Here is a 41,096-nt window from a genome sequence, read left to right as displayed (position 1 = left end):
GGGAGAATCCTGCAACTATCAGGCTGAGCGGGAAACCGCACGGCTCGCTTATGACGCGATAGCGAGCGCAAGCAGCGGGATGGCATCGGCGACCCCAATCCCCCCCGATGGTAAGCGCCGCGCGCTGATCAGGCCGCTTCGGCCGTCTGCCGCATCCCGAACGCCTCGGCGACCAGCTCGTAGGAGCGCCGCCGCTTCACATGGTCCGGCATGATGTTGACAAGCATCATCTCCTGCGCGCCATAGAGCGCGGCAACGCTCTCCAGTTCTGCGCGCACTTCGCGGCCATTTCCCAGCAGCATGCGCCGGTCTCGCCGGGCGGCGCCCACATTGTCCCGTGCCCAGTCCCTGGCCGTCTCGACCGAAGGGACGCGGATCGTCTTGCCGGCGATGAGGTGGGCGAACATCATCGCGAACGGCATCGCCAGTTCCTCCGCTTCCCCGCGGTCGGTAGCTGCGATGGTCCATATGCCGACCATCACATGGGGTTCGCCGCACCAGATCGAGGGCTGGAAGGCGCGCCGGTATATCTCCGCGAGCGGCACCGCTTGCGGATTGATGAAGTCGGCGATGCAATAGGGCAGACCCATTTCCCCGGCCCATCTGGCGCTGTCGGGCGAGGAACCGAGCATCCATGGCGCGGGCGATCCGTCGGTGCCGTCCGGCAGCGTCTGGGCCAGGGTCGCGAAAGGATGATCGGCAGGCAGGCTGTCCGACAGATAGGCGAGCAGTTCGGCGACATGATTGGGGAAATCATCCGACGGGATGCGACGCGAACGATCCCGCTGCAGCGCATAGGCGGCGCGCTGGTCCGATCCGGGCGCGCGGCCGAGGCCAAGATCGACGCGACCGGGCGCTATCGCCCCGAGCAGCCGAAACGTCTCGGCGATCTTGAAGGGAGAGAAGTGGGGCAGCATGATCCCGCCCGATCCCACCCTGATCCGCTTTGTGGCCAGTGCCACGGGACCGATCAGCGCTTCCGGAGCAACGCCGACGATGCTCTTCGAGGCATGATGCTCGGCAAGCCAGTAGCGATCATAGCCCAGTGCATCGCAGCTTCGCGCCAGATCGAGGGTGTTGCGCACCGCCTCGGCGGCGCTCGATCCCTCCTCGACGGGAGACTGGTCGAGCACGGACAGACGGAAGGAGGCGGGGTTGGTCATGCGCCCGATGTAGGAAGTTCGCGCGAGTTGTCCAAGCGCATGGGCATGCGCCGCCGCCGAAGTTAATGCGCGGCCTTCCAGGCCTTCACCGCATCCATGGTGCCGGTGACATGTCCGGCCGGGCTCATCGCGGTGTAGGCGAAGATCACCTTGCCGTCGGGGGCGATCACATAGGAGGTGCGATTGGTACGGCCGGGCACCAGCGCCAGCGCGACATCATAGCCCTTGATCATCGCCGGCGTCGCGACGCCGACCGCGAATTTGTTGCGGCATTCCTGGACCGAGAATTTGTTGAGCTTCTCGATCGGGTCCGCCGCCATGCCGATTACCGTGGCGCCCATCTTGTTGAAATCCTCGGTCGCTTCCGCAAACTGATGGGCCTCGACGGTGCAACCCGAGGTGAAGGCGGCGGGGAAGAAATACAGCACCACCGGACCCTTCTTCAGCGCCTTGGCCAGCGAAAAGCCGAAATCCTTGCCGGCCAGCGACGCCTGGGTCTCGAACGCCGGAGCCTTCGTGCCGATGGCGATGGCGGCTTGCGCCGCGCCGAAGGGCAGAGCGAGGATGGCGAACAGGCTTATGGCTTTCGGCAGGGCGCGCATGGCAGTCTCCAATCACAGGCGCACCAGTCTAGCGACGATATGCGGGGCGTCCAGCGGAAGGATCAACCGCGCTTCGGCGGCAGGTTCTCGGCCATGCGCGGCATCGGCGCCGTCAGCGCATCCCCGTTCAGCAGGAAGCGGACGTTGCGATTGGCGAAATCGATCGAGACGCGGTCGAAAGCATGCAATGCGTCCATGCCCAGCAGGAGCGCCGGCTTGGAGTCCAGGCCCAGCCGGTGAAAGATCTGCACGTCCGCAAAGGCGATCGGCATGTCGTTGATGCTCACGCCGCCGATCCGCACATGCCGGATATAGCTATAGTCCGCCATCGTCTGGCCACCGGTGACGCTGGTGATGGTGATCGGCACGAAAGGTCCGAGACGGTGGCGCTTCGCCAGTTTCGCCCGCAACAGCGGGTTGCCGATCGACACGGCCGAGCCGGTGTCGATGATGACGCTGATCTTCTGTCCGTCGGCGTCCGCATCGACCAGGATGAGCTGGCCGAGCCTGCGGCGCGCGGTCACGACGATCTCATCGCTCGCCACGGGCATCGCGCGGGACGCGTCGCTGATCGACATGCGCATCTTGCGGAAATCCATGATCACCCGCTTGGTCTGCAGGCTGTCGATGCCGAGCATGCCGACGGCGCCGAGATGATCTTGCGACAATATCGGCGCTTCGAGATCGGACAAATGGCTGCGGCTCGAGGTCAGGCGGAGTTCCGCGACCAGCGCCGTCTGAACCTCGTCCATGCCTGCGATGCTGAGCAGCGTGACGGGCTTTGCCGGTGCCAGTGTCAACCGGTCGGCCAGTTCGCGTGAGATGACCGTGCGTTCGGCGCCGGTGTCGACCACGAAATGATAAGGGCCGCCGCCGTTGATGGTCACGGGCACGGTCAGTCGCGCACTAAGGTCGCGACCGCCCTGGACCTGCTCGCTGTCGGCGACGTCGGGCGTCGCAGCCGGGAGCGCGCAGGCGAGCAGGGCAAGCGCGGCGAAGCCCGCAACGTCGCGGCAGATCGGCGGGATCCTCATCGTCGGCTCCTCTCCAGCTGTTGCGGCAGAATACGCCTTTGCGGGCACGGCCACAATCGGGCGTGCCGATTCGGATACGGAACCGGAGCAGCGACCGCCGGTTTAGCGACGATGCAGTAGTATGCGGAGAGTGAGATCATGAAAAAACTGCTTTATATCGCCCTCGCGGCGGCGAGCCTCTCGGCGCTCGCCGTGCCCGGCGCGGCCATTGCCGGTGACGAGGATGACGCGCGGGTCGCCATCGCAGCGGCCAAGGCCAAGCTCGACGCGGCCGAGAAGGCCGGTGTCGGCGGCAATGCCGGCGATGTCCTCAATCGCAGCCGCAGCGTCCTCGACGAGGCCAATGCCAGGTTCCGCAAGGACGAGGATCGCCACGCGCTGGTGCTGGCGCAGGAAGCGGACGCACTCGCCGATCTCGCGGCGGCAACCGCCGAGCTGCGCGCGCTGGAAAATGAGCGCTCGAAGATCGCTGCGAACTGATCGGTTGAAGAGGAAGATATAATGAACAAGCTCATGCTCAGCCTCGCGGCCGCCACGGCGCTCGCGGGCGTCGCCGGCCCTGCCTTCGCCGACAAGACCGACAAGCTCGTCACCGACGAATATCGCGAGAAGATCGCCGTCGCGCGCGCCGAACCCGGCGTCGCCGAATATGGCGCGGTCTATCTCGATCGTGCGTCGGACCGGATCGCCAAGCTCGACAAGAAGCTCGACAATGACAAGTCCGGCCAGGCCGAAGCCGTCGCCGGGGAAATCAACGCGCTGATCGAGACGGCGCGGACGCGTGCCCGCATCGCCATGCTCAAAGCGGATGTCGAGCGCGCCAAGGCGCAGGCGGCAGCCCAGACCAATGAGAAGGTCGCCGACGCGCAGGCGACTGCCGCCAGCGCCCAGGCCGATGCCGCTGCGGCGCGCGCCGAGGCCGATCGGCTCAAGGCGAAGATGCGCGACTATCAACTCAAGCAGACCCAGTTCGGCGCAACCCTGGTTCTCCAGGATGTCGTGTTCGAGACCGGCAAGGCCGACCTCAAGGCCGGGTCGGCCCAGCGGCTTCAGCCGCTCGCGCAATATCTCCAGGCCAATCCCGCGGTGAAGGTGCGGATCGACGGCCACACCGATTCACAAGGGGCGGACGCCTATAACCAGCAGCTGTCGCAGGCGCGTGCCGAGGCGGTGCGGACGGCGCTGGCCGGCATGGGCGTTGCGTCCGACCGGATTACGGCGGTCGGGCATGGCGAGACCCAGCCGGTGGCCGACAACAAGATCGCCGCGGGCCGCCAGCAGAACCGCCGCGTCGAAGTGACGCTGGTCGGCCAGCAGGCGGACGCTTTCGCCGCGGCAAACTGACGGCAGGCGACCATCAGCGCGCTATTCGCCCGTCCGCCACCTCGGCGGGCGGGCGTTTTGCCGTTCGCCTTGTTGCGGGCTGGCAACGAAGCGGATTAAGTGCCCCCGTCACGGGATTTCAGCGGTGACATCGCGCGACATGAAAAGGACTCTAGAAGCGTCGGCATGAAGACGGACGATCGCCCTGCCCAAGCCGTGCGCCCCGGCCTTGCGCTGGCAGTGTTGCTGCTGTCCGCGTGCAATGCGGGCCCGGATTATCGGCCGCCCACCGCTTCCGCGCTCAAGATTCCCGATCAGTTCCAGTCATCCTCCACGATCACGCCCGAGCAGGACATGGTCGACCTCGCCCGCTGGTGGGAGAGCTTCGAGGATCCGGTGCTTACCCAACTGGTCGATCGCGCCTTTGCCGGCAATCTCGACGTCGCCGCCGCTGGCGCGAGGCTGCGCCAGGCGCGCGCCAACCTGCGCGGTGCGCGGGGCCAGGCGCTGCCCTCGGTCGACGCCAGCGCCTCGGTTTCTCGGAGCATCGGCAATGACGGTTCGTCGATCATCGATCCTGCGACCGGGCAGACGATAAGCCGCGGCGGTGACAGCACCGTCTATCGCGGCGGCTTCGATGTGGCGTGGGAGGCCGATCTGTTCGGCGGCATCCGCCGCTCGATCGAAGCGGCCAGGGCATCGGCCGAGGTCGGCGAGGCCGACCTGCGCTTCACTCAGGCGAGCATCGCCTCGGAGGTCGGGCTCAACTATGTCGACGCCAGGCTCGCCCAGATCCGGCTGCGCATCGCCCGCGAAAACCTCTCTTCCCAGGACGATACGCTGGAAATCGTCGGCTGGCGTCGTCAGGCCGGGCTGGTCTCGAGCCTGGACTATGAACAAGCGCGGCAGCTCCGCGCCCAGACCGCGGCGTCGATCCCGACGATCGAAAACGACTATAGCACCGCAGTGAATCACATCGCCGTGCTGCTGGGGGAGGCGCCCGGAGCCGTCACGGCGCTGATCGATCCGCCGGCCTCGATACCGCTCGCCCCCGGCGTCGGTGCGCCCATTCCGGCGCAGGTCATCGAGCGTCGGCCCGACGTCGCGAGCGCCGAACGGGCGCTGGCCGCCGAAAGCGCGCGGGTCGGTGTCGAAACCGCGCAGCTCTATCCAGCGCTGCGGCTGTCGGGCACCTTCGCCGGCTCGGCGACGTCCGTGGGAAATCTCGTCGGCAACGGCATCGGCAATCTGATTGCCGGCATCACCGCGCCGATTTTCGAAGGGGGGCAGATCCGCGCTGCGATCCTCGGCCAGCGCGCTGCCGCCGATGCGGCCTATGACGCTTATCGCAAGGCCGTCCTGACCGCGCTCGAGGAGGCGGAGAATGCGCTCAAGGGCCGGGAGGTGGCCGAGCGGCGCGAGGGCGATCTGGTGGTGAGCTACGAAGCTGCGAACAATGCGGCGACCTATGCCCGCCTGCAATATCGCTCCGGCCTGATCGATTTCCAGACGCTGCTCGATGCCCAGCGCAGCCTGTTGTCCACGCAGGATGCGACGGCGACCGCCCGCGCAGCCCGCGCCAGTGCTACCATCCAGCTCTACAAGGCGTTGGGTGGCGGCTGGCAGGCCGCCCCGATCCCGGCGCCTGGCCCGTTCGAAGATCGCGGAAATACGGCCGAGCTACCCATGCAGTCCGAAAAGAGACCTTGATGGACGAGACCGACAAGCAACCTTCACCGCCGCCAGCGTCGTCGCAGCAGGATCTGGACGAATTCCTGGGCATCGAGCCGGCATCGCCGCGCGCGGCGCTGTTCCGGCGGATCGGCATAGGGCTTGCGATCCTCGTCGTGCTGGTGATCCTGTGGCGGCTGATCTTCGGCGGCGACGACAAGGCTGGATATGCGACGCGCCCGGTAGAGCGCGGAGACCTCACCGTCGTCGTTTCCGCGACCGGCAACCTCGCACCGACGAACCAGGTCGAGGTCGGTTCGGAGCAGTCGGGCACAGTGGTCGAGGTCTATGTCGATAACAATGATCGTGTCCGCAAGGGCCAGCTCCTCGCCAAGCTCGATCCGTCGCGGCTCGAGGATTCGGTGAACCAGGCGCAGGCGGGCCTCGCGTCCGCCCAGGCCGGAGTCCAGCAGGCCGAGGCCACCGAGCAGCAGGCGCGTGCGACGTTGCGACGACAGGAGAGCGTCTGGCGATTATCGGGCGGAAAGGTTCCGTCCGCGACCGAACTGGACGTCGCGCGGGCCGATGCCGCCCGCGCGGCGGCCGGCGTTGCGACCGCGCGTGCGGCGGTCGACCAGGCGCGAGCAACACTGTCCTCTGCACAGACGGCGTTGTCGAAAGCCTTCATCAAGTCGCCGGTCAACGGCCAGGTGCTCTCGCGATCGATCGAGCCCGGCCAGACCGTCGCCGCTTCGCTCAATGCTCCGGTGCTCTTCACCATCGCCGAGGACCTCCGCCAGATGCGGCTGGAGGTGAAGGTCGACGAAGCCGATGTCGGGCAGGTTCGCAAGGGCCAGCGCGCGACCTTCACGGTCGATGCCTTTCCCGGCCGGACCTTTCCCGCGACGATCGAACGAGTCGACGTCGGCGCCAACGCCACGACCGGCGGCACGTCGAACACCACCGCGACGAGCAGCGCGGCCACCAGCGGGGTCGTCGCCTATACAGCGCGCCTGACGGTTTCCAATGGCGACGGGCTGCTTCGGCCCGGCATGACCGCGACCGCGGACATCATCACCACCGAAAAGAAGAATGTCCTGCTGGTGCCGACCGCTGCGCTGCGCTTCTCGCCCGATCGCCAGCGCGCCGCGAGCGAGAGCGGCGGGCTCGCCAGCGTGCTCGCCCCCCGGCCGATGCGCCGCAACAGCGGCAGCGCCAAGGAGGCTTCGATCGGGCGCGGCAGCAAGCAGACGGTCTATGTCGTGGCGGAGGGCGGCGACACGCCGCAGCCCGTCCAGATCACCGTCGGCGAGAGCAATGGCAGCCAGGCGCAGGTGACCGGCGGCGATCTGACCGAAGGCACCCAGGTCGTCATCGGCCAGTTTGCGGCCGACGGCCAGGGCGCGGGAAGCGGGCAGCGGCGCAATGGCCAATGACATCGCCATCGGCGAGACGCTGATATCGCTGCGCGGGGTAACCAAGGTCTTCGGCGAGGGGGCGACAGCTTTCGCCGCGCTCAAGGGCGTCGACATCGATGTCGCCCGCGGCGACTTCGTCGCGGTGATGGGGCCGTCGGGGTCCGGCAAGTCGACGACGATGAACATCCTCGGCTGTCTCGACGTGCCGACCGCCGGTATTTTCCTGTTTCGCGGCCATCATGTCGAACGGCTGGAGCGCGATCAGCGGGCACTGCTGCGCCGACGCTATCTGGGCTTCGTCTTCCAGGGCTTCAACCTGCTGGCGCGCACCACCGCGCTCGAGAATGTCGAATTGCCGCTGGTCTATCGCGGCGAGGACAAGATCACCCGCCGCACTATGGCCATGTCGGCGCTCGACAAGGTCGGCCTCGCCGACTGGTGGGACCACACGCCGGCGGAGTTGTCCGGGGGCCAGCAGCAGCGCGTCGCGATCGCCCGGGCGATCGTCACCCATCCCGATGTGCTGCTCGCGGACGAGCCGACCGGCAATCTCGACAGCGAACGCTCGGTCGAGATCATGGAACTGCTGTCCGACCTCAACCGCAACAGCGGCATCACCGTGCTGATGGTGACGCACGAACCGGACATGGCCGCCTATGCCCACACGATCATCCACTTCCGCGACGGCCTGGTCGAGCGGGCCGAGGCGACCAGCGGCCCAGGGGTGAGGGCGTGACCCTCTTGCGTTCCCCACTCGTCGTTCCAGCGAAAGCTGGAATCTCATGCGTCGTTGGCGCGCATTCATCTCCTGGGATTCCAGCTTCCGCTGGAATGACGATTCGTTTCGCCGGATCGTCCTGATGTACGCCACGACCCTCCTCCTCGCGGTGCGCGAGATCCGGCGGCACCTGTTGCGATCCTTCCTGACGATCCTCGGCATCGTCATCGGGGTGTGGGCGGTGGTCACGATGGTCACGCTCGGCAATGGCGCTACCGCCGCGGTGAAACAGCAGATTTCCAGTCTCGGCTCGAACGTGCTCCAGGTCCGTCCCGGCCAGGGCTTCGGGCGCGGCGGCGGCGGGCCGCAGCCGCCCGACTTCAAGATCGAGGACCTCGACGCGATCCGCAGCCAGATCGTCGGGGTGACCGCGGTCGCGCCGCTGGTCCAATCGACCGGCCCTGCGGTCTACAACGCCGCCAACTGGTCGACGACCGTGAACGGCACCAACAGCGAATATTTCGTCGCCCAGCCGTGGAGGTTCAGCAGCGGGCGATCGTTCAGCCCGGCCGAGGAGCAGGGCGGCAAGGCGGTGTGCATCATCGGCAACACCGTCCGCACCCGGCTGTTCCGCGGCACCGACCCGGTCGGCAAGCGCTTCCGGATCAAGAATATCTCCTGTGAGATCATCGGCACGCTCGCCGCCAAGGGGCAGGGCGGCTTCGGCAACGATCAGGATGATGTCGTGCTGATGCCCTACAAGGCGGTGCAGCGGCGGATGACCGGCAATCGCGACGTGCGGACGATCATGGTATCTGTCGACGCCGCCTATGACAGCCAGCAGATCCAGGCGTCGTTGCGCAAATTGCTGCGCGATCGCCGTCACCTGACCGCCGACACCGAGGACGACTTCAACATCTTCGATACCAAGCAGATTTCCGACACGCTGCAGGGCACCACCCAGATCCTTACCTCGCTGCTCGGCGCGGTGGCTGCGGTTAGCCTGCTGGTCGGTGGCATCGGGATCATGAACATCATGCTGGTGTCGGTCACGGAGCGGACCCGCGAGATCGGCATACGCCTCGCCATCGGCGCCGTGGCGCGCGAGGTGTTGCTCCAGTTCCTGGTGGAGGCGGTGACGCTTGCCTGTCTCGGCGGACTGCTCGGGCTGTTCCTCGCGCTGGTTTCGACGATCCTTCTCGCGCCGATGCTGCAGGTGCCTTTCATCTTCGATCCGCAGATCAACCTGCTCGCCTTTTTCTTTTCGGCGCTCATCGGTGTGGTATTCGGCTATTTCCCGGCACGCCGTGCGGCGTCGCTCAACCCGATCGAGGCTTTGCGGCACGAATGAAACGCGCGTTCCTCCTGCTGGCGGCGATGGCAGCGCCTGTCGCTGCACGGCCGGTCGCGCCGGCGGCGGCTTGCTCCGAGCCCGTGAAGCCGCAGCTGTTCATATCGCCGATGGGCGAACCCTTCCGGCCGAACGGGGACAACGACAATCCGGTCAAACGCTGGTTCGACGAGGCCGATCGTGATCATGACGGCAAGCTGACGATCGGCGAGATGATGCTCGACGGCGACCGCTTCTTCGCAACGCTCGACAAGGATCATAGTGGCGAGCTGCTGCCCGACGAGGTCTATGCCTATGAGCAGGATGTCGCCCCTGAGATCCGGCTCTACCAGCGCCGGCCCGAACCCGATCGCATCGCCGGCGGGGAGCGCGGCGAGGAGCGGCCGCGTGCGCAGCGGCGCAGGCCGGGCGGGCTTGGCAGCGACGGTGCGACGGGAGCCGGTCGCTATGGTCTTCTCAATATCCCCAACCCGGTCGCGTCGGCCGACGACGATATCAACCGCGCCGTGTCTGCCAAGGAGTTCCGCGCCGCCGCAGCCGAGCGCTTCCGTGACCTCGATCCCAACCAGAGCAAGGAGCTGAGCCTGGCCCAGTTGCCGAGCACGCCGGCCCAGATCGCCGCCAACGCCGCCTGCATTGCCGGCGTAAGGGACGCGAAGGCGCGGCGATGAGCAGCGCCAATCCCGCGATCCTGGTGGTCGACGATGACGCCGACCTGCGCACGCTGATAACCGATTTCCTGCGCGCCAACGGCCTGCGCGTCGAGAGCGCGGCCGATGGCGCCGAGATGGATGCCCGCATCGCCGCGGAGCGGCCCGACCTGATCGTGCTCGACCTCATGATGCCCGGCGAGGACGGGCTGTCGATCCTGCGGCGGCTCCGCAAGCCGGGCGGACCGGCGGTGATCATGCTGTCGGCGATGGGCGAGGATACCGACCGCATCATCGGGCTGGAGGTCGGCGCCGACGACTATCTCGCCAAGCCGTGCAATCCCCGCGAACTGCTCGCCCGCATCCGGGCGGTGCTGCGCCGTCGCGGCGACGAGGCGGCAGGGGCGACTGGTGGTGCGGTGCGGCGCTTTGGTCCCTGGTCGCTCGACATCGTCCAGCGCGAAGTGCGGCGGCTCGACGCTGCGGCGGCGCCGCTTACCGATGCCGAGTTCCGGGTGCTGGCAGCCTTTCTCGACCGTCCCCAGCGGGTGCTCAGCCGCGATCAGTTGATCGAGGCGGGCAAGGGCATCGACAGCGATGTGTTCGACCGCGCGATCGACGTGACGATCAGCCGGCTGCGCAAGAAGCTGGGGCCCGACGATCCGATCCGGACGATCCGCAACGAAGGCTATATGTTCACGCTGCGGGTCGAGGGCGAGTAGAACAGCGGATGAAGCGCGCGCGCGGCCCCGCCCTGTCGATCTTCTGGCAGACGCTGCTGCTGCTGCTCGCCAGCGTTGCCGCAGTGTTCGTCGTCACCGTAAGCTTGTTCCTGTCGTCGCCGCCGCCGCGTCCCGACTTCAACAGCCTCTCGGATATCGCCGAGGCTTTGTCGGGGCGTCGCGTCGCGCGCAGCCCGTCCTGGCAGGCGATCACCATCCCGCGCGATCGTGACGGCCGGCTGGCGGAGCCGCTGGAGCCCCCCCGTTCCGATTATGAGGAGCGCGAGCGCGAGCGGCGGCTGAGCGCCATCCAGACGATATCGGTGCCGCAGCCCGAGCATGAGATGATCGCCATACCCTATTTCACGGCACGCCTCGCGGCCCAGATCGGCGTGCCCATCGATCGCGTGCGCCTCTATTTCGATCCCGACCAGCGCGGCCATATGCCGTTTCGTGCGAATGGCGACCGTCGGGTGATCATGCGCGGCGGCGAACCGATCTTCTTCGATACGGTGGTGGCCGGCCTGCGGACGGAGGCCGGCTGGCGGGTGGTGCGCACCCCGCCGCGCGCCTGGCTGGCGCCATGGCAGATCCGGGTCCTCGCGCTGTTCGGCCTGAGCATCCTGGCGGTGATTCCCTTCGCCTGGGTCTTCGCCCGCGCGCTCGCCAGGCCGATCCGCCGGATCGCCGAGGCCGCAGACCGCATGGGGGCCAATCCGCAAGCCCCGCTGATCGTCGAGGAGGGGCCTGCCGAACTGCGCGTCACCGCCCATGCCCTCAACCGGATGCAGCAGCGGCTGCTTGCCTATCTCACCGAACGCACCAACATGATCGGCGCGATCGCGCACGACTTGCGTACGCCGCTGGCGCGGATCGCTTTCCGTATCGAAGGCGCGCCCGACCAGATGCGCGAGAAGATCCAGGGCGATATCGAGCAGATGCGGGCGATGATTGCCGCGACGATTTCGTTCGTGCGCGACACGGCGCGGATCAGCATCGTCGAACCGGTGCGGCTCGACGCGCTGCTCGCCGATCTGGCAGCGGGCGAGCGCGAGATCGGGAGGCCTGTCACCTTGGGCGAGGTCGAACCGGCGGCGGTCGCGGGCGATCCGATGGCGCTGAGGCGTCTGTTCCAGAACCTCATCGACAATGGCGTCGCCTATGGTGGCGGGGTCGAGATCGGGCTGGCCTGCGACGATGGAGACGCCCTGGTCCGTATCGCCGACCGCGGACCCGGCGTCCCCGCGAAGAATCTGGAAACGATGTTCCGGCCGTTCGAGCGGGGCGAACCTTCGCGTAATCGCTCGACTGGCGGGATCGGCCTGGGCCTGAGCATCGCACGCGCGATCGCGCAGGAACATGGCGGCGGCCTGACGCTGGCGAATCGCGAGGGCGGGGGGCTACAGGCGATTTGCCGGTTGCCGGCCCTTCCTGCGAAGTGACCGGACAACCTTTTGTTTCGCGACCTTCGCTCCACGTCACAGGAAATTTCCCGGCGCATGCCACGCCCGACAGGATCAGGCGTTCGCTAGCTACAAGCGTCAACGGCTTTGTAATTTTATATCGCGATGTTATTATTTCCTGACTAAGCCGCGCGCTCGCCTGGGCCACGGCGTCGAGAGGATCCTGTCGATGACCGGCCGTAACCTGCCGCCCCTGTCGCTCCACGTACCGGAGCCGCCGTTCCGGCCGGGTGAGCCGGCCGATTACAGTAGCTTCGAAATGCCGGTTGCCGGTGCAGTGGCGCGGCCCGCGATCGATGCCCGGCCCGCCGATATCCGCGACCTGAGCTATACGATGGTACGCGTGCTCGACGGCGAAGGGCGGGCGCAGGGGCCGTGGGATCCGCACCTTAGCCCCGAAACGTTGCTGAAGATGCTTCGTAGCATGGCGCTGACGCGCGCATTCGACGAACGGCTCTACCGCGCCCAGCGGCAGGGCAAGACCAGCTTCTATATGAAATGCACCGGTGAGGAGGCGACGTCGGTCGCGGCGGCGCATGCGCTCGACTATGACGATATGTGCTTTCCCAGCTATCGCCAGCAAGGGTTGCTGATCGCGCGCGACTGGTCGATCGTCGACATGATCAACCAGATCTATTCGAATCGCGCGGATCGACTGAAAGGCCGGCAGCTGCCGATCATGTATTCGGTGCGCGAGGCCAACTTCTTCTCGATCTCCGGCAACCTGACCACCCAATATCCGCAGGCTGTCGGCTGGGCGATGGCCAGCGCGGCCCGCGGCGATACGCGGATCGCTGCGGCCTGGTGCGGCGAAGGTTCGACCGCGGAAGGCGACTTCCACTCGGCGATGACCTTCGCCTCGGTCTATCGCGCGCCGGTCATCCTCAACGTGATCAACAATCAGTGGGCGATTTCATCCTATTCGGGCTTTGCCGGCGCGGAAGCTACCACCTTCGCAGCGCGTGCGATCGGCTATGGCATCGCGGGGCTACGGGTCGACGGCAATGACGCTTTGGCCGTATATGCCGCGACCCAGTGGGCGGCCGATCGTGCGCGCGGCAACCATGGCCCAACCCTGATCGAGCATTTCACCTACCGCGCCGAGGGACATTCGACATCGGACGATCCGAGCAAATACCGCTCGGCCGAGGAGAGCAGCAAATGGCCGCTGGGCGATCCGATCGTGCGGCTCAAGCAGCACGTCATCGCGCTCGGCCTCTGGGACGAGGAACGCCACGCCGCGATGGACCGCGAAGTGGCCGAGCTGGTTCGGACGGCCCAGAAAGAAGCCGAGAAGAACGGCGTCCTGCAGGACGGCCTGAAGCAGTCGTTCGACAGCATGTTCGAGGATGTGTTCGAGGAGATGCCCTGGCATCTCAAGGAGCAGTCGCAGCAGATGCACGACGAACGCAAGGCAGCGGGGATATGAGGGCAGCATCCTCCGTTCTCCCAGCCGTCATTCCAGCGAAAGCTGGAATCTCCCTGTTCTTCATCTCCGAAGGCAAAGAGATCCCAGCCTTCGCTGGGATGACGCGGTCCAGGGATCGGGCAGCATGACCGGCGAGACCCGCACCATGAACATGATCCAGGCGATCAACTCCGCATTGGAGGTCGCCATGGCCCGAGACGACAGGATCGTCGTGCTCGGCGAGGATGTCGGCTATTTCGGCGGCGTCTTCAAGGTGACCGAAGGCCTGCAGAAGAAGTACGGCAAGACCCGCGTGTTCGATACGCCGATCAGCGAGAACGGCATCATCGGCGTCGCGGTCGGCATGGCAACCTATGGGCTGCGGCCGGTGCCGGAGATCCAGTTCGCCGACTATATCTATCCCGGGCTCGACCAGCTCGTCTCGGAGGCGGCGCGGCTGCGCTACCGCTCGGCGGGCGAGTTCACCGCGCCGATTACGCTGCGCACGCCGTTCGGCGGCGGCATCTTCGGCGGCCAGACCCACAGCCAGAGCCCCGAGGGCATCTTCACCCATGTCGCGGGCGTGAAGACGGTGATCCCGTCGAATCCCTATGATGCCAAGGGCCTGCTGATCGCGGCGATCGAGGATAATGATCCCGTCATCTTCTTCGAGCCGAAACGCATCTATAACGGCCCGTTCGACGGCCATTATGACCGGCCGGTTTCACCTTGGGCGAAGTTCGCCGAGAGTGCCGTGCCCGAAGGCCATTATACCGTGCCGCTGGGCAAGGCGAAGATCGTCCGGCCCGGTGAGGACGTCACCATCCTGAGCTACGGCACGATGGTGCATGTCGCGCTCGGCGCGATCATGGAGAGCGGGATCGATGCCGAACTGATCGACCTTCGCACGCTGTTGCCCCTCGATATGGAGACCATCGCCGCCTCGGTGAGGAAGACCGGGCGTTGCGTCGTCGTGCATGAGGCGACCAAGACCAGCGGTTTCGGTGCCGAGCTGTCGGCGCTTGTCCAGGAACATTGCTTCCATTCGCTGGAGGCGCCGATCCAGCGGGTCACCGGCTGGGACACGCCCTATCCCCATAGCCTCGAATGGGCTTATTTCCCCGGCCCGGTGCGGCTGACCGAAGCGCTCAAGCGCGTCATGCAGGATTGATCCGATGGCCATCTATAGCTTCAGGCTCCCCGACATCGGCGAAGGCATTGCGGAGGCGGAGGTCGTCGCATGGCATGTCGCGGTGGGCGACATGGTCGAGGAAGACGCGCCGCTCGCGGATATGATGACCGACAAGGCGACGATCGAGATGACCGCACCGGTGGCGGGCAAGGTCGTCCGGATCGCCGGCGCGATCGGTGACATGGTGGCGACCGGATCGGTTCTCGCCGAGTTTGAGGTCGAGGATGAGGCCGAGGCGACACCGACCATCGAGGTCGCCCCGAACGAGGCGGCGCAGGTGGTGAAGCCGGATCCGATACCTTCTCCCCCCCGCCTCCGGGGAGAGGACGGGGAGGGGAGGAGTGTTGGAGGGTCCGGCGTTGCGCCAGTCTCTGGCTCGGCCCGTCTTCCTGTCCAGCAAGGCAGCTCTTTGGTCCATTCGGGGGATGGACCTGCTGCCTTGCTCCCCAATGGGGAGAAGGAGAAAAAAGTCCTTGCTTCCCCCGCCGTCCGCCAGCGCGCGAAGGATCTTGGCGTCGATCTCGCGCAGGTGAAGACCGCCGAACCCGGCCGCATCCGCCATGCCGACCTCGACGCCTTCCTCAGCTACAATGCCGGCGGCGGTTATCGTCCGGCGGGCGGCGGGCGTGCCGACGAGCAGGTCAAGGTGATCGGCCTGCGCCGGCGCATCGCCGAGAATATGGCCGCGTCGAAGCGCGCGATCCCGCACTTCACTTATGTCGAGGAGATCGACGTCACCAAGCTGGAGGAACTGCGTGCCGATCTCAACGCAACGCGCGGAGAAAAGCCAAGGCTCACCCTGCTGCCGCTGCTGATCAGCGCGATCTGCAAGGCGCTGCCCGATTATCCGATGATCAACGCGCGCTATGACGACGAGGCGGGCATCGTCACGCGCTCGGGCGCGGTTCACCTCGGCATGGCGACGCAGACCGAGGCGGGCCTGATGGTGCCGGTGATCCGCAACGCCGAGAGCCGCAACATATGGCAGCTGGCGGGCGAGATCGTCCGCCTCGCCGAGGCCGCGCGCAGCGGCAAGGCGAGGTCTGAGGAACTGTCGGGCTCGACGCTCACCATCACCTCGCTCGGCCCGCTCGGCGGCATCGCCACCACCCCGGTGATCAACCGCCCCGAAGTGGCGATCATCGGCCCGAACAAGGTGGTCGAGCGTCCGGTTTTCCGCGACGGGCAGGTCGTCGCCGCCAAGCTGATGAACCTGTCGATCAGCTGCGACCACCGCGTCGTCGATGGCTGGGACGCGGCGAGCTTCGTCCAGGCGATCAAGCGGCTGATCGAGACGCCGGCGCTGCTGTTGGTGGACTGACCCATTGTCCCCCGCAATTGGGGAGGGCATGTTTATCGCTACTGCGGGTGCGGCGGACGGTTGTCGACGCCCCTCAGGAAGTCCGATCCCAGCGATGTCCGCGGTGCCGGTGGCGGAGCGACCCGCACTGGCGGTGGTGGAGCGGCTCGCACTGGCGGCGGCGGGGTGACGCGTACCGGCGGTGCCTGCGGCTCGAAACCGTCCTCCGGCTCCGCGGCCGGCTCCGTGCCATCCTGCAGCGGCATCCCGTCGGCATCGACCAGGCCATCGTCGGGTGCGCCCATATAGGTTTCATCGTCCGGCTCGAGCTGGAACTCGGGCAGCGTGATCTCGGTCTCGAACTGTTCGACCGGCCGCCTGGCCACCGCAACCTTCATGAAATCGGCGAAGGCCCGGGCCGGAGCGCGGCCGCCCTGCAGCCCGGCAACGGTGCGGGCATCGTCGCGGCCCATCCACACGCCGGTGGTGATGCCGGAGGAGAAGCCGAGGAACCAGCCATCCTTGTTCGACGAGGTGGTACCGGTCTTGCCCGCCACCGGCCGGCCGATCTGGGCGGCGCGGGCGGTGCCGGTGTTGACGGCAGTCTGCAGCAGGTCGGTCAGCTCGGCGGCGACCCACGGTGCGACCAGCACGCGATTGTCGTCGACCGGGTGCTGGTACAGCAGGTCGCCCTTCGCGGTGGTCACCTTGACGATACCATAGGGCACCACCGCCACGCCCTTGCGGGCGACGGCGGCGAAGGCGCGGGTCATGTCGATCAGGCGGACGTCGGAGGTGCCGAGCACCATTGAAGGATGGGTGTTGAGCTTGCTGCTGATGCCGAAGCGGTGGGCCATGTCGGCGACGGTGTCGAAGCCGACCTGCGAGCCCACCTTCGCGGCGACGGTGTTGATCGAAAAGGCGAAGGCTGTGCGGATGTCGATCGCGCCGGCATATTCGCGGTTGCTGTTGCGCGGGCTCCAGCCTTCGATCTCGACCGGCTCGTCGGTCACCGGCGTATCCGGCTTCATGCCGGATTCCATCGCCGCCAGATAGACGAACAGCTTGAAGGCGGAGCCGGGCTGGCGCTCCGCCTGGGTGGCGCGGTTGTAGATCGACGAGACATAGTCCCGGCCGCCGACCATCGCGCGAACCGCGCCATCGCGGTCGAGCGCCACCAGCGCACCCTGCGTGCCTGGCGGAGCATTGGCGCGGATCGCCGCATCGGCGGCGCGCTGCATCGCCGGATCGATCGTCGTCCAGACGTCGATTGGCTCGACCTGCTCGTCGACCAGCTGATCGAGCTGGGCCAATGCCCAATCGGTGAAATAGCGCACCGCATTCTGGTCGCGTCCGGCGGCGAGGCTGATCTTGGAGAGGTCGACCGCCTCGGCCTCGGACGGAGTGATCACGCCGGCGTCCTGCATCACGTCGAGCACGACCTTGGCGCGGCCGATCGCCGCGTCACGGTCTGCGGTCGGCGAATAATGCGACGGCGCCTTGACCAGGCCGGCGATGATCGCGCTTTCTCCGAGGTTCAGCGTGTTGGCCGAATGATCGAAGAATTTGCGGCTCGCGGCGTCGATGCCATAGGCGCCGCCACCGAAATAGACCCGGTTGAGATACAGCTCGAGGATCTGCTCCTTGGAGAATTTCCGCTCCATCGCCAGCGCCAGGATGACTTCCCTGAATTTGCGGCCGAAACTGTAGGCGTTGGTGAGGAAGATGTTGCGCGCGAGCTGCTGCGTGATCGTCGACGCGCCCTGGAGCCGCCGGCCTTCGCCCTTGCGCTGCCAGGCCAGCCAACCCGCCCGGGCCATGCCGATCGGGTCGATGCCGGGATGCATGTAGAAGCGGCGGTCCTCGACCGCGACCATCGCCTTCTTCATCGTCGAGGGGATGCGGTTCGACGGCAGCCAGTCGCCATAGCTCGGCCCTAGCGAGACGATCACCGAACCGTCGGCGGCGCGCACGCGGACCATCTGGCCGTTCGGGCTCGATTTCAATTCTTCGAAACCGGGCAGCGAGGCCATTGCGATCAGCACTGCGATCACCAGCGCGCCAAGCCCGGCCAGCGTGGCGAACAGCGTGAATTTGAACAGGGTCCTCAGCCAATTCATGCGGCTAGTCCTGTCGCTGGATTTTTGCGGGGGTTTTGGAGCGGTGGGCATCGGCGGTTGCCGACTTATCGCCTATCCCTGTCGCTGCCAAGCGCATCACCCTCATATTCGGCCAATCCGCGGCCGCTATCGATCAACGACCCTTGCCGCTCGCTGAATGGCGGGCCGCCGTACCCGATGGCATGGCCTGTGCTGGACGGCTTGCCTAGAGGGCGCCCCGGGCGCTAGAGAGCGCGCCATTCAACGACAGCTCGGGATAGGGCGGCAATGGCCGGTCATAGCAAATTCAAGAACATCATGCACCGCAAGGGCGCGCAGGATAAGAAGCGCTCGTCGCTCTTTTCCAAGCTCAGCCGCGAGATTACCGTCGCGGCGCGAATGGGCCTGCCCGATCCGGCGATGAACGCCCGGCTGCGCTCGGCGGTCATCACCGCGCGCAAGGAAGGCCTGCCCAAGGACAATATCGAGCGCTCGATCAACAAGGCGTCGGGCGGCGATGCGACCAACTACGAAGAGATCCGCTATGAGGGCTTCGGCCCCGGCGGCGTCTCGCTGATCATCGAGAGCCTGACCGACAACCGCAACCGCACCGCGACCAATGTCCGGACGATCGTGTCGAAGAATGGCGGCAATCTCGGCGCGGGCGGCTCGGTCAGCCACGCGTTCGATCGGCTCGGCCTGATCAGCTACGGCCCGACGGCGGGCGATGCCGAGAAGGTGTTCGAGGCCGCGCTCGAGGCCGGTGCCGAGGATGTCAGCTCGAGCGAGGACGGCCACGAGATCTGGACCGCGATCGAGGCGCTCCACGAAGTCTCCAAGGCGCTCGAGCCTGTGCTCGGCGAGCCCGAAGGCGCGAAGCTCGCCTGGCGGCCGCAGACGATGGTGACGGTGGGCGAAGAGGATGCGGCCAAGCTCCTCAAGCTGATCGACCAGCTCGACGATGACGACGACGTCCAGACCGTGTGGGGCAATTATGACGTGCCCGAGGACGTGATGGAGAAGCTGGGGTAACACTCCGCGAATGACATCATCCAGTCCGTCATGCTGAACTTGTTTCAGCATCCACCAGGCGGCGCGGGTAGACGCATGGTTGGGGCGCACTCGCTTCCGCTAGCATTCCGAGCCTCGCCGTGGATGCTGAAACAAGTTCAGCATGACAGTTGGAAGGGGCGCGCAACTCCTCTCCACCGTTTTTAGCTTCACAAATCTCATCGTCTGCGCAAAAGAGAACATGTGATGAACATGACGTCCGCACGCGCATGATCCTGATCGGCTTCGATCCGGGCCTCGGCACTACCGGCTGGGGGGTCATCGCCGCCGATGGCAACCGGCTGTCGCATGTCGCCAATGGCCAGATAAAGACAGAGCCCTCGATGGAATTAGCGCGTCGACTGTCGCTGCTCTACGGCGCGCTGACCGACGTGATCCATCAGCACCAGCCCGATGGTGCGGCGGTCGAGGAGGTGCTCGGCAATTCGAACGCGCAGTCGACTCTCAAGCTCGGCCAGGCGCGGGGCGTGGTGCTGCTGTCCGCCGCCAATGCCGGGCTCCATGTCGGCGAATATCATCCTTCGGTGCTCAAGAAGGCGGTGGTCGGCACCGGCGGCGCCGAAAAAAGGCAGGTGCAGGCAATGGTGCAGGTGCTTCTTCCGGGCGTGAAGCTCGCGGGGCCCGATGCGGCGGACGCGCTCGCGGTGGCGATTACCCATGCCCACCATCTCGCGACCGCGCGGGCGATGCGACGGGTGGTCGCATGATCGCACGGCTCCGGGGCGTCCTCGCCGAGAGCATGGCGGACCATGCCGTGCTCGATGTCGGCGGGGTTGGCTATCTGGTCTGGTGTTCCGGCCGGACCTTGTCCGCGATCGGCGAGGTCGGCGGCGATGTGCTGCTGTTTACCGAAATGCAGGTCCGCGAGGACGCGATCACCCTCTATGGCTTCGGCTCGGCGGGCGAACGCGACGCCTTTCGACTGCTCACCGGCGTCCAGGGTGTCGGCGGCCGGGTCGCGCTGGCGATCCTGTCGGTGCTGGAGGCAGGCGAACTGGCGAAGGCGATCGCGAGCGGCGACAAGGCGATGGTCGCGCGCGCCAATGGCGTCGGTCCCAAGCTGGCGATGCGGATCGTCAACGAACTCAAGGACAAGATGGGCGCTTTGCCGATCGGGCCCGGCCTGGCGGCTGCGACCGTGGCCAAGGGCGGGACGGCCAGCGACGCCCTGTCGGCGCTTGCCAATCTCGGTTTCCGCCCCGCCGAGGCGAGCGCGGCCGTCGGCGCTGCGGTCGAGGAACTGGGCGAAGGCGCGACGCTCGATGCCGTGGTGCGGCTGGCACTGCGCAAGGCTGCGAAATAGCGTCATGGCGAAATCTGCCCTCACCGCGCGCTGCTTCTGCGGGCAGCTGTCGGTCGAGTGCCGTGGCGATCCGGCGCGGATTTCGGTCTGTCATTGCCATGACTGCCAGCGCCGCAGCGGCAGCGCCTTTGCCGCGCAGATCCGCTTCGCAACCGACGCTGTGCGAGTGATCGGCGACAGCCGGAGCTGGACGCGGATCGGCGATAATGGCGGGCGTTGCACCTTTCATTTCTGCCCCGATTGCGGTTCGACCCTGTTCTATGATCTCGAGAGCATGCCGGGCCTCCGCGCGATAGCGATGGGGGCCTTCGCCGGCACCGAACTGCCCTGGCCGCAATATTCGGTCTATGAGGCGCGGCGGCTGCCCTGGGTCGAGATCGTCGGTGCGGACATCGAACGTCATGACTGAGATCGACAGCGCGGCACTGCGACGGTTAGGGGAACATGGCATAGCATGACCGACACCGATCGCCTTCTCGCGGGCAACCGCCGGCCCGAGGACATGGACGCCGCCTTGCGTCCCAAGTCGCTCGAGGAATTCGTCGGGCAACAGGCGGCGCGCGACAATCTGCGGGTGTTCATCGAAGCGGCGCGCAAGCGCGGCGAGCCGCTCGACCATGTCCTGTTCTTCGGCCCGCCGGGGCTCGGCAAGACGACGCTCGCCCAGATCATCGCCAAGGAGATGGGGGCGGGGTTCCGCGCGACATCGGGGCCGGTGATCGCCAAGTCGGGCGACCTGGCGGCGCTGCTCACCAATCTCGAGGATGGCGACGTGCTGTTCATCGACGAGATCCACCGGCTCCAGCCCGCGGTCGAGGAGGTGCTCTATCCGGCGATGGAGGATCGGGCGCTCGATCTGATGATCGGCGAGGGGCCATCAGCGCGCAGCGTGCGGATCGATCTGCCGCGCTTCACGCTGGTGGGCGCCACGACCCGGCAGGGGCTGATCACCACGCCGCTGCGCGATCGCTTCGGCATCCCGATCCGCCTGCAATTCTATACGGTCGACGAACTCGAACGGGTGGTCAGCCGGGCGGCCCGGCTGCTCGATCTCGCCATCTCGCCCGATGGCGCGATCGAGATCGCCCGGCGCGCGCGGGGAACGCCGCGCATCGCCGGACGGCTGCTGCGCCGGGTGCGCGACTTCGCCCATGTGCTGGGCGCGGCGGTGGTGGATGCCAAGGTGGCCGATCAGTCGCTCAACCGGCTGGAGGTCGATGCGCTCGGCCTCGACGCGATGGACCGGCGCTATCTCCACATGATCGCCGACATCTATCGCGGCGGACCGGTAGGCGTGGAGACGCTCGCCGCCGGCCTGTCCGAACCGCGCGACACGATCGAGGACGTCATCGAACCCTATATGATCCAGCTCGGACTGATCGCGAGGACGGCGCGGGGGCGGTGCCTCAACGGGCGGGGCTGGAAACATCTTGGGCTGAACCCGCCGCCCGAGGCCGGGCAGGATGGATTGTTCGACGAGGTCTGATCCGCCGGGGCGACGCTGGTGTGGGACGAGCCGTCCGCGCCCGGCCGAGAAAATGGATTCATTTCGCCCGCCGATGGCCTAAACAGCGTGGGAATGCATGAACCGCCCTATTCCGGCCGCTTCGAAGCGGGTGCGCACCTGTTCGCGCTGCGCGTCTATTTCGAGGATACCGATGCCGGTGGCGTCGTCTACCACGCCAATTATCTGCGCTTCATGGAACGCGCGCGCAGCGACATGATGCGCGTCGCCGGGATCGACCAGCGGGAGGCGATGGAAAGCGGTGTGGGAACCTATGTCGTGGTCGAGGTCGGAATGCGGTACAAGATGCCTGCGCGGCTCGACGACGATCTTCTGGTGGTCAGCCGGGTGGGAAATATGCACGGGGCCTTGTGCGCTGTTCATCAGAGAGTCATGCGCGGGCAGGAAACGGTGGTGGAGGCCGATATATCGGTCGCGCTGATCGGCCCGAGCGGCCGGCCGACGCGTCAGCCCCGCCACTGGCTCGAGACGTTTGAACGATTGAAAGGGACGAAATAAGTTGATGATGCAGGATCTGGCGGTCGCCGCATCGACATCGGCCTTGTCGCCGATCGCGCTCTTCCTCCAGGCGGATGTCGTCGTGAAGACGGTGATGATCGGGCTGCTGCTCGCCAGCATCTGGACCTGGACGATCATCGTCGCGGGCAGCATGGCGCTGGGCAAGGCGCTGAAGGACAGCCAGGCGGTCGAGGCCGAGTTCTGGAAATCCGAGGATATCGACAAATTCTACGACGGGCCGGGGCGGAAGGAAGTCCCGGCGGCGAAGATCTTCACCGCGGGCGTTGCCGAATGGCGGCGCTCGGTACGCGCCGGCAAGCCGGTCGATCGCGATGGGACGCGCACGCGGCTCGCCAATGCGATGGCCTCGGCGACCGGGGCGGAGATCGACCGGCTCTCGGATCGGCTCAACATCCTCGCGACGGTAGGCTCGGTCGCGCCGTTCGTCGGGCTGTTCGGCACCGTCTGGGGCATCATGCGCAGCTTCACCGACATTGCCGCCTCGCAGAACACATCGCTCGGCGTGGTGGCGCCGGGCATCGCCGAGGCGCTGTTCGCGACCGCGCTGGGCCTGTTCGCCGCGATCCCGGCCGTGATCGCCTATAATCGGCTGCTGCATAAGGTTTCCAAGATCGAAGGCCAGCTCAACCGCTTCGGCGATGCCATCCATATGACGCTCAGCCGCGAGCTGGAACGCGCCTGATGGGCATGGGCCCCGTCTCAGGCCGCGGCGCCCGGCGCGCGCCGATGGCGGAGATCAACGTCACGCCGTTGGTCGACGTCATGTTGGTGCTGCTGATCATCTTCATGATCACTGCGCCGCTGCTGCTGGCGGGCGTGCCGGTTGACCTGCCCGAAAGCGCCGCCGGTGCGCTCGACCAGGACCAGAAGCCGGTGCAGCTATCGATCGACAAGGCGGGCGCCGTGTTCATCGACGACCGCGAGGTGCAGATGTCGGCGCTGCCCGATCAGCTCGCTGCGATCGCCGCGAAGTCGGGCAAGGGCAAGGACAGCCCACAGGTCTTCCTCCGCGCCGACAAGGCGCTCGATTATGGCCGGGTGATGGCGGTGATGGGCGCGCTCAATCATGCCGGGCTCAACCGCGTCGCACTGGTGACGATGGGCGAAAGCGAAGCCGGCGGTGAGAGCGGCGGCCGGGTCGACGGTGATTCGGTTCCCGAACCCGCGGTGCCGTGATGGAACGCGCGGAGCGCACGGGACTGGGGCTGTCGGTCGTCGGCCATGTCGGCCTGCTGGTGATCCTGTCGCTCAACCTGATGAGCGTGCGCAAGATGCCCAAGCTGAGCGAGCCGATGGACGTGATGCTGGTCGACAAGGCCGGCCTGGTGTCGGCCGCACCCCAGATGTCGAAGGAAGCCCCGCAGGCCGCCGAAGCGCCCGATGTCGCGCCCACCGTCGAGGAAGCGCCTCCGCCAGAGCCCGCGCCCACGCCGCCGAAGCCCGCTCCGACCCAGCCCGCACCTTCGCCCAAGGTGGCGGAGAAGCCGTTGCCCAAGGCGCCCGGCAAGGAGCCGCCCGCCAAGGCCGCACCGCCAGCGCCTGCCAAAGCGGCGCCGGCCAAGCCGAAGGCCACCTCGCTCGGCACCGATTTCCTCAAGGGCATTCCGGTCGAGAAGTCCGCCGGCAAGGGCGCAGCCCCGCGCGTCGCGGCGATCAGCCCGATCGCGATGAACGGGCTGGTGGCGCTGATCGCGTCGCAGGTGAAGCCCTGTTACACCATTCCCGCGGGTGGCACCGACACTTCCAGCATCATCAGCCGGGTGCGTTTGCGACTGAAAAAGGACGGCTCGATCGCGGTCGCTCCCGAAATCATCGGCAATGTCGGCGTCAATTCGGCGAACCAGCCCTATGTTCGCCAAATGAACGAGGCTGCTACGCGGGCGCTCCAGCGCTGCGCGCCTTATAAGCTGCCGGCCGATCTCTACGAAGGCGGCTGGGAGGATTTGATCTTCACCTTCAGACCGAGCCAGATGGATTAACCCGCGATATTTGACTTACACCCCCGCTTTCGGGTCTATACCGGGGCGGGGTAGAGGAGACGAGAATGCGCCTTCCCCTTGCCCTGACGTTGCTGAGCGCGGCGCTTGCACTCGCTTCGCCTGCCGCGGCGCAGCTCGAGGTTGACATCACCGGCGGCATCGCCCAGCCGATGCCGATCGCGATCCCGGGCATGCCGACGCCATCGGTGGCCAATACGCCGGCCGGCGATACCGCGTCGCTTGGCCAGCGCGTCGCCGATGTCGTGACCAACGACCTCAAGAATAGCGGGCTGTTCAGCCCGTTGCCCAAGAGCGCGCTGCAAACCGTAAGCCATCCACAGGTCACCGCGCCCGACTATATGTTCTGGACACAGAGCGGCGCGCAGGCGCTGGTACAGGGCTTCGTGCAGGCAAATGGCGACGGATCGCTGACGGTCGGCTGCTATCTGTACGATGTGCTCGCCAAGGCCGAACTGACCCGCCAGGGCTTCGTGGTGCAGCCCGGCCAGTGGCGCCGCGCGGCGCATAAATGCGCGGACACAGTCTATACCCGCCTGACCGGCGAAGGCCCGTATTTCGACAGCCGCGTGGTCTATGTCTCGGAAACGGGGCCGAAGACCAACCGCACCAAGCGCCTTGCGATCATGGACCAGGATGGCGCGAACCACCGCTTCCTGACCAACGGCCAATCGATCGTGCTGACCCCGCGCTTCGCGCCCGGCCAGCAGACGATCACCTACATGTCCTATGCCGGCAATCGCGCGCGGGTCTATGTGTACGACATCGGCTCGGGAAGCCAGCGCCTCGTCGTCGACCAGCCGAACATGACCTTCTCGCCGCGCTTCTCGCCCGATGGCCGCTATATCGTCTTCTCGATGGCGGTCGGCGGCAACACCGACATCTACCGGGTCCCCGTGGCGGGCGGACGGCCCGAGCGGCTAACCACCTCGCCGGGCATCGACACCGGCGCCAGCTATTCGCCCGATGGTTCGAAGATCGTGTTCGAAAGCGATCGGTCGGGTACCCAGCAGCTCTATGTGATGGGCGCCGACGGATCGAACCAGAACCGGATCAGCTTCGGCTCGGGCCGTTATGGCAGCGCCGCCTGGAGCCCGCGCGGCGACCTGATCGCCTTCACCAGGATCGGCGGCGGCTTCGCCGTCGGAGTCATGGGAGTCGACGGTTCGGGCGAGAAGATCCTGACCAATGGCTGGCAGGACGAGGGGCCGAGCTGGTCCCCCAACGGCCGCGTGATCATGTTCTTCCGGACCGGCCAAGGTTCGGGCAAGGCGGACCTGTGGTCTGTCGACTTGACCGGCGTCAACGAACGTCCGGTGCCGACGCCGCTGGACGGATCGGACCCGGCATGGGGCCCACTCTTGCCATGATGCAGGAATTTCCGCGCATTTCCGCGCAAAACACGTTAAGTATCCGTAACCAGTTTTACTCGAGGAGAAACATGATGGCGCGTCTGACGATGAAAATCGCCCTTGTGTCCGCGCTGGCGCTGAGCGTCGCGGGATGCACCAAGAAGAAGCCGGAGGAACTGCCGCCGGCGCCCGCCGCGACCGCACCGGCGCCAGAGGCGGAAGCGCCGCAGCCCGCCCCGCAGACCGGCCCGATTCCCGGGTCGCGCGCGGACTTCCTCCAGCAGGCCGGCACCGACACGATCCATTTCGGAACGGACCTGTACGACATCGACGCGGAGAGCCAGGCGATCCTCAGCCGCCAGGCACAGTGGCTCGCGAAGAACCCGAACGTCTCGGTGACGATCGAGGGGCATTGCGATGAGCGCGGCACCCGCGAGTATAACCTCGCGCTCGGCGACCGCCGCGCCAATGCCGCCAAGAATTATCTGGTCAACGCCGGCGTCGCTGCTTCGCGCCTGTCGGTGATCAGCTACGGCAAGGAGCGCCCGGTCGCGACCGGCTCCGACGAAGGCAGCTGGGCGCAGAACCGCCGTGCCGTCACGGTGGTGCCGCAGTAAATCTCTTCCCCTCCCCTTCGGGGGAGGGGCTGTCCAGGCCTACTCCACCTCGGCCAGATGGTCGCGCAGCGCTCGCGCATCGTGAAGCGCGTTGTGCGGCACCTTGCTGTTGCGCGCGGTCGAGAAGCCGGGGGTGCGGCGGAACTCGAAGCGCATCTGCTTCACGTCCACGATCTCGGTCTCGCTGACCAGCAGCAGCCGGCAGAACAGCGCGATATCCTCTGGCCAGTCGGCGACGATGGTGACATCGCGATCAGCGGCAAGATAGGCCGCGACATCATGCGCCGCCGCGATCCGGTCGAGCCGATTGTACAGCATCGGCGGCACGCTTTCGAGGTAGGGGACGACGTGCTTCTCGACCCATGGGTGGTAGGCATCCGCGATCGGGATTACGACATAATAGTCCTGGTCGCCATATTCGGGCACCAGCGCGAGGCTCATCAGCTCGCCGCCGAAGCCGTTGAATTCGGTATCGAGAAAGTAGCGCATCCGTTCTCCTTGCCGTTCGTCCCGAGCGAAGTCGAGGGACGTGTCCCCTCGCCGGTGTCTCGACTTCGCTCGACACGAACGGAGCGCGACCGTGCGCCAATAGGCGTAGCACTTATTCGTCGCCGTACAGCGCCACGATGTGCGGCTGGTCGGCACGCGCCAGCCCGCGGTACATGCCCTGGCTGTTGAAGCACCAGCCGCCCCGGCCTTCGCCATCGACGCTGATCAACCCGCCGATGCCGCCCATCTCTCCGATCTCGCCGATCACGCCTTCGCCCGCCTGCTCTAGTGGCTGGCGCGCGAGCCGCACCCGCGCCGACAGTTCGTGTCCGGCGCCGACGCGGATGAAATGTTCGCCCGATCCCGTGCAGGAGGTCGCCGCGCCCCGGTCGTCGGCCCATGTGCCGGCGCCGATCACCGGCGAATCGCCGATCCGGTTCCAGCGCTTGCCGGTCAGCCCGCCGGTCGAGGTCGCGGCGGCGAGGTGGCCGGCGGCATCGCGCGCCACCGCCCCGACCGTCCCATATTTCAGGTCGGCATCGAATGCTCCGCCCGCGCGCAGCTCCTCATATTGGCGCCAGCGCTCGTCGGTGTGAAACCAGGCGGGGGCGGCCTGCTCCAGGCCATGCTCCGCACCGAAGCGGTCGGCGCCGGCCGCCGTGAGCATCACGTGCGGGCTCTGCTCCATCACGGCGCGCGCCAGCGAGACCGGATGCTTGCTCCTGGTGACCGCACTGATCGCTCCGGCTTGGCGATTGCGGCCGTCCATGATCGCCGCGTCGAGCTCATTGACGCCCTCGGCACTGAACACCGCGCCGCGCCCGGCATTGAAGTGCGGATCGTCCTCGAGCACCCGCACCGCCGCTTCCACCGCGTCGACGGCGCCGCCGCCCGCGGCGAGGACCGTGCTGCCAGCATCGAGCGCCGCTGCCAGCGCCGCGCGGGCATGGGCATCGTCCTCCGGCGCAAGCAGCAGGTTCCTGAGCTGGCCGGCGCCGCCATGGACGACGATCGTCCAGCCATCGGCCGGGCCGGTCCATTGCGACGTGATCTGGCGGTGGTCAGCCACTTTTCACCTGACGTTGGGGAGCGTCTTCATATCGACGCCCGGAAGGCCTATACGGGTCCACGATATTTTCAAAGAACGGAAATCCATGTCCATTCGCCCGTGGCGCGACATCCAGCGCAGGAAATCGCGTCAGATCATGGTCGGCAACGTCGCCGTCGGCGGCGACGCGCCGGTCACCGTCCAGACCATGACCAATACGCCGACCGACGACATCAAGGCGACGATCGACCAGATTCGCCGCTGCGAGGAGGCGGGCGCCGATATCATCCGGGTGTCCTGCCCCGACGAGGCCTCGACCGCCGCGCTCCGGCAGATCGTCCGTGCGGCGCGGGTGCCGATCGTCGCCGACATCCACTTCCACTATAAACGCGCCCTCGAAGCCGCCGATGCGGGCGCCGCCTGCCTCAGGATCAATCCCGGCAATATCGGGTCGGAGGCGCGCGTCGCCGAGGTCGTCCGCGCGGCCAAGGCCAATGGCTGCTCGATCCGGATCGGAGTCAACGGCGGCAGTCTCGAGAAGGATCTGCTCGAGAAATATGGCGAGCCCTGTCCCGAGGCACTGGTCGAAAGCGCGCTCGATCATATCAAGCTGCTGCAGGATCAGGATTTCCACGAATATAAGGTCGCGGTGAAGGCGTCGGACGTGTTCCTCGCCGTCTCGGCCTATATGGGCCTGGCAGAAGCGGTCGATTGCCCGCTGCATCTGGGCATCACCGAAGCGGGCGGGCTCGTCGGCGGCACCGTCAAATCGGCGATCGGCATCGGCAACCTGCTGTGGGCGGGCATTGGCGACACGATCCGCGTGTCGCTGTCGGCCGAGCCCGAGGAAGAAGTCCGCGTCGGGTTCGAGATTCTGAAGAGCCTCGGCATCCGCAATCGCGGCGTTCGCGTCGTCTCCTGCCCCAGCTGCGCGCGCCAGGGCTTCGACGTGATCCGGACCGTCCAGACGCTCGAGGAGCGGCTCCAGCATATCCGGGTGCCGCTGTCGCTGTCGGTGCTCGGCTGCGTCGTCAACGGACCCGGCGAAGCGCGCGAGACCGACATCGGCCTGACCGGCGGCGGCGCCGGCAAGCACATGGTCTATCTGTCGGGCGTCACCGACCACACCGTGCAGGATGCCGACATGGTCGAGCATATCGTCCGGCTGGTCGAGGCCAAGGCGGCCGAGATCGAGGCCGCGGAAGCGGCGCAGGCGCAAGCCGCCGAATGATTCCGGTCCTCTCTTCCGTCGCCCCAGCGAAGGCTGGGGTCCATGTCTTTTTCCTCGCGCAGCGGCACCACGTGGCTGGAGAGACATGGATCCCAGCCTGCGCTGGGATGACGAAGTAGGGCGTGCTTCTCCCTCCCCAGTGAAGCAATCCCCGACCCTGCTCGCCTTCGCCATCGCTGCCCTCGGCATCGCGGTCTTTTCGTCGATGGATGCGGTGATCAAGGCGCTCGCCCTGGCGATCGGCACCTATAATACGCTGCTCTGGCGCAGCTTCGCCGGCATCGCGGTGAGCGGCGTGCCATGGCTGTGGAGCCGTCCGGTCAAGCCTTCGCAGTCGGCTATGCGGCTCCATATCGAACGTGGCGCGGTTTCTGCGGTGATGGCTATGCTGTTCTTCTGGGGGCTCGCCCGGACGCCGATGGCACAGGCGATCGCGCTCAGCTTCATTGCGCCGCTGATCGCGCAGGGCCTGGCGGTGCTGCTGCTCAAGGAACAGATGAAGCGCGGCGCGCTGCTCGGATCGCTGCTGGCGTTCGCCGGCGTGTTGATAATCATGTGGGGGCAGGCGCATGCGGCGGTGGGGCCGGAGGCCTTGCTGGGCGCGATCGCCGTGCTGCTGTCGGCGGTGTGCTACGCCTATAACATCATCCTGATGCGGCGGCAGGCGCAGGTCGCGGACCCTTATGAGGTCGCCTTTTTCCAGAGCCTCTTCGTCACCATCTGCCTCGCCGTCGCGATGCCGTGGTTCGCGGTGCTGCCGCCGGCCCAGCATTGGCCGATGATCCTGTTGGGCGCGGTGCTCGCCACGATCTCGCTGGCGCTGCTGAGCTGGGCCTATGCCCGCGCCGAGGCTAGCTATCTGGCTCCGGTCGAGTTCACCGCCTTCATCTGGGCCAGCCTGTGGGGCTGGGTGGTGTTCGGCGAGAAGGTCGGGCCGACGACGCTGATCGGCGCGGCGGCGATCGTCGGAGGCTGCTGGATCACCGCGCGCACACCCGATCTGGAGAGGGACGTGATACCATGAAGGCTAGCATCCGCCGCGCTGTGCCGGGCGACGAGCATGACATAGTGCGGCTGGTCCACGCGCTTGCGACCTATGAGCGCGAGCCGGACGCCGTAGAAGCGACGCCCGATGGGCTGGCGGCGCTTCTGTTCGGAGAGGCGCCCAAGGTCTTCGCGCATGTTGCCGAGATAGACGGCAAGGTGGTCGGCATCTCGGTATGGTTCTTCAATTTCTCGACCTGGACCGGTCGTCACGGCATCTATCTGGAGGACCTGTTCGTCGATCCGGATGTGCGCGGCGGCGGCGTTGCGCGCGCCCTGTTCGAGGCGCTCGCCGACGAAGCGAAGGCGCATGACTGCGCCCGGCTCGACTGGGGCGTGCTCGACTGGAATGATCTGGCGAAGGGTTTCTACCGCCGCATCGGCGGGCGGCACCAAGTCGGGTGGGAGCCGTGGCGGCTCGATGGCGAGGCGCTGAAGAGGCTTCAGCGGGACTGAACGCCGCTCAGGATCCGCCGCCCAGCACGTTGATCGTGAAGGCCAGCACGCCGATGTTGAAGACGAAGGCGGCGAGGCAGTGGAGGATGGCGACCCGGCGGATGCCGCGACTGTCGATTTCGATGTCCGAGGTCTGGAAAGTCATGCCCAGGGTGAAGGCGAAATAGATGAAATCCCAATAATCCGGCTCCTCGTCGCCGGGGAAGCTGATGCCGCCATGGTCGCCGCCGGTCTTCGGCTCGGCGCTGTAGAACAGATGTCCATAGTGGAGCGCATAGACCATGTTGCTGAACAGCCAGGCGACCAGCAGTGTGCCGATGATCAGCACGATGCTGCCGGCATGCATCTCCTGCTTCTGTGAAAGCTCGACGGTGATCGCCACCAGCACCACCGCGCTGACGATGCCGGTGATCACCAGCAGCATCGCTCGATTGGCGTCGTTGCGCTGGGCCGCGGCGCGCATGTCGTCCGGTGCGTGGCCCAGCAGCGGGATGCAGGACAGCAGGAACAGCAGCGCGCCGGCATCGAAGCCGATCAGAGCCGCGCGGGCCCAGCCTGCCCAATGCATCGCGACGGCGAAGCCGGCGACCGCGACGACGATGAAGCCGACGAAGCGCGGCGGCGCGATATGGTGGCCGAGGCCGAGCGGGGATGATGTTGCCATGGCTCTGTCCTAGCTTGCCCGTGCCCGCTTCGCTACCGCCGGAGTTGCGCGCGCTGATGGCGGGGCGCGGGGGTGTGTGTATTCGCCCGCAGCCATGCTATGCTAGGATCAGGGCAATAGGAGACGTCCCTGTGATGGCGCTCACAGCGCGAGGGGACGAGTGTTCATAAGGTCGTGCGTCGACGAATTCGTCTTTGCCATGGGGCAACCTGGCCGCGCTTTGCACCGTAGTGTGAAGTGCAGTCATGAGAAGGATGGAATATGACCGGTCGCACTATGCGTTTCGCGATCATGAGCGGGCTGGTGCTCGCCATCCTCACGCCGCTCGCCGCGCATGCGGCCGACGCGCCTGCAATCAAGGCATATAAGCGCGACCCGCTGCCCATCTATGACGACGCGGGCGCGAAGGTGCGCGACGTGCCGGTCGCCTCGATGCCGGCGGCGGGCAGCCCCGGCGCGCGCGTGATCCGCGCGAAGACCGGATTCGTCGGCGTGCAGCTTGACGGTAAGCTGGCGTGGCTGCGGCTGTCGACGGTCGACTATGTCGGCGACATCGCGGCCGTGAAATGCGACGCGAATGCGATGAGCTTCGCAAAGATGGAGGAAGACGGGCTGCAACAGTCGCTGGGGCTGGGCTGCGGCGGGGGCAAATAGGTAGAAGGAGTCGGGGGGACAGCAGGAGGGATTTTTGAGATGCGGAACCGGTTGATCTTCGTCGCCCTGGCGGCGTCCCTCGGCGTCAGCCCGACACTCGATGCGGCCCCGCGGAAAAAGGCCGGTGCTGCGCCGGCAAAGGCCGCCGCCGAGCAGCCGATGGCGGCGGCGTTGCCCGATGCGCCCTATGTGGCGCTGAACGGTTGCCCCGCTCCGGCGAGCGGCACGCTGGTGGCGGCGAAGAAGATCGACAAGAAGGCGCGCGGCAAATTCTCGATCGACAAGGCGCCCTACATATCGACGCTCGATCCCGCCGACCTGTGCGCCACCAACCAGAAGATGCGATCGGGCGCGGGCGACGCCGCCGGTGCGATGGGCCTGTCGGGCCAGGTGATGAATACCCGTTCGGCGCGCATGGACCTGATGGCGATCCCGGCGCTCGAACTGGAGCTGAGGCCGGTGCTGGAGGCGTTCGCCAGGGCCTGGCCCTATGCGCCGCTGGAGCGCACCCCGAAGATCCTGTTTCGCGCCGACGAAGCCTATCAGGCGCAGGCGCTGCCGGACAATACGATCATCGTCTCGATGGGGTTGCTCGAGGCGGCGCAGTCGGATTCCGAAGTGCTGTTCGTGCTCGCGCATGAATATGCGCACCTCCTGCTCGGGCACTTCACCAAGGCGGAAACCATTGCGGGGGCAAAGGGCGCTACCCAAGCCGTGTCGATCGCCTGGCAGGCGGGCAGCACCGTCAACGCCCTGAAGCACAGCAATGGCAGCAACATGCTGGCCAGCGCGCAGAGCGGCATGGCGGCCGGCGCACGCCGCGCTGCGCCGATCGCCGAGGCGTTGCGCTTTGCCGTCGACGACATTTTCGCGCCGTCGTGGAACCGCGACCAGGAGAATCAGGCGGATGCGCTGGCGGTCGATCTGCTGATCCGCGGCAACATGACGATCGACAGTTATGCCAATGTGTTCGCCCGGCTGCAGAAGGCGTTCGAAACCGAGAAGGCGTCACGCGACAGGCGCAAGGCGGCGGCCGATGCCGTTCAGGCGAGCATGGGCGAGGCGATGAAGAGCTTTGCGACCAGCAGCGTCACCACCACGGGCCTGCTGGGCGGCGGCGCCGGCATGCGGGGCTTCGGCTCGGGCTTGCTCAAGAGCGCGGGTGGCGCGCTTCTGAACAATATGGGCAACATCACCAAATCGCTCGGCGGCGACACCCATTTGCCGCCGGAGGAGCGGCGCAACGGCCTCGCCGCCTATTTCCAGGCCGGCTATCCGACGGCCGATCCGCCAATCGACAGCGGCGCGCTGATCGGCCGGATCAAGGCGAAGCCCGATTATGCCCGCGCGATCTCGACCCGGAACGCCTATCTGAAGGCGCGCGGCAGCTATTTTGCGCAGGACTATGCTGGCGCGACGGCGCAGTTGCGCAGCCTTGGCGCGGGCAGCCGCTCGGCGCCGACCTTCGTCAACTATGTCGCGGCGCTGGCCGCCCGCGACCAGGGCAATATCCCGGCGGCAGCGAGCTTCTTCGACGCAGGCCGTGGCGGCAACGTGCCGAACCTGCAGCTTTACGAGACCTACACCGAGATGGAGCTCAATGCCGGTGACGTGAAGGACAGCGATGCGCTGATCGCGGAGGGCAAGGCCCGCTTCAAGGATCCCGATCACTTCAAGAGCATCGAAATCCGCCGCGATCTGGCCGCTGGTGATGCCGCCGCGGCCCAGTCGGTCTATACCGCCTGCATGGGCGTGAAAGGGCGCGATTACATCACCGAGCGCTGCAAGGCGGCGATGCCCGAGGCGCAGCAACAGCAGGCCAATCCGCTGGGATTCAAATTGCCGTTCGGCGGCTGAGGACGGATCTTTGCGACCGCACATCATGACGAGCTGGCTGCTTGCAGCCGCGTTCACAGCCGCTCCCGCGCTGGCCGCGCCTGATCCGCAGGCGGCGCTGTCCCGGATCGAGGACCGGCTGCAGTCCGCCACCGCCGAGCGGCGTTGGGCCGATGCGGTCGCGCTCGGCCGGCAGGCATTGGCCATCGAGGAGCGGACCAAGGGCGCGGATCATCCCGAAGTCGGCGGCACCCTGTCGCTGATTGCCGGCTGGCTCGTCGAGCAGGGCAAGCCGGCGGAGGCGACGCCGCTCTATCGTCGCGCCTTCGGCATATTCGAGCGCAGGCTGGGTGCGGGCCATGCGCTCACCGAGCAGGCGGCGTCGAACCTCGCCGCCAATCTGCAGTCGCTGGGGCAATATGACGAGGCCGAGCAACTCTATCGAGGCGCGCTCGCCCGCGCGCTGGTCAAGGGCGCGACGAGTCGCGCTGCCGCGCTCGCCTATAGCAATCTCGGTTTCGCGCTCGGGCGCCAGGGTCGCTTCACCGAGGCGCGCGATCTGTACGCGAAGGCCTTGGCGATTGCTCTTGGCTGGGAGCCCGAAGATCTCGACCTGGCGCTGATCGAGAGCAATGTCGCCGCCAATCTCGATGCGCTCGGTCGCCCACTCGAGGCCGAGCCGCTCTACCGTCAGGCGCTGGCGGTGCGCATCTCCGAGCTTGGTCCGGACGATCCGGCGGTGGCGACGAGCTATAATAATCTCGGCTTCAATCTCGATGGGCAGGGCCGCTATGCCGATGCCGCGCCGGCCTATGCCCGTGCGCTCCGGATTCGCAGCCGGATAGATCCCGCGGGGCTTGCCGTCGCGACCAGCTACAACAACGCCGCGCATAACCTGAACCGGCAGGGGGATTTTGCGGCAGCCGCGCCGCTCTATGCCAAGGCGCTCGCGATCTGGCGGGCGGTCTATGGTCCGCGGCATCCGACCACGGCGATCGGTCTGTCCAATGTCGCCGTCAATCTCGAACGGCAGGGCAAGGCGGTGGAGGCCGAGCCTCTGTTCGAGCAGGCGCTGGCGATCCGCGTCGGCGCGCTGCGCGCCGGCCATCCCGACATCGCGACCGCGCAGCTGCGGCTTGGCCATGCGCTCGCCGCGCAGGGCAAATTCGATCGCGCGCTGCCGCTCTATGAGCAGGCGGTGGCGGCCCGGCGGGCGGCGTTCGGCCCGGATCACCCCGCGCTGGCTGAGGCGCTGATCGACCAGGCCGAGCTGTTCCTGGCGGTCGGACGCACCGCCGATGCGGTGGCGGCGGCGCGCGAGGCGGCCGACATCGTTCGCCGCCGCCGGCTCGGCCGGATCGGGGATGCGCGCGACAGCGATGGTGCTCAGCAGGCGGTGGGCCGTGCCGAAGCGACCGATGCCAGCCGCTTCGATCCGTTGGCGGGCGCCTTTGCGATCCTGATCCGCGCCGCCTGGGAGCGCGCCGCCGTGGCGCCGCAACAGGGCGCCGCCCTCCGCGCCGAAGCCTTTCTCGCCGCACAGGATCTTTCCGTATCCGCGGCAGCGCGCAGCATGGCGCGTACCGCCGCGCGCACCGCAGCCGGCGAGGGGCCGCTGGGCGATCTGGTGCGCCGTCAGCAGGACCTGTCCGATCGCGCCGCGGAACTCGACGCGGGCCTGCTCCGGCAACTGGTGCGCGGCGATACCGCGCGGATCGCTGATATCCGCGCGCAGCTCGACACGACCTCCAGATTGTTGACGGAGGTGGACCGCCAGCTGCGCGAGGCGTTCCCCGATTATGCGAGGCTGATCGGGTCGGAGAGCCTGCCGCTGGATGCAGCACAGGCGCGGCTCGATCGTGGCACCAGGCTATTGATGATCGTTCCTGCCGGCGACGATCTCTACAGCTTCGCGATTGGTTCCAGGACAATCGCGTGGTCGCGGTTGGCAGGGGGGGCGGCCCCGGTCGCGGCTCGCGTGCAGGCGCTGCGCTGCCAGGTCGACTCCAAGCGCTGCGGCGATCAATCGGACAATTGGCCCAGTTTCGACCGGCGGGCGGCCTTCGCGCTCTATCGCGATCTGGTTCGCCCTGTTGAACCCGTGCTCGACGGCGCCAGGGCATTGTTCGTGGTGACGGGCGGTGCGCTCGCCGAATTGCCGCTTAGCCTGCTGCCGACAGACGACGCCGACGATGCTTCGGCCGGCTGGTTCGGCGACCGTTATGCGATCACCGTCCTTCCCGCGGTCTCGGTGCTGCGGGCGACGACAGCGAAGCCCAGTGTCACCCGCCCAGCGGGGACTCCGGTGCAGTTCGTCGGCTATGGTGCCCCGGCTTTTCTCGGCCCGCCGACTGGCGATCGCATGCTCGACGATTTCCTCAAGATCCCGCAGCCGGTCGATCGCGCGGGACAAGGGCTGACCGACCCGACGGCGTTGCGCGAGCTGAGCCCGCTACCGGGCACCGAGGTTGAGCTGAAGGCGATGGCGGCGTCGCTGCGCGCGCGGCCGGACCTGCTCCACCTCGGCAGCGCCGCGACGGAGGCCTCGATCCGCAGCGATCCGGCAGTCGGTGAAGCGCGGATCATCGCCTTTGCTACCCATGGCATCCTGCCGGGCGAGATTGGCGGCCTGCGCGAACCCGGCCTTGCCTTTACGCCGCCCAAGAGCAGTTCGCGTGAGGACGACGGCCTGCTCGCCGCGTCGGAAGTGGCCGGTATGCGGCTGACGGCGGACTTGGTGATCCTGTCGGCCTGCAACACCGCCTCGGCCGACGGGACGCCAGGGGCGGACAGCCTGTCGAGTCTGGGCCGCGCCTTTCTCTATGCCGGCGCGGGATCGCTGCTCGCGAGCCGATGGCGGGTAAGCGACGATTCGACCGCAGCGCTGACGGTGGAGACGCTGATCGGCCGCAACGCCGGGCTGAGCCGCGCTGCGGCGCTGCAGCGGGCGATGCGCGCGATCCGTACCGGCCGTCGTGCCGACGGCTCGCCGCTGCCAGGATGGCAGGCGCGCTGGGCGCATCCTGCGGCTTGGGCGCCGTTCACGGTCATCGGGAGCGACGCGGGCTAACAGCGGGGCGTCGCCGCCTCACCGGAGCGGAGCAGATCATCTCTTCCGTAACTGGAGGTCAGCCCCTGGTTGATGCGGGTCGGATGGTTCAAGGCATCCACCGAAGTCGGCCGAGGCACATTGCAGCGGCCCTTCTCCTTGCGTGGCGGCGGCTTATCAATATGCGGCGAGACTTCGCGCCCGGTCAGATGGACACGGAGGCCTTGGCGTTGCTCAGAATTCCGCTCATTCCTCGTCGTGGCTGGCGAGGGCGAGATTTCCGCTTGTCAGCCTCGCGTGTGTCCGTCTTGGCGCGGATGCTGCGGGAGCCAAGGCGGTGCGGACTGGACGCGGGGACGTGTCAGAGAGCTTGAAATTGACGATGAGCGATGAAAGATGCCGAGCCTCGTTGGTGAGGCTGCTCGCGGCTGCCGTCGATTGTTCGACCATTGCCGCATTCCTTTGAGTCATCTGATCCATTTCGCTCACGGCAGTGTTGACCTGGTGCAGGCTGCCTGCCTGAGCCTGGGCAGCGATTGAGATCGCATCCACGAGCGTACTGATCACCGAGACGTTGTCGACAATCCTTGCCAGCGATTCGCCGGTCTTCTTGACGAGAGTGACCCCGTTTTCGACCTGCTGCGAACTCGCCGAAATAAGGGACTTGATGTCCTTCGCGGCATCAGCAGACCGTTGCGCCAATGCACGTACCTCGTTGGCAACCACGGCAAAACCCTTGCCGGCGTCGCCGGCCCTTGCGGCCTCGACACCCGCATTGAGAGCGAGCAAGTTGGTCTGGAACGCAATTCCGTCCATCAGATTGACGATCTGCGAGATCGCCTGTGACGATTTCTCGATGTCCGCCATGGCTTCAACGGCTTTGCGCACGACATCGCCGCCTTCGTTGGCGTCATGCTGCGCAGATTTGACCGAGGCGGTGACATGTTCTGCCTTTCCGGCTGTGTCCTTTACACCCGAGGTGACCGAACTCATGGCCACAGCGGTTTCCTGCAGAGATGAGGCCTGATGCTCCGTCCGGCGCGCGAGATCAGCGGCAGCCGAGCCGACCTCGGAAGAGCCGGTATCGATGCCCTGCGCGACGTTTGAGACCTGGGTCAATGTCGAGCAGAGCGATTGCTTGGCGGTGTTAAAGTCCTGCCGGAGCTGTTCATATTGCGTTGGAAAGCGGTCGTCGATGGTATGGGCAATGTCGCCGTCGGCTAGACGCTTCAGCGCCTTGGCGAGTATGTTCACCACAATGTTCTGTTCTTCGGCCGCACGCTCGGACTTAACGGACAATTCCTTTTGCGCAATTGCCGCGTCGCGGAAGGTTACCATGGCCTTGCTTAATCTGCCGACACAATCATTGTAACTTGCGCGCGGGATTGGACGGTCGATCTCGCCAGCCGCGAGTGCTTCCATATCGACCACCGTCTCGACATAGGGGTTGGCAATCAGCCTCCGCATTATCACCCCGGCAACGAGGCCGAAGAGCGCGATGCCCACGGCGACGAGCTTCAATGTCCCAAACTGCTCAGAAGCGGAACGGACGAGGCTGAGGTCGCCTTTGGCGACAGTGTCATTCATCGAGCCATCGAGCAGGACAAATGCCGCGAGCATGATCAGCAAGAGCGAATACAAGCCAAACGCGACAGCAAGCTTCTGCCGTATAGGCGCATCCTGTTCGAACCAACGAAGCATAATTGTCCCCTCCACGTCCCCCGGTGCGTGACCGAAGCTCAACCGAGGCTTAACGCAGAATCCTTTGCTATTCGTGAACAGCCGGCGATTCGGGGGGACGGCGAGCATCACCGCGAATGTCGCTGCGACGTCTGGACTTTGTGCCCGCTGTCAAAGAACTGTCACTGAACGGAGCGGCCGCTATCGCTCGCTCGCGCAAGAGTGAGGGCGGACCGGGCGCCAAACGCGCCGTCCGAGCAGCCGCGAGACGATCGTCACCACCGACAGATCGGCAGCGACATTGGCGCTGGTATCGAGAATGTCAGGCAGCGCGAAGACCGCGATCAGCAGGGTGAGCAGCTCGAACGGGGCACCGAGCACCGCGAAGATCGGGCCATAGGCGGCGAACAGGACCGCCGAGCCCGGCAAGCCGACTATGCCGATATTGGTCAGCACCCCGATCAGGCTGGCGAAGACGATGTGCGCGGCATCGGGATGCACCCCGCACAGCCGCGCGCCGATCAGTCCGGCCGCGACCCCGCCGAAGACATTGCCGAAGCGGAAGGTACTGACAGCCAGCGGAATCACCGTTTCCACGACCGCCGCCGGCAGCGCCAGCCGATCGCGCGCGGCGACGAGCAGCGCCGGCAGGCAGGCCATCGAGCTCTGGGTGCTCGCGGCGATCGCGAGCGGCGGCGAGGCGGCGCGGAAAAAGCGCGCGGGCGCGATGCCACCGCCGACGATGCCGAGCAGCATCGCGCACATCACTGCGCCCGCCAGCACGACCGACAGAAGCACGACATATTGGATCATGCTCGCGGCAAGGCCCAGGCCGATGCCGAGCGCGGCCTGCAGCGCCAGCAGGAAAACGCCGATCGGCGCCAGGCGGAGGACCCAGTCGATGATTACCAGCATGGTTTCGCCCACCCCTTTGATCAGGCAGGTGATCGTTTCGGCCTCGCGCGGGCCCAGGCGGGTGGTGGCAGCGCCGAAGATCGCCGCGAAAACGATCAGCGGTGTCATCGCCGCTTCGGCGGCGGCGGCGATCGGATTGACTGGAATGATCGTCAGCAACTGATCGGCGAAAGACGGCGTCGCCGGCATCGCCACGGCCCCCTTGAGCAACGCCGCGCCGAACTCCACGGGCGGCCACAGGGCCATCACACCGAGCGAAAGCAGCGCCCCGCCTAGCGAAGCGACCGTCAGCAGAAGCGCGAACAGGCCAAGCGTGATGCCGACGATGCGGCCGGCCGAGGCCTGGCGGATCACGGCGGCCACGCCATTTGCCATCAGGCAGAAGATCAGCGGAACGAGCGTCATTCGCAACGCGTTCAGCCAGAGCTGGCCGATCAGCGTGATGTGCTGGACGACCGCGATCATCGACGGTTCGCCGCGCCAGCGCAACATTATGCCGAACAGGAAGCCCGCGAGAAGTCCGCCGAGAATCCACGCCACCCGCCGCATTGCTTAACCCCCGCCAGGAAGCGGGCAGCGTAGGAGGGGAAAGCGCCGAAGAGAAGAGCCTCGCAGCTCCCGCGCGTCACCGGTCCTGTCGCTTGACCGCGACTCCGCGCTATGGGATTCTGCCCCACAGCGGAATTTCCACGGGCGCGACGCCCGAACAGCCGGGCAGACACGGACATGGCAAGTCGTAGCATCACCATTGCCGGCGGGGGCGGCGGACCGGGCGGCTGGCGCGACTCGCTGGCCGGCCTCGGCAGGCGGGCCGGCGCGATCCTCGCCGCGATCGCGCTGCTCGGCACGACGATCGCGCTCGGCTTCGTGCTCGCCAGCTATCATGTCACCGATCCGGCCTGGAACACCGCGGCCGGTGGCCCCGCCCAGAATATCTTCGGCACGCCGGGCGCTTGGATCGCCGATGTCGCTCTCAGCATCTTCGGACCGTCGATCGCGATGGTGCTGCCGCTCGGGCTGCTCTGGGGCTTGCGATTGTGGCGCGGTCATCCGGTCGGCCGCTGGGGGCGCTCGCTGGCGATCGCGCTGTTCGCCGTGCTGTTGCTCGGGATCGGCCTGGCCCTTTTCCGCGGCGGCTCCGTCGCCGGTCTGCCTGCGGGCTTTGGCGGCAGCCTCGGCCTCGGCGGTGCGGCGCTGATCGCGATGGGGCTGAACCAGCTCGCCGATCCGATGCTCGCCAATGGCATCCGGCTAGGCTCGGCCGCGCTGTTCGCCATCCTCGGGGTGACGCTCTGGGCGTGGGGCCTCGGCCTGCTCGGCGACGAGCGTGACTGGCTGTTCCGGCGCGGCGCCTATGCGCGCCGTCCCCTCGAGCCGTTCGACGTGGACGAAGACGAGGACGAGGGCGACAACGGTTTCGAGACGATCGACCGCGCGCCGGTCCCGATCCGCCCACCTCGTTACGCCCCCGTCGGCGAGAATGTCGCCGACGCCCCGCCGCCGGTGATCGCCGACCGCAAAAAGTCCGCGGC

General features: G+C 66.7%; 39 protein-coding genes (1 of these 39 cut by a window edge). 30 read left to right on the top strand and 9 right to left on the bottom strand.

Annotation, left to right across the window (positions count from 1 at the left end):
• Window positions 1-128 precede the first annotated feature (128 nt).
• The 3 genes from AC1DQK_RS13695 to AC1DQK_RS13685 all read right to left on the bottom strand — a co-directional run bounded on the left by AC1DQK_RS13695 (window position 129) and on the right by AC1DQK_RS13685 (window position 2,799).
• A complete protein-coding gene (locus tag AC1DQK_RS13695; RefSeq protein WP_477871364.1) occupies window positions 129-1,163 on the bottom strand; it encodes an LLM class flavin-dependent oxidoreductase in 1,035 nt (344 codons plus the stop codon).
• A 62-nt stretch (window positions 1,164-1,225) separates the two neighbouring features.
• Window positions 1,226-1,765 carry a peroxiredoxin gene (locus AC1DQK_RS13690; RefSeq protein ID WP_477871362.1) on the bottom strand — a complete coding sequence of 180 codons (540 nt, stop codon included), beginning with the start codon at window positions 1,763-1,765 and terminating at the stop codon, window positions 1,226-1,228.
• Between the two features lie 62 nt (window positions 1,766-1,827).
• Complete coding sequence (locus tag AC1DQK_RS13685) at window positions 1,828-2,799, bottom strand: retroviral-like aspartic protease family protein (RefSeq protein ID WP_477871360.1); 972 nt, start codon at window positions 2,797-2,799, stop codon at window positions 1,828-1,830.
• 138 nt (window positions 2,800-2,937) lie between these two features.
• On the opposite strand from AC1DQK_RS13685, the gene AC1DQK_RS13680 reads away from it, so the two are divergent.
• From AC1DQK_RS13680 to AC1DQK_RS13625, 12 genes are all read left to right on the top strand, one after another.
• Complete coding sequence (locus tag AC1DQK_RS13680; protein ID WP_477871358.1) at window positions 2,938-3,279, top strand: hypothetical protein; 342 nt, start codon at window positions 2,938-2,940, stop codon at window positions 3,277-3,279.
• A 21-nt stretch (window positions 3,280-3,300) separates the two neighbouring features.
• A complete protein-coding gene (locus AC1DQK_RS13675; RefSeq protein WP_477871356.1) occupies window positions 3,301-4,143 on the top strand; it encodes an OmpA family protein in 843 nt (280 codons plus the stop codon).
• A gap of 165 nt (window positions 4,144-4,308) precedes the next feature.
• Window positions 4,309-5,832: an efflux transporter outer membrane subunit gene (locus AC1DQK_RS13670; RefSeq protein ID WP_477871354.1), complete on the top strand. Its 1,524-nt coding sequence runs from the start codon at window positions 4,309-4,311 to the stop codon at window positions 5,830-5,832.
• Window positions 5,832-7,229, top strand: coding sequence for an efflux RND transporter periplasmic adaptor subunit (locus tag AC1DQK_RS13665; protein WP_477871352.1), 1,398 nt, complete (start codon window positions 5,832-5,834; stop codon window positions 7,227-7,229). The genes AC1DQK_RS13670 and AC1DQK_RS13665 overlap by 1 nt, the downstream gene beginning before the upstream one ends.
• Window positions 7,219-7,947: an ABC transporter ATP-binding protein gene (locus AC1DQK_RS13660; RefSeq protein ID WP_477871350.1), complete on the top strand. Its 729-nt coding sequence runs from the start codon at window positions 7,219-7,221 to the stop codon at window positions 7,945-7,947. Before AC1DQK_RS13665 ends, AC1DQK_RS13660 begins: the two co-directional genes overlap by 11 nt.
• Before the next feature lie 124 nt (window positions 7,948-8,071).
• Entirely contained in the window at window positions 8,072-9,280 is a 1,209-nt protein-coding gene (locus tag AC1DQK_RS13655) for an ABC transporter permease (RefSeq protein ID WP_477871348.1), read from the top strand.
• Window positions 9,277-9,951 (top strand): EF-hand domain-containing protein, encoded by a 675-nt coding sequence (locus AC1DQK_RS13650; RefSeq protein ID WP_477871346.1) that lies wholly within the window; start codon window positions 9,277-9,279, stop codon window positions 9,949-9,951. The genes AC1DQK_RS13655 and AC1DQK_RS13650 overlap by 4 nt, the downstream gene beginning before the upstream one ends.
• Complete coding sequence (locus AC1DQK_RS13645) at window positions 9,948-10,652, top strand: response regulator (protein WP_477871344.1); 705 nt, start codon at window positions 9,948-9,950, stop codon at window positions 10,650-10,652. The genes AC1DQK_RS13650 and AC1DQK_RS13645 overlap by 4 nt, the downstream gene beginning before the upstream one ends.
• Window positions 10,653-10,660: 8 nt before the next feature.
• Complete coding sequence (locus tag AC1DQK_RS13640; protein WP_477871342.1) at window positions 10,661-12,094, top strand: sensor histidine kinase; 1,434 nt, start codon at window positions 10,661-10,663, stop codon at window positions 12,092-12,094.
• Window positions 12,095-12,284: 190 nt separating this feature from the next.
• A complete protein-coding gene (locus AC1DQK_RS13635; protein ID WP_477871340.1) occupies window positions 12,285-13,544 on the top strand; it encodes a thiamine pyrophosphate-dependent enzyme in 1,260 nt (419 codons plus the stop codon).
• Between the two features lie 145 nt (window positions 13,545-13,689).
• On the top strand, window positions 13,690-14,694 hold the full coding sequence (locus tag AC1DQK_RS13630) for an alpha-ketoacid dehydrogenase subunit beta (RefSeq protein ID WP_477871430.1): 1,005 nt from the start codon (window positions 13,690-13,692) through the stop codon (window positions 14,692-14,694).
• Window positions 14,695-14,698: 4 nt separating this feature from the next.
• A complete protein-coding gene (locus AC1DQK_RS13625; protein WP_477871338.1) occupies window positions 14,699-16,036 on the top strand; it encodes a dihydrolipoamide acetyltransferase family protein in 1,338 nt (445 codons plus the stop codon).
• A 38-nt stretch (window positions 16,037-16,074) separates the two neighbouring features.
• On the opposite strand, the gene AC1DQK_RS13620 is transcribed toward AC1DQK_RS13625, so the two are convergent.
• A complete protein-coding gene (locus tag AC1DQK_RS13620; RefSeq protein ID WP_477871336.1) occupies window positions 16,075-18,135 on the bottom strand; it encodes a transglycosylase domain-containing protein in 2,061 nt (686 codons plus the stop codon).
• A gap of 267 nt (window positions 18,136-18,402) precedes the next feature.
• Between AC1DQK_RS13620 and AC1DQK_RS13615 the strand changes: the two genes are divergently transcribed.
• From AC1DQK_RS13615 to pal, 11 genes are all read left to right on the top strand, one after another.
• Window positions 18,403-19,146 carry a YebC/PmpR family DNA-binding transcriptional regulator gene (locus AC1DQK_RS13615; RefSeq protein ID WP_477871334.1) on the top strand — a complete coding sequence of 248 codons (744 nt, stop codon included), beginning with the start codon at window positions 18,403-18,405 and terminating at the stop codon, window positions 19,144-19,146.
• A gap of 248 nt (window positions 19,147-19,394) precedes the next feature.
• A complete protein-coding gene (gene ruvC / locus AC1DQK_RS13610; protein ID WP_477871332.1) occupies window positions 19,395-19,892 on the top strand; it encodes a crossover junction endodeoxyribonuclease RuvC in 498 nt (165 codons plus the stop codon).
• Window positions 19,889-20,488, top strand: a complete 600-nt coding sequence (gene ruvA / locus AC1DQK_RS13605) for a Holliday junction branch migration protein RuvA (RefSeq protein ID WP_477871330.1) — start codon at window positions 19,889-19,891, stop codon at window positions 20,486-20,488. The genes ruvC and ruvA overlap by 4 nt, the downstream gene beginning before the upstream one ends.
• Before the next feature lie 4 nt (window positions 20,489-20,492).
• Window positions 20,493-20,897, top strand: coding sequence for a GFA family protein (locus AC1DQK_RS13600; RefSeq protein ID WP_477871328.1), 405 nt, complete (start codon window positions 20,493-20,495; stop codon window positions 20,895-20,897).
• 45 nt (window positions 20,898-20,942) lie between these two features.
• Window positions 20,943-21,974, top strand: a complete 1,032-nt coding sequence (gene ruvB, locus AC1DQK_RS13595) for a Holliday junction branch migration DNA helicase RuvB (protein ID WP_477871326.1) — start codon at window positions 20,943-20,945, stop codon at window positions 21,972-21,974.
• A gap of 93 nt (window positions 21,975-22,067) precedes the next feature.
• Window positions 22,068-22,511, top strand: a complete 444-nt coding sequence (locus AC1DQK_RS13590; protein ID WP_477871324.1) for a YbgC/FadM family acyl-CoA thioesterase — start codon at window positions 22,068-22,070, stop codon at window positions 22,509-22,511.
• A gap of 4 nt (window positions 22,512-22,515) precedes the next feature.
• On the top strand, window positions 22,516-23,214 hold the full coding sequence (tolQ, locus tag AC1DQK_RS13585; protein ID WP_477871322.1) for a protein TolQ: 699 nt from the start codon (window positions 22,516-22,518) through the stop codon (window positions 23,212-23,214).
• The gene (tolR, locus tag AC1DQK_RS13580; RefSeq protein ID WP_477871320.1) at window positions 23,214-23,708 is read left to right on the top strand and encodes a protein TolR; all 495 of its coding nucleotides are present in this window, start codon (window positions 23,214-23,216) and stop codon (window positions 23,706-23,708) included. Before tolQ ends, tolR begins: the two co-directional genes overlap by 1 nt.
• Window positions 23,708-24,511, top strand: a complete 804-nt coding sequence (locus AC1DQK_RS13575; RefSeq protein WP_477871428.1) for a hypothetical protein — start codon at window positions 23,708-23,710, stop codon at window positions 24,509-24,511. The genes tolR and AC1DQK_RS13575 overlap by 1 nt, the downstream gene beginning before the upstream one ends.
• 65 nt (window positions 24,512-24,576) lie before the next feature.
• The gene (gene tolB, locus AC1DQK_RS13570; protein WP_477871318.1) at window positions 24,577-25,899 is read left to right on the top strand and encodes a Tol-Pal system beta propeller repeat protein TolB; all 1,323 of its coding nucleotides are present in this window, start codon (window positions 24,577-24,579) and stop codon (window positions 25,897-25,899) included.
• A gap of 71 nt (window positions 25,900-25,970) precedes the next feature.
• Window positions 25,971-26,498, top strand: coding sequence for a peptidoglycan-associated lipoprotein Pal (gene pal, locus AC1DQK_RS13565; RefSeq protein WP_477871316.1), 528 nt, complete (start codon window positions 25,971-25,973; stop codon window positions 26,496-26,498).
• Window positions 26,499-26,537: 39 nt separating this feature from the next.
• On the opposite strand, the gene AC1DQK_RS13560 is transcribed toward pal, so the two are convergent.
• Both AC1DQK_RS13560 and AC1DQK_RS13555 read right to left on the bottom strand, forming a co-directional pair.
• Complete coding sequence (locus tag AC1DQK_RS13560) at window positions 26,538-26,987, bottom strand: hypothetical protein (protein ID WP_477871314.1); 450 nt, start codon at window positions 26,985-26,987, stop codon at window positions 26,538-26,540.
• 112 nt (window positions 26,988-27,099) lie between these two features.
• Window positions 27,100-28,056, bottom strand: a complete 957-nt coding sequence (locus AC1DQK_RS13555) for an isoaspartyl peptidase/L-asparaginase family protein (RefSeq protein ID WP_477871312.1) — start codon at window positions 28,054-28,056, stop codon at window positions 27,100-27,102.
• Between the two features lie 85 nt (window positions 28,057-28,141).
• Here AC1DQK_RS13555 and ispG point away from each other — a divergent pair, with 85 nt between their 5' ends.
• The 3 genes from ispG to AC1DQK_RS13540 all read left to right on the top strand — a co-directional run bounded on the left by ispG (window position 28,142) and on the right by AC1DQK_RS13540 (window position 30,766).
• Window positions 28,142-29,266 (top strand): flavodoxin-dependent (E)-4-hydroxy-3-methylbut-2-enyl-diphosphate synthase, encoded by a 1,125-nt coding sequence (gene ispG, locus AC1DQK_RS13550; protein ID WP_477871310.1) that lies wholly within the window; start codon window positions 28,142-28,144, stop codon window positions 29,264-29,266.
• 139 nt (window positions 29,267-29,405) lie between these two features.
• Window positions 29,406-30,290, top strand: a complete 885-nt coding sequence (locus AC1DQK_RS13545) for a DMT family transporter (RefSeq protein ID WP_477871308.1) — start codon at window positions 29,406-29,408, stop codon at window positions 30,288-30,290.
• Window positions 30,287-30,766, top strand: a complete 480-nt coding sequence (locus AC1DQK_RS13540; protein ID WP_477871306.1) for an N-acetyltransferase family protein — start codon at window positions 30,287-30,289, stop codon at window positions 30,764-30,766. Before AC1DQK_RS13545 ends, AC1DQK_RS13540 begins: the two co-directional genes overlap by 4 nt.
• A 7-nt stretch (window positions 30,767-30,773) precedes the next feature.
• Here the strand turns inward: AC1DQK_RS13540 and AC1DQK_RS13535 are convergent, their stop codons facing one another.
• Window positions 30,774-31,430: a DUF1345 domain-containing protein gene (locus tag AC1DQK_RS13535; RefSeq protein WP_477871304.1), complete on the bottom strand. Its 657-nt coding sequence runs from the start codon at window positions 31,428-31,430 to the stop codon at window positions 30,774-30,776.
• A 276-nt stretch (window positions 31,431-31,706) separates the two neighbouring features.
• On the opposite strand from AC1DQK_RS13535, the gene AC1DQK_RS13530 reads away from it, so the two are divergent.
• From AC1DQK_RS13530 to AC1DQK_RS13520, 3 genes are read left to right on the top strand one after another with little or no spacing between them, the layout of a single operon-like run.
• Window positions 31,707-32,084, top strand: coding sequence for a hypothetical protein (locus AC1DQK_RS13530; protein WP_477871302.1), 378 nt, complete (start codon window positions 31,707-31,709; stop codon window positions 32,082-32,084).
• Between the two features lie 39 nt (window positions 32,085-32,123).
• Window positions 32,124-33,941, top strand: a complete 1,818-nt coding sequence (locus AC1DQK_RS13525) for a M48 family metalloprotease (protein ID WP_477871300.1) — start codon at window positions 32,124-32,126, stop codon at window positions 33,939-33,941.
• A gap of 25 nt (window positions 33,942-33,966) precedes the next feature.
• On the top strand, window positions 33,967-36,990 hold the full coding sequence (locus tag AC1DQK_RS13520) for a CHAT domain-containing protein (protein ID WP_477871298.1): 3,024 nt from the start codon (window positions 33,967-33,969) through the stop codon (window positions 36,988-36,990).
• Window positions 36,991-37,215: 225 nt separating this feature from the next.
• Here AC1DQK_RS13520 and AC1DQK_RS13515 read toward each other — a convergent pair whose 3' ends face one another.
• Both AC1DQK_RS13515 and AC1DQK_RS13510 read right to left on the bottom strand, forming a co-directional pair.
• Window positions 37,216-38,670, bottom strand: coding sequence for a methyl-accepting chemotaxis protein (locus tag AC1DQK_RS13515; RefSeq protein ID WP_477871296.1), 1,455 nt, complete (start codon window positions 38,668-38,670; stop codon window positions 37,216-37,218).
• A 180-nt stretch (window positions 38,671-38,850) separates the two neighbouring features.
• Complete coding sequence (locus AC1DQK_RS13510; protein WP_477871294.1) at window positions 38,851-40,113, bottom strand: dicarboxylate/amino acid:cation symporter; 1,263 nt, start codon at window positions 40,111-40,113, stop codon at window positions 38,851-38,853.
• A gap of 177 nt (window positions 40,114-40,290) precedes the next feature.
• Here AC1DQK_RS13510 and AC1DQK_RS13505 point away from each other — a divergent pair, with 177 nt between their 5' ends.
• Window positions 40,291-41,096: the 5' end (the start) of an FtsK/SpoIIIE family DNA translocase gene (locus AC1DQK_RS13505; protein ID WP_477871292.1), read on the top strand. The gene runs 1,573 nt beyond the window's last position; the window shows 806 of its 2,379 coding nt (coding positions 1-806); it begins with the start codon at window positions 40,291-40,293; the stop codon falls past the right edge of the window.

The sequence above is a fragment of the Rhizorhabdus sp. P4_G5 genome (assembly GCF_056401065.1).
Note: the sequence above shows the minus strand (reverse complement) of the source record. Positions and strands in the feature narration are given on the sequence as shown.

Coding starts and splice junctions, on each gene's coding strand:
- AC1DQK_RS13695 (WP_477871364.1), bottom strand. CDS start 1,163: ATGACCAACCCCGCCTCCTTCCGTCTGTCCGTGCTCGACCAGTCTCCC.
- AC1DQK_RS13690 (WP_477871362.1), bottom strand. CDS start 1,765: ATGCGCGCCCTGCCGAAAGCCATAAGCCTGTTCGCCATCCTCGCTCTG.
- AC1DQK_RS13685 (WP_477871360.1), bottom strand. CDS start 2,799: ATGAGGATCCCGCCGATCTGCCGCGACGTTGCGGGCTTCGCCGCGCTT.
- AC1DQK_RS13680 (WP_477871358.1), top strand. CDS start 2,938: ATGAAAAAACTGCTTTATATCGCCCTCGCGGCGGCGAGCCTCTCGGCG.
- AC1DQK_RS13675 (WP_477871356.1), top strand. CDS start 3,301: ATGAACAAGCTCATGCTCAGCCTCGCGGCCGCCACGGCGCTCGCGGGC.
- AC1DQK_RS13670 (WP_477871354.1), top strand. CDS start 4,309: ATGAAGACGGACGATCGCCCTGCCCAAGCCGTGCGCCCCGGCCTTGCG.
- AC1DQK_RS13665 (WP_477871352.1), top strand. CDS start 5,832: ATGGACGAGACCGACAAGCAACCTTCACCGCCGCCAGCGTCGTCGCAG.
- AC1DQK_RS13660 (WP_477871350.1), top strand. CDS start 7,219: ATGGCCAATGACATCGCCATCGGCGAGACGCTGATATCGCTGCGCGGG.
- AC1DQK_RS13655 (WP_477871348.1), top strand. CDS start 8,072: ATGTACGCCACGACCCTCCTCCTCGCGGTGCGCGAGATCCGGCGGCAC.
- AC1DQK_RS13650 (WP_477871346.1), top strand. CDS start 9,277: ATGAAACGCGCGTTCCTCCTGCTGGCGGCGATGGCAGCGCCTGTCGCT.
- AC1DQK_RS13645 (WP_477871344.1), top strand. CDS start 9,948: ATGAGCAGCGCCAATCCCGCGATCCTGGTGGTCGACGATGACGCCGAC.
- AC1DQK_RS13640 (WP_477871342.1), top strand. CDS start 10,661: ATGAAGCGCGCGCGCGGCCCCGCCCTGTCGATCTTCTGGCAGACGCTG.
- AC1DQK_RS13635 (WP_477871340.1), top strand. CDS start 12,285: ATGACCGGCCGTAACCTGCCGCCCCTGTCGCTCCACGTACCGGAGCCG.
- AC1DQK_RS13630 (WP_477871430.1), top strand. CDS start 13,690: ATGAACATGATCCAGGCGATCAACTCCGCATTGGAGGTCGCCATGGCC.
- AC1DQK_RS13625 (WP_477871338.1), top strand. CDS start 14,699: ATGGCCATCTATAGCTTCAGGCTCCCCGACATCGGCGAAGGCATTGCG.
- AC1DQK_RS13620 (WP_477871336.1), bottom strand. CDS start 18,135: ATGAATTGGCTGAGGACCCTGTTCAAATTCACGCTGTTCGCCACGCTG.
- AC1DQK_RS13615 (WP_477871334.1), top strand. CDS start 18,403: ATGGCCGGTCATAGCAAATTCAAGAACATCATGCACCGCAAGGGCGCG.
- ruvC (WP_477871332.1), top strand. CDS start 19,395: ATGATCCTGATCGGCTTCGATCCGGGCCTCGGCACTACCGGCTGGGGG.
- ruvA (WP_477871330.1), top strand. CDS start 19,889: ATGATCGCACGGCTCCGGGGCGTCCTCGCCGAGAGCATGGCGGACCAT.
- AC1DQK_RS13600 (WP_477871328.1), top strand. CDS start 20,493: ATGGCGAAATCTGCCCTCACCGCGCGCTGCTTCTGCGGGCAGCTGTCG.
- ruvB (WP_477871326.1), top strand. CDS start 20,943: ATGACCGACACCGATCGCCTTCTCGCGGGCAACCGCCGGCCCGAGGAC.
- AC1DQK_RS13590 (WP_477871324.1), top strand. CDS start 22,068: ATGCATGAACCGCCCTATTCCGGCCGCTTCGAAGCGGGTGCGCACCTG.
- tolQ (WP_477871322.1), top strand. CDS start 22,516: ATGATGCAGGATCTGGCGGTCGCCGCATCGACATCGGCCTTGTCGCCG.
- tolR (WP_477871320.1), top strand. CDS start 23,214: ATGGGCATGGGCCCCGTCTCAGGCCGCGGCGCCCGGCGCGCGCCGATG.
- AC1DQK_RS13575 (WP_477871428.1), top strand. CDS start 23,708: ATGGAACGCGCGGAGCGCACGGGACTGGGGCTGTCGGTCGTCGGCCAT.
- tolB (WP_477871318.1), top strand. CDS start 24,577: ATGCGCCTTCCCCTTGCCCTGACGTTGCTGAGCGCGGCGCTTGCACTC.
- pal (WP_477871316.1), top strand. CDS start 25,971: ATGATGGCGCGTCTGACGATGAAAATCGCCCTTGTGTCCGCGCTGGCG.
- AC1DQK_RS13560 (WP_477871314.1), bottom strand. CDS start 26,987: ATGCGCTACTTTCTCGATACCGAATTCAACGGCTTCGGCGGCGAGCTG.
- ispG (WP_477871310.1), top strand. CDS start 28,142: ATGTCCATTCGCCCGTGGCGCGACATCCAGCGCAGGAAATCGCGTCAG.
- AC1DQK_RS13540 (WP_477871306.1), top strand. CDS start 30,287: ATGAAGGCTAGCATCCGCCGCGCTGTGCCGGGCGACGAGCATGACATA.
- AC1DQK_RS13535 (WP_477871304.1), bottom strand. CDS start 31,430: ATGGCAACATCATCCCCGCTCGGCCTCGGCCACCATATCGCGCCGCCG.
- AC1DQK_RS13530 (WP_477871302.1), top strand. CDS start 31,707: ATGCGTTTCGCGATCATGAGCGGGCTGGTGCTCGCCATCCTCACGCCG.
- AC1DQK_RS13525 (WP_477871300.1), top strand. CDS start 32,124: ATGCGGAACCGGTTGATCTTCGTCGCCCTGGCGGCGTCCCTCGGCGTC.
- AC1DQK_RS13520 (WP_477871298.1), top strand. CDS start 33,967: ATGACGAGCTGGCTGCTTGCAGCCGCGTTCACAGCCGCTCCCGCGCTG.
- AC1DQK_RS13515 (WP_477871296.1), bottom strand. CDS start 38,670: ATGCTTCGTTGGTTCGAACAGGATGCGCCTATACGGCAGAAGCTTGCT.
- AC1DQK_RS13510 (WP_477871294.1), bottom strand. CDS start 40,113: ATGCGGCGGGTGGCGTGGATTCTCGGCGGACTTCTCGCGGGCTTCCTG.